The sequence below is a fragment of the Pseudomonas sp. Y3 TE3536 genome (assembly GCF_053629175.1).
The window spans coordinates 4,409,865-4,467,535 of the sequence record NZ_JBRJHU010000001.1 but is presented as its reverse complement, the minus strand read 5'-3'; the positions used below and the strand labels follow the sequence as shown (position 1 = coordinate 4,467,535).

At 61.2% G+C, this 57,671-nt stretch carries 42 protein-coding genes (2 of these 42 cut by a window edge); 20 read left to right on the top strand and 22 right to left on the bottom strand.

The genetic code is table 11. From position 1 onward, the window contains the following. Positions 1-3,233, top strand: partial view of a GH36-type glycosyl hydrolase domain-containing protein gene (locus tag AB7M33_RS20270; protein WP_454243435.1) — the final stretch only. Its footprint begins 5,392 nt before the window's first position; only the last 3,233 of its 8,625 coding nucleotides appear in the window; its start codon lies beyond the left edge, outside the window; the stop codon is at positions 3,231-3,233. A 473-nt stretch (positions 3,234-3,706) separates the two neighbouring features. On the opposite strand, the gene AB7M33_RS20265 is transcribed toward AB7M33_RS20270, so the two are convergent. Further along, a complete protein-coding gene (locus AB7M33_RS20265) occupies positions 3,707-8,329 on the bottom strand; it encodes an RHS repeat-associated core domain-containing protein (RefSeq protein ID WP_454243434.1) in 4,623 nt (1,540 codons plus the stop codon). Beyond that, positions 8,326-13,425, bottom strand: coding sequence for a hypothetical protein (locus AB7M33_RS20260; protein WP_454243433.1), 5,100 nt, complete (start codon positions 13,423-13,425; stop codon positions 8,326-8,328). Before AB7M33_RS20260 ends, AB7M33_RS20265 begins: the two co-directional genes overlap by 4 nt. 283 nt (positions 13,426-13,708) lie before the next feature. On the opposite strand from AB7M33_RS20260, the gene AB7M33_RS20255 reads away from it, so the two are divergent. The 4 genes from AB7M33_RS20255 to AB7M33_RS20240 all read left to right on the top strand — a co-directional run bounded on the left by AB7M33_RS20255 (position 13,709) and on the right by AB7M33_RS20240 (position 18,845). Continuing rightward, a complete protein-coding gene (locus tag AB7M33_RS20255) occupies positions 13,709-14,440 on the top strand; it encodes a Crp/Fnr family transcriptional regulator (RefSeq protein ID WP_454243432.1) in 732 nt (243 codons plus the stop codon). 400 nt (positions 14,441-14,840) lie between these two features. Beyond that, entirely contained in the window at positions 14,841-15,362 is a 522-nt protein-coding gene (locus AB7M33_RS20250; protein WP_099454554.1) for a sigma-70 family RNA polymerase sigma factor, read from the top strand. Next, complete coding sequence (locus AB7M33_RS20245) at positions 15,359-16,333, top strand: FecR domain-containing protein (protein ID WP_454243431.1); 975 nt, start codon at positions 15,359-15,361, stop codon at positions 16,331-16,333. The genes AB7M33_RS20250 and AB7M33_RS20245 overlap by 4 nt, the downstream gene beginning before the upstream one ends. A 172-nt stretch (positions 16,334-16,505) precedes the next feature. Next, positions 16,506-18,845, top strand: coding sequence for a TonB-dependent siderophore receptor (locus tag AB7M33_RS20240; protein ID WP_454244239.1), 2,340 nt, complete (start codon positions 16,506-16,508; stop codon positions 18,843-18,845). Positions 18,846-19,058: 213 nt separating this feature from the next. Here AB7M33_RS20240 and AB7M33_RS20235 read toward each other — a convergent pair whose 3' ends face one another. Beyond that, complete coding sequence (locus AB7M33_RS20235) at positions 19,059-19,505, bottom strand: GNAT family N-acetyltransferase (RefSeq protein WP_099454556.1); 447 nt, start codon at positions 19,503-19,505, stop codon at positions 19,059-19,061. A 265-nt stretch (positions 19,506-19,770) separates the two neighbouring features. Here AB7M33_RS20235 and AB7M33_RS20230 point away from each other — a divergent pair, with 265 nt between their 5' ends. Next, positions 19,771-20,058: a hypothetical protein gene (locus tag AB7M33_RS20230; protein ID WP_454243430.1), complete on the top strand. Its 288-nt coding sequence runs from the start codon at positions 19,771-19,773 to the stop codon at positions 20,056-20,058. 174 nt (positions 20,059-20,232) lie between these two features. Here the strand turns inward: AB7M33_RS20230 and AB7M33_RS20225 are convergent, their stop codons facing one another. Next, complete coding sequence (locus tag AB7M33_RS20225) at positions 20,233-21,081, bottom strand: helix-turn-helix domain-containing protein (protein WP_454243429.1); 849 nt, start codon at positions 21,079-21,081, stop codon at positions 20,233-20,235. Between the two features lie 156 nt (positions 21,082-21,237). On the opposite strand from AB7M33_RS20225, the gene AB7M33_RS20220 reads away from it, so the two are divergent. Next, on the top strand, positions 21,238-21,789 hold the full coding sequence (locus tag AB7M33_RS20220; protein ID WP_454243428.1) for a GNAT family N-acetyltransferase: 552 nt from the start codon (positions 21,238-21,240) through the stop codon (positions 21,787-21,789). 39 nt (positions 21,790-21,828) lie between these two features. Here AB7M33_RS20220 and AB7M33_RS20215 read toward each other — a convergent pair whose 3' ends face one another. The 4 genes from AB7M33_RS20215 to AB7M33_RS20200 all read right to left on the bottom strand — a co-directional run bounded on the left by AB7M33_RS20215 (position 21,829) and on the right by AB7M33_RS20200 (position 26,537). Beyond that, positions 21,829-22,389, bottom strand: a complete 561-nt coding sequence (locus AB7M33_RS20215) for a nucleotidyltransferase family protein (protein WP_265969726.1) — start codon at positions 22,387-22,389, stop codon at positions 21,829-21,831. Between the two features lie 283 nt (positions 22,390-22,672). Beyond that, positions 22,673-24,166, bottom strand: coding sequence for an aldehyde dehydrogenase (locus AB7M33_RS20210; RefSeq protein WP_454243427.1), 1,494 nt, complete (start codon positions 24,164-24,166; stop codon positions 22,673-22,675). A gap of 139 nt (positions 24,167-24,305) precedes the next feature. Beyond that, entirely contained in the window at positions 24,306-25,688 is a 1,383-nt protein-coding gene (locus AB7M33_RS20205; protein WP_265969724.1) for an aspartate aminotransferase family protein, read from the bottom strand. A gap of 45 nt (positions 25,689-25,733) precedes the next feature. Next, positions 25,734-26,537 carry a helix-turn-helix domain-containing protein gene (locus tag AB7M33_RS20200; protein ID WP_099430929.1) on the bottom strand — a complete coding sequence of 268 codons (804 nt, stop codon included), beginning with the start codon at positions 26,535-26,537 and terminating at the stop codon, positions 25,734-25,736. Between the two features lie 335 nt (positions 26,538-26,872). Here AB7M33_RS20200 and AB7M33_RS20195 point away from each other — a divergent pair, with 335 nt between their 5' ends. Beyond that, entirely contained in the window at positions 26,873-28,246 is a 1,374-nt protein-coding gene (locus AB7M33_RS20195; RefSeq protein WP_252824802.1) for an APC family permease, read from the top strand. 3 nt (positions 28,247-28,249) lie between these two features. Here AB7M33_RS20195 and AB7M33_RS20190 read toward each other — a convergent pair whose 3' ends face one another. Beyond that, complete coding sequence (locus AB7M33_RS20190) at positions 28,250-28,741, bottom strand: GNAT family N-acetyltransferase (RefSeq protein WP_027596229.1); 492 nt, start codon at positions 28,739-28,741, stop codon at positions 28,250-28,252. 137 nt (positions 28,742-28,878) lie between these two features. Between AB7M33_RS20190 and AB7M33_RS20185 the strand changes: the two genes are divergently transcribed. Beyond that, a complete protein-coding gene (locus AB7M33_RS20185; protein ID WP_454243426.1) occupies positions 28,879-29,475 on the top strand; it encodes a biliverdin-producing heme oxygenase in 597 nt (198 codons plus the stop codon). 211 nt (positions 29,476-29,686) lie between these two features. Beyond that, positions 29,687-30,082 carry a hypothetical protein gene (locus tag AB7M33_RS20180; protein ID WP_454243425.1) on the top strand — a complete coding sequence of 132 codons (396 nt, stop codon included), beginning with the start codon at positions 29,687-29,689 and terminating at the stop codon, positions 30,080-30,082. Between the two features lie 156 nt (positions 30,083-30,238). Here AB7M33_RS20180 and AB7M33_RS20175 read toward each other — a convergent pair whose 3' ends face one another. Both AB7M33_RS20175 and AB7M33_RS20170 read right to left on the bottom strand, forming a co-directional pair. Then, positions 30,239-30,397: a DUF2986 domain-containing protein gene (locus tag AB7M33_RS20175; protein ID WP_081717545.1), complete on the bottom strand. Its 159-nt coding sequence runs from the start codon at positions 30,395-30,397 to the stop codon at positions 30,239-30,241. Between the two features lie 61 nt (positions 30,398-30,458). Beyond that, a complete protein-coding gene (locus AB7M33_RS20170; RefSeq protein WP_454243424.1) occupies positions 30,459-31,274 on the bottom strand; it encodes an AraC family transcriptional regulator in 816 nt (271 codons plus the stop codon). Positions 31,275-31,388: 114 nt separating this feature from the next. On the opposite strand from AB7M33_RS20170, the gene AB7M33_RS20165 reads away from it, so the two are divergent. From AB7M33_RS20165 to AB7M33_RS20150, 4 genes are all read left to right on the top strand, one after another. Continuing rightward, the gene (locus tag AB7M33_RS20165; protein ID WP_454243423.1) at positions 31,389-32,297 is read left to right on the top strand and encodes a DMT family transporter; all 909 of its coding nucleotides are present in this window, start codon (positions 31,389-31,391) and stop codon (positions 32,295-32,297) included. Positions 32,298-32,430: 133 nt separating this feature from the next. Further along, positions 32,431-34,185 carry a phosphoethanolamine transferase CptA gene (locus tag AB7M33_RS20160; protein ID WP_454243422.1) on the top strand — a complete coding sequence of 585 codons (1,755 nt, stop codon included), beginning with the start codon at positions 32,431-32,433 and terminating at the stop codon, positions 34,183-34,185. A 122-nt stretch (positions 34,186-34,307) separates the two neighbouring features. After that, on the top strand, positions 34,308-34,970 hold the full coding sequence (locus AB7M33_RS20155) for a TetR/AcrR family transcriptional regulator (RefSeq protein WP_454243421.1): 663 nt from the start codon (positions 34,308-34,310) through the stop codon (positions 34,968-34,970). A 53-nt stretch (positions 34,971-35,023) separates the two neighbouring features. After that, positions 35,024-36,583, top strand: coding sequence for an MDR family MFS transporter (locus tag AB7M33_RS20150; RefSeq protein WP_454243420.1), 1,560 nt, complete (start codon positions 35,024-35,026; stop codon positions 36,581-36,583). On the opposite strand, the gene AB7M33_RS20145 is transcribed toward AB7M33_RS20150, so the two are convergent. Beyond that, positions 36,535-37,743, bottom strand: a complete 1,209-nt coding sequence (locus AB7M33_RS20145) for an MFS transporter (protein ID WP_454243419.1) — start codon at positions 37,741-37,743, stop codon at positions 36,535-36,537. The two genes, AB7M33_RS20150 and AB7M33_RS20145, sit on opposite strands and share 49 nt — an antisense overlap. Positions 37,744-37,847: 104 nt before the next feature. Between AB7M33_RS20145 and AB7M33_RS20140 the strand changes: the two genes are divergently transcribed. Together AB7M33_RS20140 and AB7M33_RS20135 are read left to right on the top strand one after the other, a co-directional pair. Then, complete coding sequence (locus tag AB7M33_RS20140; RefSeq protein WP_454243418.1) at positions 37,848-38,435, top strand: TetR/AcrR family transcriptional regulator; 588 nt, start codon at positions 37,848-37,850, stop codon at positions 38,433-38,435. 58 nt (positions 38,436-38,493) lie between these two features. Next, on the top strand, positions 38,494-38,967 hold the full coding sequence (locus AB7M33_RS20135; protein WP_265969712.1) for a YMGG-like glycine zipper-containing protein: 474 nt from the start codon (positions 38,494-38,496) through the stop codon (positions 38,965-38,967). Between the two features lie 36 nt (positions 38,968-39,003). On the opposite strand, the gene AB7M33_RS20130 is transcribed toward AB7M33_RS20135, so the two are convergent. Then, positions 39,004-39,909: a LysR family transcriptional regulator gene (locus AB7M33_RS20130; protein ID WP_027596219.1), complete on the bottom strand. Its 906-nt coding sequence runs from the start codon at positions 39,907-39,909 to the stop codon at positions 39,004-39,006. Positions 39,910-40,408: 499 nt separating this feature from the next. On the opposite strand from AB7M33_RS20130, the gene AB7M33_RS20125 reads away from it, so the two are divergent. Together AB7M33_RS20125 and AB7M33_RS20120 are read left to right on the top strand one after the other, a co-directional pair. Next, positions 40,409-40,795, top strand: a complete 387-nt coding sequence (locus AB7M33_RS20125; protein WP_027596218.1) for a VOC family protein — start codon at positions 40,409-40,411, stop codon at positions 40,793-40,795. Between the two features lie 85 nt (positions 40,796-40,880). Then, entirely contained in the window at positions 40,881-41,450 is a 570-nt protein-coding gene (locus AB7M33_RS20120; protein WP_099428941.1) for a hypothetical protein, read from the top strand. Between the two features lie 385 nt (positions 41,451-41,835). On the opposite strand, the gene AB7M33_RS20115 is transcribed toward AB7M33_RS20120, so the two are convergent. The 4 genes from AB7M33_RS20115 to AB7M33_RS20100 form a co-directional block, all read right to left on the bottom strand. Continuing rightward, entirely contained in the window at positions 41,836-43,515 is a 1,680-nt protein-coding gene (locus AB7M33_RS20115; protein WP_027596216.1) for an MFS transporter, read from the bottom strand. Between the two features lie 354 nt (positions 43,516-43,869). Continuing rightward, positions 43,870-44,649 carry an alpha/beta fold hydrolase gene (locus AB7M33_RS20110; protein WP_454243417.1) on the bottom strand — a complete coding sequence of 260 codons (780 nt, stop codon included), beginning with the start codon at positions 44,647-44,649 and terminating at the stop codon, positions 43,870-43,872. Then, positions 44,646-45,065 (bottom strand): VOC family protein, encoded by a 420-nt coding sequence (locus AB7M33_RS20105; protein WP_454243416.1) that lies wholly within the window; start codon positions 45,063-45,065, stop codon positions 44,646-44,648. Before AB7M33_RS20105 ends, AB7M33_RS20110 begins: the two co-directional genes overlap by 4 nt. 68 nt (positions 45,066-45,133) lie before the next feature. Then, entirely contained in the window at positions 45,134-46,060 is a 927-nt protein-coding gene (locus tag AB7M33_RS20100) for an alpha/beta fold hydrolase (protein ID WP_027596214.1), read from the bottom strand. A gap of 185 nt (positions 46,061-46,245) precedes the next feature. On the opposite strand from AB7M33_RS20100, the gene AB7M33_RS20095 reads away from it, so the two are divergent. Next, positions 46,246-51,126, top strand: a complete 4,881-nt coding sequence (locus AB7M33_RS20095; RefSeq protein ID WP_454243415.1) for an NEL-type E3 ubiquitin ligase domain-containing protein — start codon at positions 46,246-46,248, stop codon at positions 51,124-51,126. Between the two features lie 7 nt (positions 51,127-51,133). On the opposite strand, the gene AB7M33_RS20090 is transcribed toward AB7M33_RS20095, so the two are convergent. Beyond that, entirely contained in the window at positions 51,134-53,605 is a 2,472-nt protein-coding gene (locus AB7M33_RS20090) for a UvrD-helicase domain-containing protein (RefSeq protein WP_454243414.1), read from the bottom strand. Positions 53,606-53,826: 221 nt separating this feature from the next. Here AB7M33_RS20090 and AB7M33_RS20085 point away from each other — a divergent pair, with 221 nt between their 5' ends. Next, a complete protein-coding gene (locus tag AB7M33_RS20085; RefSeq protein WP_027596211.1) occupies positions 53,827-54,525 on the top strand; it encodes a pirin family protein in 699 nt (232 codons plus the stop codon). Between the two features lie 224 nt (positions 54,526-54,749). Here AB7M33_RS20085 and AB7M33_RS20080 read toward each other — a convergent pair whose 3' ends face one another. The 4 genes from AB7M33_RS20080 to AB7M33_RS20065 form a co-directional block, all read right to left on the bottom strand. Further along, positions 54,750-55,649, bottom strand: a complete 900-nt coding sequence (locus AB7M33_RS20080; protein WP_454243413.1) for a SphA family protein — start codon at positions 55,647-55,649, stop codon at positions 54,750-54,752. 43 nt (positions 55,650-55,692) lie between these two features. Beyond that, a complete protein-coding gene (locus AB7M33_RS20075; protein ID WP_265969705.1) occupies positions 55,693-56,754 on the bottom strand; it encodes an NADH:ubiquinone reductase (Na(+)-transporting) subunit F in 1,062 nt (353 codons plus the stop codon). 11 nt (positions 56,755-56,765) lie between these two features. After that, positions 56,766-57,125 carry a phenol hydroxylase subunit P4 gene (locus AB7M33_RS20070; protein WP_099428934.1) on the bottom strand — a complete coding sequence of 120 codons (360 nt, stop codon included), beginning with the start codon at positions 57,123-57,125 and terminating at the stop codon, positions 56,766-56,768. Positions 57,126-57,198: 73 nt separating this feature from the next. After that, a protein-coding gene (locus AB7M33_RS20065) for an aromatic/alkene/methane monooxygenase hydroxylase/oxygenase subunit alpha (RefSeq protein ID WP_454243412.1) crosses the window boundary here: on the bottom strand, positions 57,199-57,671 show its end. Its footprint extends 1,042 nt past the window's final position; the window shows 473 of its 1,515 coding nt (coding positions 1,043-1,515); its start codon lies beyond the right edge, outside the window — the gene reads right to left on this strand; its stop codon occupies positions 57,199-57,201.

The following is a 57,671-nucleotide window of genomic DNA, read 5'->3' as shown; positions in this document are numbered from 1 at the left end:
TGGCCCCGGCGGCACTGGACCGCCACACCGAGGCCTTGTCCGACAGTGCCGGGGCAGTGCTGGACCCGATCGTGGCGATTCGCTGCCGCATCAGCCTGGCGCCTGGCCAGAAGGCCACGGTCGACCTGGTCACCGGCGTGACCGACAGCCGCGACGCCTGCCTGCAGCAGATTGCCAGGTACCGCGACCGGCACTTGGCCGACCGGGTGTTCGACCTGGCCTGGCCACACAGCCAGGTGCAGTTGCGACAGCTGAATGGGTCGCTCAACGATGCCCGGCTGTTCGAGCAGATGGCCGCGTCGGTGCTCTACCCCAACGCGGCGCTGCGGGCCAGCGGCGCCCTGCTGGCCAGCAACCGGCGCAGCCAGTCGGGCCTGTGGGGCCAGGGGCTGTCGGGGGACCTGCCGATCGTGCTGGTGCAGATTGCTGACCCGGCCAACCTGCACCTGGTCAAGCAAATGGTGCTCGCCCATGCCTATTGGCGACAGAAGGGTTTGGCGCTGGACCTGGTGATCTGGAACGAAGACCAGGCCGGCTACCGCCAGCAATTGCAGGAGCAGATCATGGGCATCGTCACCTCCGGCAGCGAGGCTGCGCTGCTCGATCGCCCCGGCGGGATCTTCGTGCGCCCGGCGCAGCAACTGTCGGCAGAGGACCGCACCCTTACCCTGTCGGTGGCGCGGCTGGTGCTCAGCGACAGCCACGGCACGCTGGCCGAGCAATTGCATCACCGCCACGCGCCGCCTGCCCCCGCCGTGTTCGAGGCGACCCTGGCCTACCCCCCGAGCAAACTCGATAGCCGCTCGCTGGCAGACGCACCGGCACGGGTGCTGGGCAACCGCTACGGCGGTTACAGCGCCGATGGCCGTGAGTACGTCATCGCCCATGCTGATGGCCTGCCACCCCCGGCGCCGTGGGTCAATGTCCTGGCCAACCCGCAGTTTGGCAGCGTGTTGTCGGAGGCCGGCAGTGCCTATACCTGGTACGAGAACGCCCACGAATACCGCCTGACCCCTTGGCACAATGACCCGGTTTGCGACCCCAGCGGCGAAACCCTTTACCTGCGTGACGAAGACAGCGGGCAGTGTTGGTCGCCCACCCCGATGCCTTGCCCAGGCCCTGGCCGTTATCGCACCCGGCATGGCTTTGGCTACAGCGTTTTCGAATACGCCGACGACGGCCTGGACAGCGAGCTGTGGGTGTATGTCGCGCTGGATGCGCCGATCAAGTTCAGTCGGCTCAAGCTGCATAACCGCTCGACGCAGGCGCGACGGTTGTCGGTGACCTGCTTTGTCGAGTGGGTGCTGGGCGACCTGCGCAGCAAGTCGGCCATGCACGTGGTGACTGAAATCGACCCAGCCAGCGGCGCCGTGTTTGCCCGTAACCGCTATGCCGAGGCGTTTGCCCGGCATGTGGGCTTTGTCGATTGCGACCTGCCCTTGTATGGCATTACCTGTGACCGCAGCGAGTTCCTCGGGCGCAATGGCGATTGCCAAGCCCCGGCAGGCCTGCGCCAGGCGCGGCTGTCAGGGCGCACGGGCGCCGGGCTGGACCCGTGCACGGCCGTGCAGGTCAGCGTCCTGCTGCAAGCGGGCGAAAGCCGCGACGTGGTGTTCCGCCTGGGTGCCGGGCCAAACGCCGAGGCCGCCAGCCACTGCGTGCAGCAATACCGAGGGCTGCGCGCGGCCCTGGACGCTCTGGCAAAGGTCCAGGCCTACTGGCGCGACACCTTGGGCAGCGTGCAGATCGAAACCCCCGAGCCGTCCCTGGATGTGCTGGCCAACGGTTGGTTGCTGTACCAGGTGATTGCCTGCCGTTTCTGGGCGCGCAGCGGCTTTTACCAGTCTGGCGGCGCCATCGGTTTTCGCGACCAACTGCAAGACAGCATGGCCATGCTCCACGCCACCCCAGCCCTGGCCCGCCAGCACCTGCTGGCGTGCGCCGCGCACCAGTACGCCGAAGGCGATGTGCAGCACTGGTGGCACCCACCGCTGCAGCGCGGGGTGCGTACCCGCTGCTCCGACGACTTGCTGTGGCTGCCGCTGGCAACCTGCCGTTATGTGGCACTGACAGGCGACCACGCGGTGCTGGACGAGCCGGTCGGGTACCTGCAAGGGCGTGCGCTGAATGCCGGCGAAGAGTCCTATTACGACCTGCCCACCCAGGCGAACCTGTTCGAGAGCCTGTACCAGCATTGCCAACGCGCCCTCGGCCATGCCCTGCAATATGGTGCCCACGGCCTGCCGTTGATGGGCAGCGGGGACTGGAACGACGGCATGAACCGCGTCGGTGAACAAGGCCTGGGCGAAAGCGTGTGGCTGGGGTTCTTCGGCCACGAGGTGTTGCGGGCGTTCGCCAGCGTCGCCCTGGGCCACGGCGACAGCGCCTTCGCCCTGCAGTGCAGCCGCCAGGCCGCCACCCTTGCCGAGCACCTGGAGCAGCATGCCTGGGACGGTGGCTGGTACCGCCGCGCCTGGTTCGACGACGGCCAGGTGCTCGGTTCGGCCAGCAACCAGGAGTGCCGCATCGACTCGCTGGCGCAGAGCTGGGCAGTGCTGTCCGGGGTTGCCCCGCATGGACGGGCACGGGCCGCCATGGCCGCGCTGGACAAACACCTGGTGCGCCGCGACATCGGCATCGTCAAGCTGCTCGACCCCCCCTTCGACCACGGCGACCTCGACCCCGGCTACATCAAAGGCTACCTGCCCGGCGTGCGCGAAAATGGCGGGCAGTACACCCACGCGGCCATCTGGGCGAGCATGGCCTATGCCAGCCTGGGCGATGCCGCCAAGGCCTGGGAACTGCTGCGCTTGATCAACCCGGTGCGCCAGGGCAGCAATGGGTTGATCGACACGTACAAGGTCGAGCCCTATGTGATGGCCGCCGATGTCTACGCCGTCGCCCCCCACGCAGGGCGCGGGGGCTGGAGCTGGTACACCGGCTCCGCTGGCTGGATGTACCGGCTGATCGTAGAGAGCCTGCTGGGCCTGCAACGCTGCGGGGACACCCTGCGGATTCAGCCGCTGCTGCCAGCGGACTGGCCCGGGTACACCCTGCACTACCGATTCGGCAGTACCCCGTACCGCATTGAAGTACGCAACGGCGCTAATGCCGAACTGACCCTGACCCTCGACGGCCAGCGGCTGGCCCAAGCAGTGCTGCCGCTGAAGGATGATGGCGTACTGCACCAGGTGATCGCCGAGTACCAGCCGTCCCCTTTGCCTATCAACTGAAGGCAGCCAGGAGGCAGCATGTCGTGATCGCTTTTTATCCCGACGACAAGACGTACTGCGTTCAATCGTAACCAACCCATCGCCCCTCCCCACCGGAGGATATGTCCAGCTCGGCCAAGCTATCAATAGTTATACGAGAGTCAGGACTGAGTGCATGTTTGGTTGGCGCTATAGGGTCATCTGGCCCCTGAGACGCTTCGAAAACCTAGCTAAAAAACTAAGCCACCATGGGTTCCCCGGCTTGCCCGATACGGCGTTTCCGATATCACGCGTCATACAGAGCCTATGTTCTGCATGAAAACCTTTGAAACCTCGCCAAAGCCACTAGAGGCCTAATTTTTCGCGAAACGCAATCGAACGGCTACTGGGTTGGCTGAAGGAGAACCGCCGCCTGGGTCCACGCTACTGGAATCTGGCGGCGGTATTTTAGCATGACCCGACATCAAGCTTAAGGAATTGCTTCGGCACCATTCTCAACTAAAAAGCTTAAACGATTTTAGCGGGTCGTAGCCTTCCTTCAGCGAGTCTGAAAACTCCTTAAGTTCCACATAAGGATCCCGATAGAGCTTGGCGTACATGCCCGCATTCTTGTCCCATCTTTTCAATACTTTTTCAAGAGAGTGATCACCTGGAATTTCTGTAACAAAATAGCTTCCCTTCACCCCCTTGAATGTTTTAGGCCTGAAATATTTAAATGACTCCACAGCAGCCACATGGTTTTCATCTAACAATGGAACTCCTAAATGAGACCGCGCAAACTGCACTTTCTGGGGGCGCCAGCTTTGGAGAAGCTCTGCAACGCCTTCGGGAGTGGCAATTAATTCCGAAATTTTGGGATCGTCCCAGAACAGAATATATTCCGAACTCCCGAATCTCTCACCCACCTTTCCAACCAGCTGCATTTTCCCTTCATAACCTTTTACTTCTGTTTTTAGGTGATATGCGAGGTCCCTAGCAAATGATGAGAATTCGTCATAATTTGATGCGGAATGGCACACATGCAGTTTTATTTTTTCATAACTTCTGACATTCACTCCATGCTTCTCGAGATATAAGACAAACTCATCTGCCCTGAGGGCACCCTCTGGCGTGTATATATGGCCGGTCGCCCTTCCCAACTCGTCCTCACCACCGTGCGCATCAACCACGAGACGGCGAACCCCTTTATGTGTGTCCTCCCACACCCTCACCTGCTCATTTAGCGTTCTAGGATTTGAGACACCGGCCATCGTCCGCTCCATCACTGCCACGTTCGATGTTGCCTTTACCGTCCGATTTTTTTTAATTACTAGAGCGATCTTATGTCGAATACTGCGCAACATCTTCCAACCCGCTCTGAGGCCATTAATAACGGTAGTGCCTACCATCCCCGCGAAACTGACAGCCATCGATGCCCAACCTAGTTTTTCTGCCAGCTCGGGATTACTACGCTGAACTGCAACCTTGGCGATTTCAAGCCCAGCAAAGGCAATTGTGGACGCATACATAACCCATTTCGCCACTCCAAGCATCTGCGCGCCAATGGCCGGTGCACTTGCCAATGCCATGACGACGTGGCCAATCGGCTCGAGTGTAGCGGATAGGCTCGGATTGCTCTGCCGTAAGGCCATACCTGTTGCCGTGATTCCTGCACCAACAGCAAGTCCAATCATGAGTACCCCCACCACTACTGGAGCGAGTAAGCCCGCCGACGCGATAATCGCGGCAGCTGAAAGCGCTACCATCACTCCCAACATTACCCACTCACCGACGCTAGCAGCCTGCGGCGGTGGTGGTTTGGTGGCTTCGATCAGGTCATCAAGATAGGCCAGGTTATTGGCCGCATCGCGACGGCTGATCATGATATGACCGCTGGGGTCGTGCCAATTGACCGGGTCGCCTGCAGCGCAGTACGCGCGATCATTCAACCCACCGGCACCGAAGGGGCTCCAGTCGTCGGGTTGATAAAACGCTTTGTGCCGCGGGTCATAGACCCGATAGCCGTTGCCCAGGTGATAACCACCCGTTACCGGATCCGCTCGCTGGCCGTTGTAACCGAGGCCGGTTTTCAGGGCATTCATGCTTTCAAGATGGGTCTCGCCCCAGGGTGTGAAGCTCACCGAACTTCGCTGCCAGTCGCCTTGGGCGTTCTGCTTGTACTCATCACCGCCGCCATTCTGAGGATCGGTCAAGGTGAACAGCAACTGATCATCTAGGGCAACAGCAATGCCCGCCATGTCATCGAGAGTCACCCGTTTGATAACCGTACCCTGTGAGTCCAGCCAGGTTTCCGCGCAAACACGCCCCTCTGCGTAACTCAGAATACGGCGCTGTTGGGTGGCGGCAACATACTGAGCGATCAGTTGATCGGCCTCATCGTACTCATAATAAGTCAGCGGCAGCGTCTGACCTTTCGCGGTTACCGAGCGAAGCTTACCGGTCTCGCTATAGGCCAGCGTTTGTTCATGTTCATTGGTTGTGAGGTTGCCATTGCGGTCGTAAGCCAATACGACCAACTTCTGTTCTCGCTTAGTCGTCCCTTCGAGCTTATGGCATTTGTAATGGGTACGGCGAGTCGGGTGCTGGGCATCTGTGTACTCATAACTCTGCTGGACAGTACTTCCATCCGCAAGCAAGGTCGTGCAACTACTCATATTGCCCAACACATCGTACGTGTAGGACTGCTGACTGATGGCTTCACCGGCAGCATCCTTGACGTCATTACCGTCGGTGGCGACGACCGTCCATTTCTGCAGTTCGTCGGTTACCCCAGTGACTGTAGTGTTGTAGGTGAATTTCTCGGTACGGGCTGGATCCATGGCGCCGTCCCGATAGAGTGTTTTTCTCAAGAGCTGGTTCGCAACAGACCAAGTCTGGTGATAACGGACCTTTATTTGCCCGCCCACACGGTAAATGCGCTCGCACTCGCGGCCCAGCGCATCGTAGCTGAATGCAACACTCATCCGCTGCCCAGTGCGCATGTCTTGAACCGTCACCAAGGCACATTGGCCGAAGGCTGTGTACTGGTATCGATACTCCAGCGAACCGCGGCGCACGCGGCTACGCTGCCCCTGAAGATTGCTCCAGGCTTCGCTGGATACCCCGCTGGCGTGCCGTACACGCGTCAGTTGCCCACGCAGCGAATAAAGCGCTTGCTGTCGCTGCTGAATCCTATGCACCGTACGCTCGAAACGCCAGGTGCCTAGCAATAGCGGCGACAAGAATTCACTGGTGACTTGACTTTGCTGGGTACCTTGCGCTTTGCGCTCGCCAGATATTCCACGGGTCAGGGCTGAATACTTGAAAGTGATCAGCGCAGTACCTGCCCCTGCCTCACCGGCCTTTTGGACGTACCAGCAAACCGAATTACCATTTTCTTCCTTCGGGTACACAACTGAACCATCAGGCTGATGGAACTTATCCGCCTTCAACGTGCTTTGATTACTGGTATCAGCGCCGCGAATAAAAGCCAGCACCACGTCACCCTGGTTGCCATTGCCCTGCAATGTCCGGCGGCCAAGCACTTTCTCGCTTCCACCGGCGGCCGTTACACTAATCTTGACCGGCACTGAACTTAGCCCTTCATAGCTCCATTTCACCTCCGAAGCGTCGGGCCGCTTGAGACTGGTCTGACGTGCCAGTTCGTCCCACGCCAACGTCCACTCACGCTCTTCCAGGCCACCCTCAGGTGAGCTTTGTTTAACACTGGTAGCCAGGCCTCTGGCATCTAAATTTTCGACGGTTTTGACGCCAGCACTCTCGGTGCCCAACCAGCTCTCGCGAGCCAATGTCACAGCACCGTCCTTGTGGTTAGTCTGTACCTGCTGCTGGGTGAACAAAGGTCCTCCAGCATAACGTCCCAGTACTGACTGAACCTTGCGCGAAACAGCGCCTGTCGCACTGTTGTTTTCAACCTTCGCACTGCCATGGCCCTGCCAGTACCAGTCTTTCAACTCCTGCGGTGGTGAAAGTTGCGGATTGCCTACCCGCAACCCACCGGGCTGATAGTCATAGGCTTCCTGCCCCTCGACTTCCCCATCACTTCCCCAATTGACTTCCTCTAGCAGGCAATAATTCGCGGAGGTGTGATCATTGCCCGGCTCGCGTTGCAGTTCCCTGCGAACGACGCGCTGCAGGCCGTCGTACACCAATCTGCTGTGACGTCCCATGGCATCAGGCAGCCTGACCTGAGTACCATCGGCGGTCTGCTGATAGTCTACGGTCTGCGTATGCGTCACCTCGAGCGTTGACACATCCCCACTGTCAAACGCCTCCTGGTCGAACGCATAGGTCTTGCTGCGCAGGCCCCGCCCACGGCTGTCATAGGCATGGCAAATGAAGCTGATCGGCTTGCCCTGCTCATCCTGCTGGCTCTCGCGCAGCACACGGCCTGTGCGTACAGAGACGATCTGCTGTTGCAACACCGCCTCACCGCCGCCTGTAGCGAGCTTGGCGGTCTGGCGCAGTTTATTGGTACCGGATTGCTTGCCCTTGTACAACGCCTCGGTCATGGCTTGCGTGTTGCGTGCAGTGTCATCTTTGTACCAAGATGTGATCGTACGCGTCGTGCTGCGGATGGCGTCTTTGACCTCGTTGTATGCGACCTGTGCCAGGGAAACACTCAAGCCTTTGCGCTTTGCTTGTTTGGCAAGCTTCAACGTTTCGTTTTGGTTCCACTCGCCAACCGGCTCGATGCCCTCAAGGGTGAGCACCGTATTAGGCAGCAAGATGCCATTATCATCCCGATTACCCGTTGCGTAGCCAAACAAGGTTAGGACCGGGTCCGATTTGTTTTCAACCGAAAACTTCAAGTATTCGTACTGCGCACACAGCGGTAAAAGCGCACCCTGCTCCGTGGGCAGGCGGGGGCACGTCAGCTTCACCGCCTCTGCAAGAGTGCTACCGTCGGCCAGCGTAAGTCCGACAACGACGGTACTGACGTCCGGGACCTGGTGAGTAAGAGGCAATGTGGTAGCTGACGGGTCTTGGTAGTACCACAGTTGTGTACTCATACCGTCGTCGGTGGTGAAATGGGTCGGCTCGAAGCGGCCTTTGGCATACTCGACGCGATTGGTTTCAGTCTGGCTCTTCGCAAGCGCTTGGTGGGCATCACTCATGATTGCTGCTCCTGAACTGGCAAGGTGTCGAGTGCCTCGACCGTGACGATGGTGGACACCTGCAGTGCCCGAGCCAGCGGTTTGAGTTCCAATTGATAGTCGGTCGTATCCTGCTGGTAACTGTACTGAGTAGTCCGACGCTGTTGGCCCGGTACCTCCTCGATAATTCGATCAAGCAACGATCCACCGTCGTCACAAACTGTCCAATCCCAGCGGGTAAACGGCGCCTCATCGGCATCAACGCCACCGTTCAAGATCGGGGTTTTCATTGCTGAGATCACATAGTCGTAGCCCGACCATTTCCATGCATGGGTGATGTTGGGCTGGTTTGCCCCTGGGATAATCGTGTGCAGGCTGACGCGGGGTAGTATCCTCTCACTGCTAGCTCCGTACTTGACCACCTCAACCGAACCGTCTTCCTCTGCCACGGTGGTGAGCACCCGGTCCAGTGCAAGATCCCTTGAATAGCCAAATTTCACGCATTGATCGACAGTGCTACCGTCCGCATCACGGTATCGTGTCAAGGTCTTGAGCAAGCAATCTTCAATATCCAGTACGACCGTGCATTGCTCATCGGTGTCTGGCCAGAGGGTAAAGGTTGTTTTGGTGGTGCCCTCAAGGACAGGCTTTTCACCGTGACTGGCATTGAGTAATACAGTGTCTCCATCCTTGATATTTTTCAGCCGTACGTGCCCTTCCACCCCTTGCCACTCGAATGTAAGCGTTTCACCTTGCGCCGAGGTAATGCTTGACGTGGTCAAAAGCAATGCTGGGCGGGTGAGGTTTTCCAATGTTTGAACGAACTGAGCGCGCAGGCGCGCCATGGCGGCAACCTGTTGTGTTTGAGCGTGCTCCACTTCAAGTTGCTGTTTGAACTCACCCTCTGGGCGTCCACAGTTTTCCCACAAGGCGTACTTATACTTTTTAATCAGCCCTTTAAACTCTGTTACCGCTGCTGTCCATGCTGTTCTCGCTGCTGCTGCCCCAGGCGCACCCACAATCAAATCCGCGCCGAATAAATCGAACGCCGCCCCAAATAGAACGGCGATAACTGGGTTTTTCTTCTGATCCGGCTCAGGCTCCGATTGTTTTAGAAACAGCCTGACCTTCTCGCCAAAAAATTTAACGTAAGCGCTGCCGCTCTCTTTACTATCATGATCGCAAGGCTGACTGATCACCTCCTTACGGCCATCTGGGAATTCGAGGGTTAAGCTGGAAAGCCGGTCCTCGCTGCCTTGCGCATCAGTAATGGTAAAGCCGACATACTGTACTTTGTTTTTCTTATCCGCAATGAGGGTTCTGATTTCACTCAGGCTCAGGTGAGCAGTACGCCCAGTGCTCAGGGTCAACTGCCGCTCCCGGTTGTCAAAGGACGAGAAACGAAAGGCCCAACCGTCTCCCAGTGCACTCTCATTGGCGCGGCGGGCGGAGTAATGCAGCGACAAGTCAATGACAGGGCCCCTTCCCGCCATCCCCTGTAATGTGCAAAGGGGGTAGTGCGCGTGGAACAATCCAGTTCGCTCGTCAACGCCATTGGTGCACGCGCCGCTAGTATCGTAGAGTTTAGAGCCGTTGGTTGAGGCGTAATCAGCACAGAGCGTATCGGGCGGAGAGCACTTCTTAGCCACGGGTAGGATGACTGAATTGAGCCCCACGCACTGCCAGATTTTCTCTGCGGTTACATAACCATTCCAGATTTCTGGATGAGTGTGCGTGGAATCATCGGGGCGATGTATATCGAACAACAGTTGATCAGCATGTGCCTCAGTAAACTGAAACTTATAGCCCGACGCAATGGCGGGGGGGGCAAGCATTGAAGCCAATTGCAGGCGTTCATGGCCATGAACAGTGACCGCCACAGAGCGCCCGGACACGTTAGCCACCGTAAACTTTTCTGGCTTGACAAAACTAACGGAGCACGAAGCGCTAGCATTTTCAGGTAAATTTATGTTGCCTGGGAACGCCCACAAATCAAATAACTCGATTAACAGTTCCTCGTCAGCACTCTTCACACCATCTCTAACATACTTAAACATCTTGTCACGCCCTGACGCAAGCTGCCTCTCTACGTAATCATAGCCACTGGCCGAGAGGTATTTCCACGCTGCCTTCGACTTAAATAGTGCCCACAGCACCTCATCCGGCATAATATATTCCAACCGAATGTCCTGAGCCCATCTCCCTTTTATAAAGTAATCTTTGTAGTCCTCAGAATCTGGACCCCTGCAAACCTCGTAATCGCACAGCAACTCACTAGACTCATCTCGTCCAGGCCGATGGGTCCCGCTCCCCTGAGGCGGTTCACGGAAGAACGGCACGCGGTTCATCCTATAATGAAAGTCCGCACGACCATATTTATTCAAATTAAGCAGCACTGTCTTTCTAAAATACCTCTCCACCATGTTGCTTACTTCACTTTGCTCTCGCTGCGCTGCCGTAAGATTTGCCTCTGCGCTTTTGTCCTTAGACGATACGCGACTTTCAAACTTATCACTTAATTTGACCCGGCGATCTCCCAACCACCCCGATTCATCCCAAGCCCAACAATCATTCAACCGAAGCGTCGCCAAGAATTCATCATAAATTTCTCTAGGCAGCTCATTTTTCTCGCCAAAAATAAGACCACGCGCACAGAGCAGAAACACCCCCAAAACCTGATTACGCACTTCAGCAGTTGACATCGTCACCTTAACATCAGGAAGCTCAACTTCTTTGCTAATTACTCGGCCGCGAAGTTTCAACAAGACATCTGCACTGCCCTCCAGCCAAAGCGCACGAGATGACGCTGGAATTTCTTGCGCTTTTTCCAACACAGCATGCGTCGAATCGCCAACACTAGAGGCAATACCCAGGGCCTTCAGTTTGGCTTCAAGGGTTGCCTGAAGAGTTTCCACCCAACCCGACACATAGTCAGCGCTGTCACCTTTCGCCAAGGTCACCGTCCAGTTGTAACATAAGTTCCCGCTGCGACGATCACGCAGTTCAACGTACAGTTCAGTATCAGCATTGGCCTGCGCTTCTAGCATTTTGTACAGCGATATTGCTTTATTTTGATCCTTTACCTCCGAAGCTGCCGGCACCCACAGAGGGGCCCCTCCCAGCGGCTCGCTCATCCAGATCCGCAGCGGTACTCCAGCTTGCCACCACTGATCGGTAGTGGCGTTTTCAGTACGGTCCTTGTTGAAATCTTCCGCCTTTCCCAGGTGTATGTAGTCAGCGAGTAGGGACTGCTTCAGCGCTTGACTCAACGCGGAGGGCCACACGGCCTCAGCTATTTCAGCCACCTTTGGCGTGAACGTGAACGGCGAACCCGGCATCGGCACTCCGGACACATCATCGTGTACGTTCAAACAAATGGTTTCGCCTGCCGTCAGCGACCCTTCCACTGCAAAACCATCCAGTGCAAACCACATAATTGGTTCAACCGTGACACTTAGGTTCGACCCTTGAGGCACCCACAAGGCATTAGCTTCAATGGCTGCCTTGATGGTAACTTCGTCGTTTTTCAGCACCCCGGCACGAAGCAGTTTTGAGTGTTGATTGATTATATTGCACACGTGTTTCTGCTGGTCCCCTTGCTCATCATGTAGGGGGTTACAGGCGACTCTATGTGATTCATGCAGGTATTGACTGGTTCGGTCGCGGACTTGAATGCAAATTCCTTCAGCCCAAGCAGGGAAGGCGTCAGGCACATAGCCTGCAATGACCTGATTGGCGACAAAAGGCGCATTGGTATACATCCGCGCGAGCGCCTCAAACACCCAGAGCCGATCAAATTCAGCACGTCCGAGTTCATCGGCTGCACAGAACTGATTACTATCAATACCCTTTTCAGCAATGATGAAACCATCTTTGCTCAGGTGACCTGCTTGTAAAAGTGTAGAGCCTTCCACCAAGGTGGTATCTGCATTGATGGCATCGATCAGTGCCTTTGGCCATACCGTTTTTTTATAGTTATCTTCCGTAGCGGTAAGCTCGACCGACTTCAAGACACTCCCATCCAAGTGCGCTACCGCCCGAATCCATATTGTCTCCCCTACTACCAAATCCCTGTCAGCGAGCAGGTAACCGGGACTGGTCCATTGGCACGAGCCACTCCCGAGCGTCATGGTTTCGAAACCAGTCATATCAGGGAGGCTGTCGGCAGCCCGCTTGATATTAAATGCCTTCGGCAAGCCATCAATCTGACTGACGTCAGAAATCTCTTCGGGCGCCATTAGCACTATTGTTTCTAGTAATGCGTCACTTCCAATTGCTGCAGACCTTACGATTAGCCACTGACGCACTGACTGGTTACTCGGATCTTGGAAGTCATCACCCTCGCCATACCCATAATCCATTCCGTGACTATCATCAGACTCGAGGTGACCTTCATCAGATTCGAAGTAAGAATCTCCGTAACTTGACTGGCTTGGTGGCCCCGAGCGACGATAAGGCCTGATTTGAACATCCCCATTATACGACTGCATCAACGAGAAAACTTTGAAATTCGCAGGAGCCTCATCCAGAAACAAATACCGCTCTTCGCCTGAGGGAATCGTAATATCTTCTAACCCTGCATAATACTTTGCAGCAAAACTAGTCTTATCCAGGAGATTGAAATCCGTCGCATTTGAAACGCGCTTTTCCCTCAACAGCAATTGCAACACAGACTCTTTACTTGCACCTTCATCTACGAACACCCAAATCTCTTCGGTTGTTGCAATACTCTCTCTTTTAACCAAAGCATCCACGACCCCGGGCTCCCCCCAGATCGCCTCTTTTGTACTTGAAGAAATGGCAATCTTCCGCGCATCGTCAAAGGCACTAGCAAGCACACTGTCCGCCCCGGATAAAATGCAGGGCACACTCAGTTTTTCACGCCACCGCCTCAATGCTGCGTCGACCTCTTCAATTCGCTCTTTTCCAGCAAATAAAATCATGAAACCGAATTGATCCGCTTTTGGCTTCAGACCCTCGGGCCCTGCATAAGGCCCCTTTGTAATAGCCTCCACGCCTCCCTCATGTATCCCCAATATGTAGAGCGTATAGCCGTCAGACCTTATGCAGTCGCCTCTTTTGAACCCAAGAAACTCCAACACTTTTTTACTGTACATAGAGACCCCTCAGGTACGACAACAACGCTATGTTGCCGAGACCAATATGGCGACTGTAGGAAACCGTATTGACTTACGATTATTACTGGATAGGACTACTGAAGCCTCCCACACATAAAGCACGCTAGCCACTGACAAAAATGACAGTTGACTACTTGGAGGTTGGAGGAATTTGAAGCGCCAGCCGTCCCTTTTGCCCCTCAACTGATGGGCTAAAGCAGGCGTCACAGGCTCGCGGGGGCTAATATTGTTCTTCCAGCCGCTACTCCCGACGGTCCCTCCCATGCAACCCACCTCCAACCCCCGGCAAAATTACCTGTTGGCCGCGCTGACCGCGGACACGTTCGCCCGGTTGGAGCCGCACCTGGAACGGGTCAGCCTGCCACTTGGCAAGGCGCTCTACGAGTCCGGCGACACCCTGCGGCACGTCTACTTCCCCACCGATTCGATCGTCTCGTTGTTGTACGTGATGGAGAACGGCGCCTCGGCGGAAATCTCGGTGGTGGGCAATGAAGGGCTGGTTGGCATCGCCGTGTTCATGGGTGGCGAAAGCACCCCCAGCCGCGCGATCGTGCAAAGCGCCGGGCATGCCTATCGCCTGCCATGTCAGCGTTTGAAGGACGAGTTCAACCGCCATGGCGAGCTGATGATGTTGATGCTGCGCTACACCCAGGCATTGATCACCCAGATGGCGCAAACGGCGGTGTGCAATCGGCACCATTCCATCGACCAGCAACTGTGCCGCTGGCTGCTGCTGTCGCTGGACCGCCTGCCGGGCGACCGGCTGTGCATGACCCAGGAACTGATCGCCAACATGCTGGGCGTGCGCCGCGAAGGGGTGACCGACGCCGCTGGCAAACTGCAGCGGCTGGGCGTGATCGAATACAACCGGGGGCATATCAGGGTGCTCGACAGGGCACACCTGGAGCAGCTCAGTTGCGAGTGTTACGCGGTGGTCAGGAAAGAGACCGAACGCCTGCTTCCCTACCTGCCGCCTGTACGTCCTGCCGTTTAGCCAGCGTTATGGCCTGATTTTCTGCTTCGGCTGATAGCTGTACCGCTCTGCCGCAGAGGCTCTGGACGGGTCGGGATGGCCGGAACCTCTTTGGCTTTCCGTCGGCGTCTGCGCCTCGGTATCGTCTTCATCTTTCCCGGTTGGCCAGTCTTCGCCGTGCCCTGGTTCGACAGCGGGGGCATCAGCCTCTGTGAAGCGCTTGCCAGTGGTCATACACACCTCTCAATGCTCAGATGATCTGAGCTACAGCCAGTGTGCGCCTTCCCAATAGGCAGCAGTTTTATATCGGACCAGAGACCGCCAAGGCATTTGCAGCGCGCGCGTATTGCAGGGCTGCCCAAGCCGTATATATGATAAGCATTATCGTTTGCAACAATGACCCCTGCGGCGGCCGCACTCCATGCTCCCTTCCCCTGATCCCCTTCTGTGCGATGTGGCCTTGCTCTATCGCCAGCAACACAGCTGGCTGACGCGCTGGCTAAGGCTGCGGCTGAACTGCTCGCAAAGCGCAGCGGACCTGGCGCAAGACACCTTCCTGCGCCTGCTGAACAAACAACACGTGCCACAGTTGCATGCACCCCGCACCTTCCTGGCGAAGGTGGCGCAAAGCGTCTTGTGCAACCATTTTCGCCGGCAAAAACTCGAACGCGCCTACCTCGAGGCGCTGGCGACCCTGCCCGAACAGGTCGCGCCCAGCCTGGAAACCCAGGCGATCCTGCTGGAAACCCTGATCGCCCTCGACGCCGCCCTCGACGGCCTGGAGCGCCCGGTGCGCGAGGCGTTCCTGCTGTCGCAGGTGGATGGCCTGGGGCACGCGGACATTGCCGAGCGGCTGGCCGTGTCGATTACCACGGTGAAGCGCTACATCGTCAAGGCAGGCGCCCTGTGCATCATGCTCGATCACAGCCTGGACCTGCCATGAACGGCCAGGGCTCAGCGTCGATCCCCGGCGAGGTGGCCGAGCAGGCCATGCAGTGGCACCTCGAACTGCAAGAGCCGGCCGTCAGCGCTGCCACCCTGGCCGCCTGCATGAGCTGGCGCCAAGCGCACCCGCTGCACGAGCACGCCTGGCAACGGACCCAGGTGTTCGCCCAACGCATGCAGGACATGCGCAGCCCAGGTCAACGCCCCTTGGCCCACGCGGCGCTACGCCAGCAGCTGTCGCGGCGCACGGCGCTCAAGCAACTGTCGCTGCTGATGGCCGCAGGTGCCGGCGCCTGGTACCTGAAAGACGCCGCGCCGGTACAAGACTGGCGCGCGGACTACCACAGCCGCATCGGCGAGCAACGGCGCTTGACGCTGGCCGATGGCACCCAGGTACAGCTGAACACCGACAGCGCCCTTGATGTGGCGTTCGACCATCAGGCACGCCGCTTGCGGTTGCTGCGCGGCGAGGTGCTGATCAGCCGCTCGCCCCGCGCCGATAGCCGGCCGCTGTGGGTGGACACCGTGCATGGCCGCCTCGCATCGACACTGGCGCAGTTCAATGTGAGGCTGCACGCTGAGCTCACCCAGGTCAGCGTGTATCAGGGCAGCTTGTCGGTGCAACCCGCCTTGCAGCCCCATCCGCCCCTTCTGCTCAGTGCCGGGGAGCAGGCCAGCTTCAGCCGCCAGGGCGTGCTCGACCGTCAGTCCGTGCCCCCCGTCGCTCCGGCCTGGAGCCAAGGCATGCTGGTTGCCCAAGGCCAACGCTTGGCGGCCTTTCTCGACGACGTCAGCCGCTATCGCCGTGGGCACCTGGCCTGCGACCCCGCCTTGGCGGACCTTCGTGTGTCAGGCACATTCCCGCTGGATAACACCGAAAAAATCATCACCGCAGTGGCGGACACCTTGCAGCTCGACGTGCAGCATTTCACCCGCTACTGGGTGACGTTGAAGCCGCGCATGGCCTGACGAAAAAAAAGTTGCACAGAGGTGGTCCGATTTCGCGTCTCACGAGACTTAACCCTCAGCACTTCAAATCAATGGGGGAACACTCGTGAATCGCACCGCACGCAAACGCCAGGGCTGGCAGTTATCGGTTACGCAAAAACTCGCCGGCGCAGTGGTCCAGGGCATCGCTTGCATGAGTGCAAGCGCCCCGCTGCTGCTTACGCCCAGCTGGGCTACGGCCGCCGAGCAGGCGCAGGCCGATTTCGATATCGCTGCCGGCCCACTGGCGCCCGCATTGGCCCGCTTTGGCCAGACCGCGCACATTCTGCTGTCTTACCCCACGGCATTGACCGAGGGCCGCAGCACCAGCGGCTTGCAGGGCCGTTTCGATATCGACCAAGGCCTGGCGATGCTGCTCGCTGGCACTGGGCTTGAAGCCAGCCGCGGCGTCAACGGCAACTATTCGCTGCAAGCCACCGCCACGGGGGCCCTGGAGTTGAGCGCGGTGTCCATCTCTGGCAAGGCGCCGGGTTCGACCACCGAAGGCAGCGGGCTCTACACCACCTATTCGTCGAGCAGTTCCACGCGCCTCAACCTTACCCCCCGCGAGACCCCGCAATCGCTGACCGTGATGACCCGCCAGCGCCTGGATGACCAGCGTCTGACCAACCTCACCGACGCGCTGGAAGCCGCGCCAGGCATCACCGTGGTTCGCGATGGCCTGGGCTCGGAGAGCGATTCGTACTGGTCGCGCGGGTTTGCCATCCAGAACTACGAGGTCGACGGTGTGCCGACCAGTACCCGCCTGGACAACTACTCGCAGAGCATGGCGATGTACGACCGCATCGAAATCGTGCGCGGCGCCACCGGCCTGATCAGCGGCATGGGCAACCCCTCGGCGACGATCAACCTGATCCGCAAGCGCCCCACCGCCGACGCCCAGGCCAGCATCACCGGCGAAGCGGGTAACTGGGACCGCTATGGCACCGGTTTTGATGTGTCCGGGCCGCTGACCGAAACCGGCAACGTGCGGGGGCGCTTCGTCGCCGACTACAAAACCGAAAAAGCCTGGATTGACCGCTACAACCAGCAATCGCAGCTGATGTATGGCATCACCGAATTCGACCTCAGCGAAGACACCCTGCTGACCGTGGGCTTCAGCTACCTGCGCAGCGACATCGACTCGCCGCTGCGCTCGGGCCTGCCTACGCGTTTCTCGACAGGTGAACGTACCAACCTCAAGCGCTCGCTCAATGCCGCGCCAAGCTGGTCGTACAACGATCACGAGCAAACCAGCTTCTTCACCTCCATCGAGCAGCAACTGGGCAACGGCTGGAGCGGCAAGGTCGAGCTCACCCATGCCGAGAACAAATTCGACGAGCTGTTCAACTTTGCCATGGGTGAGCTGAGCCCGGAGGGCAGCGGCCTGACCCAGTTGCCCGTGCGTTTTTCCGGCACCCCACGCCAAGACAACCTCGACCTGTACGTTACCGGCCCGTTCAGCCTGTTCGGGCGTGACCATGAGTTGATTACCGGCATGACCCTGTCCCAATACCGGGAAAACACCCCCAGCTGGGGCGGCTGGCGCTATGACTACGCCGGCTCGCCAGCGGGTGTGATCGACAACCTGTTCACCTGGGACGGCAAGTCTGCCAAGCCGGACTTCGTCGAAAGCGGCAAGTCATCGATTGACGAAGACCAATACGCGGCGTACCTGACCTCGCGCTTCAGCGTGACCGACGACCTCAGCCTGATTCTTGGCAGCCGCCTGATCAACTGGAAGCGCGACACCTCGGACAGGCCGTATGGCGGCGACGAAACCGAAGTGAACCGTGAGGAAAACGGCGTATTCATCCCTTATGCCGGCGTGGTCTACGACCTCGACGACACCTGGTCGCTGTACGCCAGCTACACCAAGATCTTCAACCCGCAGGGCTCGTGGGTCACCGACGAGAGCAACAAGCCGCTGGACCCGATGGAAGGTGTCGGCTACGAGATCGGCATCAAGGGCACCCACCTCGATGGCAAGCTCAACTCGAGCCTCGCGGTGTTCAAGCTGGAGCAGGACAACCTGGCCATCTGGCAACACGACAACGTCTACAGCGCCGAACAGGACACCACCTCCAAGGGCATCGAACTGGAGCTGAACGGCGAGCTGGCCGAAGGCTGGCAAGCATCGGCCGGTTATGCCTATTCGGTGACCACTGACGCCGACGACCAGCGCATCAACACCAACCTGCCGCGCAACAGCTTCAAGACCTTCACCAGCTACCGGCTGCATGGGCCACTGGACAAGATCACGGTCGGCGGTGGGGTGAACTGGCAGAGCAAAGTCGGCGCCGACCTGCACACCTTCAGCCAGGGCAGCTACGCGGTCACCAACCTGATGGCCCGCTATGACATCAACCAGCACGTGAGTGCATCGGTGAACCTGAACAACGTGTTCGACCGCGAGTACTACAGCCAATCCGGCCTTTACGGCGTATATGGCGCCCCGCGCAATGTGATGACGAGTTTCAAGTACAGCTTCTGATTCGAGCCACAGACGCGTCAAATCCCCGCTCAACCCCAAGCCCTGTAGGAGCAGCCTTGTGCTGCGAAGAGGCCCGCGACAACAACGAAGATTGATGGTGTTGTCACGGGCCTCTTCGCAGCACAAGGCTGCTCCTACAGGGGGGGGCGTCCCCGGCAAGTGCGCCTATGTGTGCAAGGAGAATTGGGCGTTGGGTAACGGCATCGCTAGAAATCAGGGCAGCTGCTTCTCCATCGGCTGATAGACCAGCCCGGCAAACTCGCCCACATCGCCTGCCAGAACGAACCCATAGCGTTCGTAGGCGGCCACCGAAGACAACGACGCCCTGACCGTCACCACCGCCTCCCTCGCCTGCGCCAGTGCCGCGTTCATCAGGCGCGTACCGATGCCCCGACGTTGCCAGCCCGGTGCGACGAACAGCATGGCCACGTGGCGGCCTTCCTTGAATTCGATCAACCCGGTGAGGGCGCCGTCCGCGACGCACACCAGCATCAGGTTATCGCCCTCCATACGCTCGGCAAACGCCTGTGCCGCCGCCACCTTGGCGAAGGTGTCCACACCCTGCGCCGACAGCGAAGGCGCAACGGCCTGCATGAATGCGTCCAGGCACAGGGTGCTGGCAGAGGGCAGGTCGTCGTGGGTCAGTTGGCGTATGTGCATGGTCGTCATCCGTGGCGAATCAAAGCAGGATAGTGCCCTCCCGGAGGCAACCCTAGCAACGCGGGCAATCAAGGGCCGCCTTAATCGATGAGGAGGTGCAGGTTCATACCCTGGAGCCTGGTGCTGCTGTTCGGCATAACATTTGGGTCAATCCCATGAAGGACCTTTTGCGAGAGTACTTGTCAACTGACACTTATGCCAGTTGCCCTGGTTCTACAGAAGAATACTATCAACCCGTAGTAAATTTTCTTTTAGGAGACTAAACATGTCAGTCAGCATTTCTAAAATCACGGACAGTAATGGCGATGAGCTGAAAGCAGGCGACTCCAACGCAGGAGCGACCCCACCTTTCACCGTTCATGGTACGGCAACCGCGAATCACACGATTATTCTTTGGTTGAACAAAGAAATGGTCAGCATGAAGCCCACATCAACTAACGATGGAAAATGGACCTACGCATTCACGCCTACGTCTAAAGAAATCGATTTGGTCGCTGCGGAAGTAGGTTATTCTAGCGCTGCTAACGGCACGTTCAATGGTAAGTACTCGTAATTCCAGGTTGGATAAATTTTGATCCAGAAAGTCCGCTTTGGGACGCTATCAACCAATCGTTGATTCGCCCCATCGCGTTTAGCCCACCTTGGTAAATCACAGCTTCCTCAGCCGCATGTTTATTCTTCCTAGACGCGGCGCCTTGAAAGCTTGCGCAAAGCCATTTACCTCACCTTACCCATTCGGCGCCTGCGCCTGCCTGCGGTAGCCGGACAACGAAACCCCCGTCTGGCGTTTGAAGTACCGGCACAAATATGACGCGTCGGCGAAGTTGAGCGCGTCCGCGATTTGCCCAATCGCCAGGGTACTGTATGAAAGCAGTGCCTTGATTTCCAAGGTCACCTGACGGTCAATCAGGCCTTTGGGGGTGTCATTGAAAAAAGCCTTGCTGAGCTGCGACAGATAAAACGGCGTGATCGTCAGCGCATCGGCATAAAACTTCACCTCTCGGTGGCGCATGCAGTGTTTGCCTATCAACTCCCAGAAACGCCAACTGAGTGTTTCCTGGCGGCTGAATTGCCGGCCCGCCTGGTACTGCGCCGGAAGCTGCTCGGCGATCTTCAGAAACAGGTTTTGCAGGTGATTTCTGAGCATGATGTGCTGGTACGTGGGGCAGCGCTGCGCAATGTCCCGCATGTGCGCCAACCAACCCGCCAGCAGCGGCCTGTCAGCATTGGCCGGCACGCAGTGAGGGTGGTCATGCAAGAAAACGAACAAGGGGTTTGGCAGTTGGTAAGCCACCTCCGCAGCAAAGCCTTTGGGCATCAGGCAAAAAAATACCCTGAAACTGCGTGAGCGACGTTTGAGCAACGCGATCGTGTCCTCGGCCAACACCATCACATCACCACGCCTGACCGCCTGGTCCTTGAAGTTGAACGCGAAGGCGGCACTGCCGGACAAGCACACCAGCAGCGTAATGTAGGCATGGCCGAAAGACAGCGGCACGCCTACCCCTTCAGCGAGTGTGGTGTCACCCAACCGGGGCGGATCGCCCGGTGTGACCAGTTTCGGAATGTGCTGCATGGTGGCTCAACGCTGCCTGCTTAAACTGCGCAAAGCTTATCACCGCTCGCTGATGGAGTTTCGAAAAGTACCGAAACTGCCGAGGTACTGACGTGTACCCATCAAGCGCCGCGCACTACCCTGTGACGCCCGAGTAACCCAGGATGAGTACAGGACATGCGACTTGAAACACAACGGCTGCGGCTGCGCCCTTGGCAAGATACAGATGCCGCTGACTTATACGAATACGCCAAGGACGAACGCGTTGGCCCTGTCGCGGGGTGGCCACCGCACACCAGCGTTGCGCACAGTGCCGAGATCATCCGCACCGTGTTCAATCACCCCGAGTTGTATGCCGTCGAACTGAAGGAGAACGGCCGTGCAGTGGGATGTGTGGGCATTCTGATAGGCGGCAACAGCCACTTCGAGATCAGCGAGCAGGAAGGCGAAATCGCCTACTGGATCGGCGTGCCGTACTGGGGCAAAGGCCTGATTCCCGAAGCCGTGCGTGAAGTGATGCGGCACGGGTTTGAAACACTGAAACTCAAGGCGCTCTGGTGTGGCTATTTCGCTGACAACACCCAGTCTTTTGTTGCCCAATCGAAGTGCGGGTTCCGCCATCACCACACCGAAGAAAACAAATACAACCCGTTCCTCCAAGATTATCGAACCGAACACATCAGCTGCATCACTTACGCGCAGTGGCTCACGCCGGCTGACCACCCGTGACGGGCGCACTGACAGCCAGGTGTGATGTGCGGTGATCGCTTAGCCAACCGCTTTCAACCACGGCCAGCGCTCCCGGTAGCTGGCCGCTTTTTGCTCGAACAAGCCAGGTTGCAGGTTCAATGGGTTGGGCCTTAGCAGGTCGTGCTGAAGATCATCCAGCCCATGGGTGCTGTAGAGCACGCCGGTGTGGACATCTATGCCCAGGCAGGTCGAGCTGATCAGGTAGCGGTCGATGCCATCGGTTACCCGTTGCAATGCCGGGTAGGTAGCGCCGAACTTCGAGGCGTACCACAGGTGAACACGGGCCTGGTTGCGCACCTCGACATTGACGCCAAGGTGCGCGCAGGCCTGCTGAACCCGTGCGATCACCCGGTCTTCAGCCTCCCACGACAGGTCTTCATCGAAGTAGGCAATGTCGTAATCCTTGATGCCCCACGCTGCCGGTTGCCCTGAGCGATGGTTCCAGAAAGCCTGGAACAGGCACCCCGCTGTCAGCATGCAGTGCGGTATATCCAGCGTGGGCAACAGCGACAGCAAAGCCCGGTTGATGGGATTTTCCTGGGCAATGGCCAGTACCTGCGCGTGGCTCAGTGGCTGCATCGTTACCTCCCTGGTGATTACGGGGCTGACGATAAGCCTACCTGAGCGTCAAGACATTCGCACTGCGCTCGGCGTCGCGAGGTGATCATCATCGAAGGGGAGTTGAGCTGACTGCCCTGCCTGCCCTGCCCTTCAGCCATGCGCGGTCGTGGTAGGAGCAGCCTTGTGCTGCGAAGAGGCCGGTGATAACACAGTAAATCTTCAGTGCTATCACCGGCCTCTTCGCAGCGCAAGGCTGCTCCTACACCGGGCGTGCGTGGCTGGGGTACGCAGCATTCGGCTTTCAAGCGCGCAGCTGATACCAGGTGGTCTTGAGCTGTGAGTACTTGTCGAACGAATGCAGCGACAGGTCGCGACCAAACCCCGACTGTTTGCCACCCCCAAACGGCACCGTGACATCCAGCGCATCCACCGTGTTGACCGAAACGGTGCCCGCCTTCAACGCCCGCGCGACGCGATGCACCTGGTTGAAGTCGTCGCTCCACACCGACGCCGCCAGGCCGTAGACACTGTCGTTGGCCAGGCGCACGGCCTGCTCTTCGGTGTCGAACGCGCTGACCGCCAGCACTGGGCCGAACACTTCCTCCCGGGCCAGGCTCATGCTGCCATCGACGCCGGCAAAAATGCTCGGTTCGATGTAGTTGTCCGAGCCGTCAATGGTGAGGCGCCGGCCACCGCACACTAGCTGGGCGCCCTGCGCGTGCGCACGGTCGATGGCGGCCTTGATGCGACCGGTCTGCTCGGCATCGACGATGGCACCCGCGCGGCTTGCCGGGTCGAGTGGGTTGCCGGGCATCCATTGGCGGGCTTTGGCTTGCAAGCGCTCGATGAACGCATCGTGGATCGAGCGCTGCACATACAGGCGCGAGTTCGCCGAACACACTTCACCTTGGTTGAAGAAAATGCCGAACGCTGCTTTTTCCGCGGCCAAGTCCAGGTCCTGGCAGGTGTCGAACACCAGGTTCGGGCTCTTGCCGCCACACTCCAGCCAGACCTGCTTGAGGTTCGACTGCGCCGAGTACTGCATGAAGTACTTACCCACCTGAGTGGAGCCGGTGAACACCAGGCAGTCGACGTCGGGGTGCAGCCCCAGCGCCCGGCCCGCGTCTTCGCCCAGGCCCGGCACGACATTCAGCACGCCCTCCGGCAAACCGGCTTCCAGCGCCAGTTGCCCCAGGCGCAGCGCCGAGAACGGCGATTGCTCGGCGGGTTTTAGTACCACGCTGTTGCCGGCAGCCAGCGCCGGCGCTAGCTTCCAAGCCGCCATGTCGAGCGGGAAGTTCCACGGCACCACGGCGGCGACCACGCCCAGCGCTTCGCGGGTGATGGTGGCGAGCGCGTTGGGCGCGGTGGGCGCTACCTGGTCGTACAGTTTGTCCAGTGCCTCGCCGTACCAGGCAAAGACATGCGCCGAGCCGGGGACGTCGATGGTGTAGGCATCCATGACCGGCTTGCCCATGTTCAGCGAGTCCAGCAGCGCGAGCTCTTCACGGTTGGCCATGATCAGCTCGGCCAGGCGCAGCAGCACCTTCTTGCGCTCGACCGGGGCCATGCGCGGCCACGGGCCTTGCTCGAAGGCACGGCGTGCGGTGGCCACCGCCAGGTCGACTTCAGCCTGACCACAGGCGGCGACCTGCGCCAGTACCTGCTGGGTGGCCGGGTTGATGGCGGCGAACGTGGCGCCGCTGTTAGCGCTCACCTGCTGGCCGCCGATCAGGGCCTTGTCGGGCAAACGCAGGCTTGCAGCGCGCGTTTGCCAGTATTCGAGACGCTCCATTTTCACTCCCTATGACTGTCTTGGATTCTGGGGCTGCGCTGCAGCCCATTCGCGGCGCAAGGCCGCTCCTACAGACGATCGCCTGCACGTGTAGGAGCGGCCTTGCGTCGCGAATGGGGCGCAAAGCGCCCCCACTGGCTCAGAGCCTGCCCACCAACCGGGCAGTGCGGTCTACAGCGATACGTGTCTTGTCGACCAGTTCGTCCAGCTCGGCGCGGTTGGCCACCAGTGCCGGCGCCATGATCATCCGGCCCAAGGTCGAGCGAATGATCACGCCTTCTTCGAAGCCGAAGGTGCGGCACTGCCAGGCCAGATCGTTCTCGTTGGCAAAGCGCTTGCGGGTCGGCTTGTGTTCAGCGAACTGCAGCGCCGCCACCAGGCCCGCACCCTGCACCTGGCCAATCAAGGGGTGATCGGCAAACACTTCACGCAGGATGCGCTGCAGGTACGGCCCGGTGTCATCCTTCACCTGGCGCACGATGCCTTCATCGCGCAGCGCCTTGAGGTTGGCGATGGCCACGGCCGCCGCCACCGGGTGGCCCGAATAGGTCAGGCCGTGGGCAAACACCCCGCCGCGTTCCACCAGGGCTTCGGCGATGCGCTTGCTCAACACCAGGCCGCCCATGGGCACATAGCCGCTGGTCAGGCCCTTGGCGATCGACAGGGTGTCCGGCTCGAAGCCGAAATACTCATGGGCAAACCATTCGCCGGTGCGGCCAAAACCGCCGATCACCTCGTCGGCGCACAGCAGCACGTCGTATTGGCGGCAGATCCGCTGGATCTCGGGCCAGTAGCTTTCCGGTGGGAAGATCATGCCCCCGGCCCCCTGGAAGGGTTCGGCGACAAAACCGGCGACGTTTTCCGCACCCAGTTCGAGGATCTTTTCCTCCAGCTGCAACGCGCAGCGGCGGCCGAACTCGGCCGGGGTCAGCTCGCCACCTTCGGCGTACCAGTACGGCTCGTCGATGTGCGCCACGTCCGGGATCAGCCCGCCCATCTCGTGCATGAACTTCATGCCGCCCAGCGCCGTGGCCGCCAGGGTCGAGCCGTGGTAGCCATTCCAGCGGCCAATCATGATCTTCTTGGTCGGCTGGCCAACCACCTGCCAGTAACGGCGCACGGTGCGGATCAGCACCTCGTTGGCCTCGGACCCGGAGTTGGTGTAGATCGCGTGGCTGTAGTGGCCAGGCAACAGGCTGAACAGCAACTCGGACAGCTCGATCACCGCCGGGTGGGTGGTGTGGAAGAACATGTTGTAGTAGGCCAACTGGTCCATTTGCGCGGCGGCGGCGGCGGTCAGGTCCTTGCGACCGTACCCCAGCTGAGTGCACCACAGCCCCGACATGCCATCCAGGTAACGCTTGCCCTCGCTGTCCCACAGGTGCAGCCGTTCACCTCCAACCATGACCCGCGGGCCTTCGGCATTGAGCGCCTTCTGGTCGAGAAAGGCGTGGATGTGGTGCGCGGCGTCGGCGGCCTGGTAGTCACGGGTCTGGCGTTGGGGAACGAAAGGCGCATTCATGGGTGGTTTTCCTTGTTGTCGGTGGGTGTTGCAGGGCTGCGGCGCTTAGCGCAGCTTGCCCATGTAGCTTTCCAGCGGGTCCTTGCCCAGCACGCCCTGGGCATTGGCCAGCGCGTCGATGAACAAGGAAAACAGTTCGGACTGCGTGCCGATGTCGAGCTTGGCGTAGACGTTTTTGCGGTGGGACTTGATGGTGTCTTCCGACACCCCCAGGCGCTCGGCCAAGGACTTGGTCGAGTGGCCACGCAGGATGAGTTGGGCGATGCGGCACTCGCGCTCGGTCAGCAACGAGCTGCCAAAGTTGTTGAGCGCGGCATGGATACGCTGCTCCAGCACGTTCTCGAAACGCCCCCCGCGGCTCCCCAGCCCGGCGAAGTGCTTGTTGAGCACCGCCAGCACCCAAGGCGTGACACGGCCGAACAGCTCGCGGCTTGGCACGTCCAGTTTGTCTGTAAAGGCCAGCGACACCGCCAGGCTCTGGCCGGGCGCGACCTGCAGGATGTAATTGAGCTCATCCTCCAGGTGCGAATGGCGGTAGAACGACTGGTAGTACTCACTCACTTCGAAGTGGTCAGGGGCCACGTCGAACAGGCCGTAGCAGCCAGACTCGACGCGCTCCACGCAGGCACCGTAGAACGGGTCGAGCAGGTAGAACCCGGAAAGGTAGCGGCTGACATTGCCTTCTGGCAGCCAGGGCGCCTTGTCATCCTGCTCGAACAGCGCGCTCGGCATGCCGTCATGGGGGTAGAGGTAGACCGTGGTGGCCTGGATCGGCCGGATGAACCCGAGCGCACCGAACAAGGTGGCGGCAAAACCTGGTTGGCCGATCGTGTCGGTCACCTTGGCCATGTGCTCGAACCACTGCTCTGAAGCCAATTGGTCACTGTTCACTGGAATTCTGCCGGTAGCGGGAAACGGTATCGCCGTCGGGGCGGCGCGTTGTTTGCAAATACTCCCACGGTCAGGCAGAGACCGAAATCACCCTTTGGGGTGAGCGTTTTAAGGCGACGACCGGCTCACCCCAAAGGGTGATTTCGAGTGTGCCCGGGGTGTGGGAGCATCGTCCGGCCCCACCCCTGAGGGCCGCGCACCGCACGCTGGCCCAGCCTCCTTTCATGACCCCACAACGGTATCGAGCCCACTCGCCTACCGCGGCGTCCTGCATCCGATTTCAGGAGTTAGCAATGCATACAACAACAACTACAGCCCAACCCGCCCATGCCGCGTCGCCTTCCAGCCCTTCGGGCCGCTTCAGAAAATCCATGGGGCTGAGTGCCCTGGTGCTGTTCGGCCTTGCCTACATGGTGCCACTGGCGGTATTCACCACCTATGGCCTGGTTACCCAGATGACCAAGGGGCACCTGCCCACCGCCTACCTGCTGACCCTCGCCGCCATGCTGCTGACTGCCTACAGCTACGGCCGCATGGTGCAAGCGCACCCCTACTCCGGCTCCGTGTACACCTACACCCGCAAAGCCTTCGGCACCCACATCGGCTTCATGACCGGCTGGACGCTGCTGCTCGACTACATCTTCTTGCCGTTGCTCAGCTACCTGCTGATCGGCATCTACATGTCGGAGTACTTCCCGGCCATCCACGCCTGGGTGTGGGTCGCAGGCTCCATCGCCCTGGTGACCTTCCTCAACCTGATCGGTATCGAATCGATTACCCGGGTGAACTGGATTCTGGTGGTCGTCCAGCTGGTGTTCATCATCGTCTTCGTCGGCTTGTCGATCAGCAACCTGGCCGGCCAGTCGGCACCTGTGTCATTGCTTGCGCCCTTCCACCATGAGGGCTTCAGCGTGCCGCTGATCATGACCGGCGCCGCCGTGCTGTGCCTGTCGTTTCTTGGCTTCGATGCGGTCTCGACCATGGCCGAGGAAACCAGCAACCCAACGTTTCGCATCCCACTGGCGATCATGGCCGTGTCGCTGATCGGCGGACTGCTGTTTCTGGTGGTGTCGTACTGCGCACAGATGGTCTTCCCGGAGTGGGGCAGTTTCGCCGACCCCGATTCGGCCTCGGTGGACGTGATGCGCCGGGTGGGCGGTGAACTGTTGGTGACGGCGTTTACCGCCACCTATGTCGCCGGCTGCTTCGCTTCGGCCATGGTCTCCCAGGCAAGCGTGTCGCGGGTGCTGTTCGCCATGGGGCGCGATGGGGCGTTGCCGGCGGTGTTTGGTCAACTGGTGACGAAAAAGCGTGTACCAGCGGCGGCGATCATGCTGGTCAGCCTGCTGTCGCTGATCGCCCTGTTCATCACCCTCGACACCGTCGCCAACATGATCAGCTTCGGCGCGTTGTTCGCGTTTTCCGCCGTGAACCTGGCCGTGGTCAAGCACTACCTGGTCGACCAGAAGCTGCGGGGCACGCGCAACTGCCTGCTGTACGGTGTGGTTCCTGGGCTGGGGTTTCTCAGTACGCTGTGGCTGTGGAGCAGCTTGTCGAGCCTGTCGTTCACCATCGGGCTGTGCTGGATGGGCGTGGGGTTCGCCTGCCTGCTTGGGCTGACCCGGGCGTTTCGGGTGAAACTGCCCGAGCTGCAGATGGCCGAATAAGGCTCAGAGCGTCATGAGCATTTCGTGCCAGGCCATGCCACCGTGCTCGGAGGGCGATGGCTGCACGTAGGTGTAGCCCAGCTTTTGGTACAGCGCGACATGCTGCTCTTTGCACATCAGGTGGATGGTCTGCTTGCCCTGGGCCTTCATGCGCTGGATGAACTCGCTCATCAGCCGTTTTGCATAGCCTTTGCCCTGGTGTGCGGTGTCGACCACCACCGACATGATCACCACGTTCGGCGCTGCCGGGTCATGGCCGACCAGCTCCTTGAAGGCCTCGTCAGACATGACCACGTCATGCGCACAGCCACTGTTGATGAAGCCGACGGTTTCGCCCTCGGCTTCAAGTAGCAGAAAACCTTCCGGGTACTGGGCAATGCGGGTGCGGATTTTTTCCAGGGTTGCCGCTTCATCCCCTTCGTAGGCGCCGATTTCGATCGCGTAGCAGCGTTCGGCGTCGGCGGGCACGGGGTTGCGGAACTGAGGGGCGCTCATGCGCGGACTCCTTGGGGTAATGACGACAGGCTGCATGATAAATCACTGCTGATTATTTTCAGCATGACAGGATCGTTTCCTGGGCTGAGCGATCTGATTACCATGCCACCCTCGCCACCTCGACACGGAAACGCCCAATGACTGCTACCGCCACGTGCCTCACCGAACCCGGCCGCTGCGCACGCCTGAAAGCGTCCAGCAGCCGCGACCACGACAGTGTCGACGCACTGGTCATGGCCGCACGCCCCTTCGAGGACCGTGAGCGCTATGCCCGCTTCCTGCAGGTGCAACACCGTTTCCATGGCAGCCTGACGGCGTTGTACCGCGACGAGCAGCTGAATCGACGGCTGCCGGGGTTGGTGCATTTATCGCGGTTCGAAGCGGTGGAGGCGGATCTGCAAGCCTTGGGGTTGCCGCTGCCTGCTGCGCCGCAACGGGTTATTGCCAGCCCTGCCGAGGCGTTGGGTTGGCTGTATTGCAGCGAAGGGTCGAACCTGGGGGCGGCGTTCCTGTTCAAACAGACCCAGCGCCTGGGCCTGGATGGCAACCTGGGCGCTCGGCACCTGGCGCCCCACCCCGATGGCCGCGGCCTGCACTGGCGTGAGTTTGTCGCCAAGCTTGATGGGTTGGCACTGGAGGCTGATGAGGAAGCGGAGGTGGTTGCCGGGGTGATTGCCGCGTTTGACAGTTATCGGGGGCATGTGCGGGCTGTGTTTGTGGCGGGTGGTGGTTGATAGTGCGATAGGGCTGACAAGGGTCGCGCACCATGCCCCAGGAATAATTGGCCCGAAACAGATGTAGGAGCAGCCTTGTGCTGCGAAGCGCCGCGCGGGCGGCGCTCGATCTCATAGGCGCCAAATCAATCAACCCCTACCCCTTCTAGAACTTTTCCCTATTTAAAGGTCTATCTGCACAGCTAAATAGAACCAGAGGTTGGCTTCGCTCATGAAAATGCATGTCGCACGGTTGATGCTTCTCAGCCTGTTCACGTTCGCGGCGGTGGGCTCGGCATCAGCATCACAGATAAAGACCTCGAACGCGGTCTCCCCCGCGGCAACCGTTCAGGCACCGCAGCATCCGGCAGAAAACCCTTGGCCGACCGTGGCCAGCCTGGCGGGTGAACACACGGCGCCGTTGCTCGCCCATGATGACCGCGACTGGCACGATGATCGTTGGCACGATCGCAGAGGCGACTGGCGCCGCGAACAATGGCGCCGCGAGCAAGCCCGCCGCGAAGCGGAGCGCCGACGCGATTGGGAACGCCGTCGTGATTGGGAGCGCCGCCATGAACGGGCGATGCATCACCGCTATCAGGACGATCACCGCTACTATCGCCGTTGATGCGCGGCCCCGGTAGGAGCAGCCTTGTGCTGCGAAGAGGCCAGTGACAGCAGCGAGGATTTATTGGGTGGCTATACCGGCCTCTTCGCAGCACAAGGCTGCTCCTACAGGGAAATGCATAACGGCCGAGGTCTAGCGAGGCGCCATTCTGTTTTATCAGCTCGGCGATTCGACAACCGTGGTTTCGGCAGCCTCTGCCAGCTTCAACCGGTCAGCTTTGCTGATGTACTTGGGCTTGCTTTTCGGCGCCAGCTTGGCACTGGCTTTCTTGGCATGCGCCTGCATCAACTGTTTGATCTTCTTACGACGGTTCATGGTTCCACTGGGCCTGTAGGTCTGGTTACGCTGTAGGCATCATACCTGTACGCCTGAGAAATCAAACCCGCGAATATCCGCTACGAAAACTGCCCGGCGTCAGCCCCACCACCTTTTTGAATGCCCGGTTCAAATGGCTCTGGTCGAAGAACCCGCACGCGATGGCGGCATCGGCGATACTCAGGCCTGCACGCAACAGGCGCTGGGCGTGGGCGACCCGCACCTGGATCTGGTAGCTGTGGGGCGAGATGCCCACGCTCTTCTTGAATACCCGGATTAAGTACAACGGCTCAAGGCCTACCAGGCTGGCCAGGTGCTCCAGCGAGACGTGCTGGTCGTATTCGTCTTCGAGCTTGTGCCGCACCTGCTGCACGGCCTGCTTTTCGATGGCCTCGGTGGCTGCACCGCACAGGCCGCTGGGCGCGAACAGCAAGGGCAGCAACTCCAGTAACAGGCTTTCTCGCTCCAGGCTACAGTGCGACGCCTCGAGCGCTTGATGGTGATGCAAAAACGTGCGGGCCACTGCCGGGCGCTCGGCGAACGCAGCCCGGAACAGGTGGATGAAGTCGCTGGCCTGCTTAGGCATCAAGGTGCCATTGAGCCAGTGCGGGTCCACATACAGCATGCGGTACATCCAGCCCTGCTCATGGGCGGGCACGCCATCGTGAATTTCCCCAGGGCTGATGGTAACTACACTCCCCGGCCCGCCCAGGTCATGGCGACCGCGGTAGTACATGCGCTCCATGCCGGCGCTGATAACGCCCACGGCATAGCGGTCATGCGAGTGGCGGCCGAACGCCTGGTGGCTGTATCGCGCCGTCAGCAGTTCACACCCTCCTTCAGGTATGCGCCTGAACGCAGCGAAGTCCTTGTTCACCCTGTCCCCCACTCCCAAGCTCAACCACCGCGTGTGCAGTTTTTTACAATACGTTCCGACGGTAGCTGGCTACGTTATCACGCCTTAAACAGGCACTGATCAACGGGAACCCTCATGTCGACCAACAACAACCGCGCAATCCTCGAACTGACGTTCGGCGGGTTGATGCTCAGCCTTTCCGCCTTGACTGTCGCATTCGCCCAGATAGGCGCCGGCGGCGCGGGCTTCTACCGGATGCTGTTTGCCTCCATCCTGTTCTTCCTGCTGCTCAAGGCGCGCCGCACGCCGGTCATGCTCAAGGGCTTCAAGGCGCAGCTGTACACCGGGCTTGCCGGCGTGTTTCTGGCCATTGACCTGGCACTTTGGCACCAGAGCATCTACATCGTCGGCCCTGGCATCGGTTCGATCCTGACCAATTGCCAGGTGTTTTTCATGACCTTCCTGGGCTTTTACCTGCTCAAGGAAAAGCCCTCGGCCAACTTCCTCGTCTCGATCACCCTGGCCTTTGTCGGGCTGTACCTGTTGCTGATGCCCGAAATGAGCAATGCGCTGGGCATGAAGGGTGTCATCTATGGGGTACTGTCGGGGCTGGCCTATGCCGTCTGTGTGTACTTCCTCAAGGTCAACACCCAGTTGCCCGACGGCGGTGGCGACAAGATCGCGCAGATGCTCAACCTGAGCCTGTGGGCTGCGCTGGTCTTGCTTGGCTACGCCCTGGCCAACGGTGAGAGCCTGGCGATCAACGATGGGCAGACCTGGCTGATGCTGGTGATCTATGGCGTGCTGGTGCAGTTCGTCGGTTGGTTGCTGGTCAACCGTTCGATTGGCGCGATCAGCCTGGGCCTGGCGGGCTTGATCCTGCTGCTGGAGCCGGTGATCACCTACTTCATCGACATCGCCTTCCTCGGCAAGGCCAACTCGACGCTCCAGGTGTGCGGTGCGTTACTGACCATTGTGGCGGTGTACATCGGCTCGATCCGCCCCCCGAAAAAAGCCAACGCGACCCTGCCCGAGGCCACCTGAAACGCCCCGGGCGGGCGTGCATCCCGTCTCATTGCGCTGCGCCTTGACGTTATTTTCACAACCTTCAGATTAGCGTCACGCCCTTTCCGGCCACGCGCACATTGGGTGGCTGCCAAGGTTCTACGAGGCATACGTGTCAGCTATTAAAAAAATCCCCACGCGCAAAGGCGTGGACTGGGCCGGCCTAGGCTGGCTCCTGCTGTTCTTCTGGTATTTCTCCGGCGTTACCCAGGCGCTGCTGCTGTTCAGTGGCACCACCGGCTTTGCCGGCTTTCGCGATGCGCTGTTTCTCAGCAGCCTGTGGCTGGCCCCTGTACTGCTGCTGCCGCGCTTTACCCGCGCCACCGCGGCAGTCATCGGCCTGGTGCTGTGGGCCGCCTCGCTGGTCGGCCTGAGCTACTTCGGCATCTATCGCCAGGAGTTCTCGCAAAGCGTCATCTTCGTGATGTTCGAATCCAATACCGCCGAGGCTGGCGAGTATTTCAGCCAGTACTTCAGCCTCTGGCTGGGCCTGGCGCTGCTGCTGTATACCGTGGTGGCCGTGCTGCTGTACAAGCGCGTGCGCCCGGTCACGCTGCCCTTGCGCAGCCGCATTCCGGTGGTTGTCCTGCTGCTGGTGGCCAACCTGGTGTACCCCTTCTACAAACAGATGGTCACCCAGGAACGCAACTTTGCCGACGCTGCCGAAAAAGTTCAGCAACGCATGGAACCTGCCGTGCCGTGGCAGTTGCTGGTCGGCTACAAGCAATACCGCCAACAGTTGAACAACATGCAGGAACTGCTGGCGCAGAACGCTGCGCTGCCGCCCTTGCAGAACCTGCGCAACAGCAGCGGTGACGCGCCGCGCACGTTGGTCCTGGTGCTGGGCGAATCGACCACCCGCGAGCACATGCACCTGTACGGCTACCCGCGCGATACCACGCCCAACCTCGATGCGCTGGCCGCCAGCGACAAGGGCCTGACGGTGTTCAGCAACGTGGTGTCGCCACGCCCCTACACCATCGAAGTGATGCAGCAGATCCTGACCTTTGGTGACGAACAGCACCCGGACCGCTTCCTCACCGACCCGTCGCTGATCAACTTGATGAAACAGGCAGGCTACAAGACCTTCTGGATCACCAACCAGCAGACCATGACCAAGCGCAACACCATGCTGACCACCTTCTCCCAGCAAACGGACGTGCCGGTCTACCTGAACAACCAGCGCAACCAAAACGCCAGCCAGTACGACGAAGTGGTGCTGGACCCGTTCGAGAAAGCCCTGCAAGACCCAGCGCCAAACAAGTTCATCATCATCCATCTGCTGGGCACGCACATGGATTACCGCTACCGCTACCCGAATGCCTTCCAGCATTTCAGCGATCGCCAGGGCGTGCCGGCCAAGCTTTCGCCCAGCGAGGTGGAAACCTACAACTTCTATGACAACGCAGTGCGCTACAACGACCACGTGGTGTCGAGCCTGATCAAGCGCTACTCGGCCACCACCCCCAACGGCTTTTTGCTGTACCTCTCCGACCACGGTGAGGATGTTTACAGCTCGGGCGATCACGACCGCCTGGGGCGCAACGAAGGCGCCCCAACCCGGCCGATGTACACCATCCCGTTCCTGCTGTGGACCTCGCCGAGCTGGCAAGCGGCCCACCCGCGCGACCTGCAGGCCACGGCCAACCGTGCCTACAGCAGTTCGCACCTGATTCACACGCTGTCCGATCTGGCCGGGCTCAGCTATGACCTGTACGAGCCTGCCAAAAGCATCGTCAACCCGCAGTTCGAGGTTGTGCCGCGCTGGATCGGTGACCCCTACCGCAACAACGGCCTGCGCGAGTTCGACCACCTGCCACAGGACAAGGCCGAGCATGTGCAGGAGACGGCCAGCAACGTGCAATAACCCCTCACAACCACCGGGAGCGGCCTTGCGCCGCGCCCGGTCGGCGCTTAAATTAAATTTAAATTGATTTTAGACTAAGCCTGTTACAAGCTCTGCCTACTCCCCACAGCGCAGAGCCCGCCATGCCCGCAGCCCCCCGAGAACCCCGCAAGGACGGTGCCGTCACCCGTACTCGGATCCTGGAATCCGCCGGTGAACTGTTCGCCGCGCTCGGTTATGCCGAAACCAGCAACAAGGCTGTGGCCGCCAAGGCAGAGGTCGACCTGGCGTCGATCAACTACCACTTTGGCAGCCGCAATGGCCTGTACCTGGCCGTGCTCGACGAGGCGCGCCAGCGCTTTCTGGATATCAGCGACTTGCAGCGGATCACCCAGGGCACACAGCCGGCGGCAGAAAAACTGCGGGTATTGGTAGAGCTGGTGGTTCGCAAGGCCTCCCAGGCCCAGGACAATTGGCACCTGCGTGTGCTGGCCGCCGAAATCCTCGCCCCCAGCCCCCACGGCCAGGCTCACCTGCAGGCCGCAGCGCCGCTGAAGCTGGCGCTGTTGAAGGGGCTGTTCAGCGAAATCACCGCCATCCCCGTGGAAGCCCCTGCCCTCACCCGCTGCATCCTCTGCGTCACCGCGCCCTGGGCCATGCTGCTGATCGGCCCGCGCGGCGGCTCCGGGGCGCTGCACGAGATGCTTCAAATGCCCGGCGATGCAGTGGCTGCCCAGCTGTACAGCTTCGCCCTGGCAGGCCTGCAGGAAGTTGGCCGCCAGTATGCCCAGGCGGGCGTCAACTGATCACGCACGGATCGCGGCCCCCACGAACGCCTCACTCAGTTCAGGTCAGCCCCATGCACTCGACTGCCGATAACACCTCCCCTACCGCGCAGGCCGCAGCGGATACGCATACGTCTATTCCGCTGCTGCTGGCCGCACTGATGCTGGTGATGTTCCTCGCGGCCCTCGACCAGACCATCGTCTCGACCGCGCTGCCGACCATCGTCAGCGACCTTGGCGGGCTGCGTTGGCTGTCTTGGGTCGTCACTGCCTACCTGCTGGCCTCCACGGTGGTAGTGCCGTTGTACGGCAAGTTCGGTGACCTGTATGGCCGCAAGCGGGTATTGCAGATTGCCATCGTGCTGTTTCTGCTGGGTTCGGTGCTGTGCGGCGCGGCGCAAGACATGGCCCAGCTGATCGCCTTCCGGGCCCTTCAAGGCCTGGGCGGCGGCGGCCTGATGGTGGTGGCGATGGCCGCGATCGGCGATGTCATCGCGCCGGCCGAACGCGGCCGTTACCAAGGCTTGTTCGGCGGTGTGTTCGGCCTGGCGACGGTGGTAGGCCCGCTGATCGGCGGTTTTCTGGTGGAGCACCTGTCCTGGCACTGGATCTTCTACATCAACCTGCCGCTGGGCCTGCTCGCGCTGCTGGTGATCGGCGGCGTGTTCCGCCCACACGTGGCCCCGGTCAAACACGTGGTCGACTATATCGGTGCGTTCTTTCTGACCGTGGCCCTGGCGGCCGTGGTGCTCATCACCAGCCTGGGCGGCAGCCTGCTGCCGTGGGCCTCGCTGGATGTGCTGTGCCTGGCGTTGTTCGCCCTGATTGGCCTGGTCGGCTTCGTTTTCGAACAACGCCGCGCCGCCGAACCGATCATGCCGCTGCACCTGTTTCGCCATCGCACCTTCGTGCTCGCCGGCCTGATCGGCTTTATCGTGGGGGTGTCGTTGTTCGGCGCGGTGACCTTCCTGCCGCTGTACATGCAGGTGGTGAAAAACGCCACGCCGACCAGTGCCGGCTTGCAGATGCTGCCGCTGATGGGCGGCCTGCTGGTGGTGTCGGCGATTACCGGGCGGCTGATCAGTCGCTGGGGCCGCTACCGGATCTTCCCAATCGTCGGCACCCTGCTGCAGGTGATTGCCCTGGGCCTGCTCAGCCGGCTGGACCTGCACACCCCCATGGCGTTGATGAACGTCTACATGGGCCTGCTGGGTGCCGGGCTGGGCATGGTCATGCAGGTGCTGATCCTGGCCGTGCAGAACAGTGTCGAGCCTCGCCATATGGGCGTGGCGACGTCTGGCGCCACGCTGTTCCGCTCGATTGGCGGCTCCATCGGCGTGTCGCTGTTCGGCGCATTGTTTTCCCATGCGTTGCTGGGGCAACTGAGCGGCGACTTCGCCAGCCAGGCTGGGGCAGCGGCCAGCCTGTCACCCACCGCGGTGCATGCATTGCCGGCCGCCTTGCAACAGACTTACCTGGAAGCGTTTTCTGCCGCCATGCACGAGGTGTTCCTGATGGCCTGCCTGATTACCAGTGTGGCATTCGCCTTGTCGTGGCTGCTGCGCGAGGTGCCACTGCGCCGGGCTCAAGCGCCTGACAAGGCTGCCCCCGTCGCTGTGCCCAGTCGTCGATAGCTGTAAAGCGCCACCAACGCGACCGCCACTCCCGCGACCACCGCGACTTGATAACCCGCCTTGGCGCCCACCAGGTCGACCACCTGCCCGGACGCCACCGCCCCCAGCGCGACACCGACATTCAACCCCGCCAGCAGCCAGGTCATGCCCTCGGTGAGCTGCTGTGCGGGCACACGGCGCTCCACCAGCGACATCGCCACGATCAGCGTCGGCGCAAAGAACAGGCCCGCCAGCAAGACGGCGGCAGCTAGCCCGAAGACGCTGTCAGCCAGCAGCAACGGCAAGGTCGTCACTGCTGTCGCCAGGCCGCCCAGCAACAGCAGCCGGTGCAAAGGCGTTGGCAATTTCAAGGCCCCGAATACCAGGCCTGCAGCGCAGGAGCCGACGGCATAGCACGCCAATACCAGGCTGGCCGCTGCCGGCATGCCGGCCTGTTCGGCAAAGGCCACGCTGACGATGTCGACGCTGCCGACGATTACGCCCATGGCCACCATCAGCAACGCCAGCAGCCGAACATCCCAGTGCTGCAACACCGAGCCCTGGCCTTTCGATGCACCCGCGTCTGCATCCACGGGCGGTTCGCTGCCGGTTTGAGCGACCAAGGCGAACACCCCGATCGCCAACAGCAGCGCCGCGACCAATGGCCCGGCCTGGGGCAGCACGCCCACGCAGAGCCCCACCGACACCGGCGGGCCAGCAATAAAGGTGACCTCGTCGAGCACCGTCTCCAGGGAATACGCCACCTGCAACTGCGGCGTGCCCCGGTACAGCGCCGTCCAGCGCGCACGCACCATCGCCGACATGCTGGGCATGAAGCCCGCCAACGCGGCCCCGACGAACAGCCCCCAATCGGGCGCTTGCCACCAGGTACAGGCCAGCAGCACCAACAGGCCCACCACACACAAGCCTGCAGCGGCGGGCAGCACACGGCGCTGCCCGTGCCGGTCGACCAAGCGGGACACCTGCGGCGACATCAGCGCATAGGTCAACACGAACGTCGCTGCCACGGCCCCCGCCAAGGCATAGCTACCGCGTAGCTGCGAGAGCAGGGTGATGATGCCGATGCCCGTCATTGGCAAAGGCAAACGTGCCACCAGGCCTGCCAAGGCGAAGCCGGCCGTGCCTTTTGCCTGGAACAGCTGGCGGTAAGGGTTGAGCATGATCGACTCTCCGTATCGAAAAAAAGCGGCTTACATACAAACCGTATGATTAAAACCCTATTATCATACGCACTGAATGTAAAGCCGCATTTCCAGGAGCCCCAATGGTCAGACGTACCCGCGCCGACATGGAACAGACCCGCGCCACCCTGCTGGAGACCGCTCGCCAGGTTTTCAGCGAACGTGGTTATGGTGAGACATCGATGGACGACCTGACGGCCCAGGCCAACCTCACCCGTGGTGCCCTTTATCATCATTTCGGCGACAAGAAGGGCCTTTTGGCCGCCGTTATCGCGCAAATCGACGCAGAAATGGACGCGCGGCTGCACGCGATTTCCGACACGGCCAGCGACCCCTGGGAGGGCTTTCGCAACCGCTGCCGCGCCTACCTGGAAATGGCCCGCGAGCCGGAGATTCAGCGCATCGTGTTGCGTGATGGGCGTGCGGTATTGGGTGCCCCTACCCCGCAAGCGCAGCTAAACTGCGTCGCGTCGCTGCGCAGCATGCTGGAGCAGTTGATGGCGCAGGGCGTGGTCACCCAGGCCAATCCACAGGCGTTGGCGTCGCTGATCTGCGGGGGCCTGGCAGAAACGGCATTCTGGATTGCCGAAGAAGAGGGCCAAGGCCAAAGGCTGGAGCAGGCCCTGGACGCCATGGAACTGATGCTCAAAGGGCTGCGCAACCCCTGCTGAAAAACCGCGCAGGCGGACTATCCTGTGAGAGGGGGTTCACGCCCACAGGAGGTGTGCCATGCGTTCACTCACATGGAGTTACCTGCTGGTGCTACTGTGCACAGCACCTGCCGCCCAGGCGCAGTCAGTGGTACCGCTGAAAGGCCAGAGCAGCCAGCAGATGCAATTGGACATCAATGATTGCAATACCGTCGCCACCAATGCCGCAAACAGCGCCTCGACATCCAGCGATGCCCACGTTGGTGGCCGGGTACGCGGCGCGGCAGCTGGCGCAGCAGCAGGTGCCGTTGGTGCGCAGGTCCGCGGCAATCAGCATGAAGAGCTGTACGACCGGGCCAGCGACGATGCCAAGCAGCAATACCGGCAAAACCGCGCCGGTGAAACCGCCGCCGCCGGTGCGGCAGTGGGTGGCATGCGCCAGCGCCAGGATCGCCGCCAGGACCGGCGTACCCAGGGCGAAGCGCAGAGCTCGGCCCATGCCAGCGCGTACGGCGGTTGCCTGCAAGGCCGTGGGTACCAAGTCAACCCTTGAGCCTCTGCGACTTCAAGGTCAGGCCGGCGGCAGACACTAGAACTTGGCCAGTTCTTCCCGGCAAAACTCGACGAACAGTTGTGCCGGCTTGGTCAACTGAACCCGCTTCAAGCGGGCTGCCGCCAGCCCCGACAGCGCCACAGGTTCGGCGATATCGACCATCGCCAGGCGCTGCCCATCGTAGGTGCATTCCGAATGTGGGCGGGTGACCAACAGCGAAAAGCCGAACCCCTGCCCCACCATCCCGCGCACCATCTCGATCGACGGCGAGCTGAAGACGATGTTCGGGGTCAGGCCCATTTCGTTGAACAGGCTGACGAAGTAGGTCCGGCTGGGGGCCACGTCCAGCAGAATCATCGGCTCGGGGCAGAGATCGCGCAGCGAGACCTGGCTCTGCCCGGCAAAGCGGTGCTTTTCGGGCAACAGCACATAGGGTTTTTGCGGCGGCATCAGCGGCTCGGCCTCGATGGTGCCGTCCAGGTCGTGGTCGTAGAGAAACGCCAGGTCGAAGGTGCCGGCGGTCAGGCCCTGAATCAGGTCCTGCTGCTCGCCATCGCGCAGGCGGATGTCAACGCCAGGGTAGCGTTCGCGAAAGCCGGCGATCAGGCGCGGCAGGTACAGCGGCGCCACCGTCTCGAAACAGCCGATATCGATTTGCCCGGCAACGGTGTCGTTATCGGCTAGGGCGTTCTGCTCGAACTCGTGGGCCATCTGCAGCAGCGATTTGGTCTTGGCGTAGAAACGCTTGCCGCTGGGTGTCAGCGACACACCTTGGGCGTGGTGGCGGATGAACAGTTGTACGCCGAAGCTTTCTTCCAGGCTTTTGATGGCCGTGGAGATCGAAGGCTGGGCGATGTAGAGCTGGCGCGAGGCCTCAGCGACGCTGCCGGCCTCCACGGTGGTGACGAAATACTTGAGTTGTCGCAAGGTATAGGAAGCCACAGGCACCTCTCCGGCGCCGCCTGGGCGCGCTGGTATTTTGCCTGTCACTTTAACGTGGCGCCTGGCTGCCGGGGGATTGGGTGATGAAGGATTTACCTATGACTTGAGTATGTTTTTTAGTGGGGGGCGCCATGCGCCCCCGTTACGCGGCTCACTCAAAGGGAATGTTCGCTAACACGCACTCGTCACCGACGCGCTTGTAGCCTGGCGCACAAGGCATGCCGACTACAGGGGCTGCACCTCGGGTACGCCACGATACGGTTTTCTGAGTTACCACTTCCTCCACGTGCTCGAGGTGATCAAGGGATGGCGATTCGTTCTTCGGTTCATCTTGCATGGTCATTTCTCCGGTTTATGTGAATTGCCTATTCAAGCTACAACCTGCTCGCGCCCATACCCACCGGGAAATGCCCCAGCCCCTGCACACTGAAATGAACCCCGGCGCTGCCCAAAAGGTCTTTACTGAAAGTGGACAAGTCCCAAAAAACGGTGTGCGCCTATGAAGATCGTTGTCACCAGTATTCTTGTCGACGACCAGGCCAAGGCCTTGGCTTTCTATCACTACGTGCTCGGCTTCATGCCCAAACATGACATCCCCCTGGGCCGGCACCGCTGGCTTACCCTGACCTCACCCCACGAGCCAAACGGCGTCGAGCTGCTGCTGGAGCCTGATGCCCACCCTGCCGCCAAGGTGTACAAGGCTGCGCTCAAGCAGGACGGCATCCCTGTAACCTCGTTCGGCGTGCGCGACATCCAGGCTGAATACACCCGTCTGTGCGCGGCCGGCGTGCAGTTCACCCAACCGCCAACGGCCGCAGGCCCGGTCACCGTGGCTGTGTTCGACGACACCTGTGGCAACTTGATCCAGATCGCCCAGAAACACTAACGGCCACCCCCGCCTGGCGGGCACCCGTGGCCCGCCGTCCGCTATAGTTGCCTTTGCTTACTTGCGCAGCCAACAAGGAAAACAAATGCGCCACGAATTCAGTGAGGTCCTCAACGACCTGATCGATTACTTCCTGGTCGGCGACATTCAGTTGCTTGAGCGGTTTAAGCAAGACAACGACTTGGCGGACGACTTGGCCCACGCATTCACCCATGACGACAGCGGTGACAAGGCGGTGCGCGAAGGTGTGGTGCTGCCCATTGCCGGCATCGATAACCTGCCCTATCGGATCATCTTCACCCTCGATGGCCACACCCCGGCCCTGCGTGAGCCGGGCAGCCGCCTGAAGCATCAGCGTGCCGGCTACGTACTGCGCGTTGAGCACCGCGCGTTGATGCTGTACACCTGGCGCATCCTGCAGCACTTCACCAACAAGGCCCTCGGCGATCTGCTGGCACGCTACCAGGCACCTGGGCGGCCGATCATCGAGCTGGACAATGGCTGGTATGACGTGGAGGTGCTCGGTGGTGCAGTAGTGCGGGACGGGTTGTACGAGCCGGCGTTCGAGTTCGTATTGAACAAGCGCTGGAGCCGCGGGGAAGCCACCGGGGTGGATACCGGGTACGCCTTTACCCTGCGAGGGTATTTTGACTGAGGCAGGTCATGCACGCTTCGGTAGGAGCAGCCTTGTGCTGCGAAGAGGCCGGGGATAACAACGGAGATCTTCGCTGCTGTCACCGGCCTCTTCGCAGCACAAGGCTGCTCCTACACGGGTTCAATGGCTTGAATAAGGTGTGGCTGATATCGCGGTCCTTGGTCTCTGGCATGAAGAAGATCCCCAGGACTGCGGGGAAGCCACCGGGTGGATACCGGATATGCCTTTACCCTGTGAGGTTATTTTGACTGTGACAAGTCATGCACGCTTCGGTAGGAGCAGCCTTGTGCTGCGAAGAGGCCGGGGATAGCAGCGAAGATCTTCGTTGTTATCACCGGCCTCTTCGCAGCACAAGGCTGCTCCTACACGGGTTTCATGGCCTGACTCAGGTGTGGCTGATATCGCGGTCCTTGGTCTCTGGCATGAAGAAGATCCCCAGCACCGCCGTCATCAGCGCAATCACGATCGGGTACCACAAGCCGTAGTAGATATCCCCGGTTGCCGCCACCATGGCAAACGCCACGGTCGGCAGGAAGCCACCGAACCAACCGTTGCCGATGTGGTACGGCAGTGACATCGAGGTATAGCGGATGCGCGCCGGGAAAAGCTCGACCAGCCAGGCCGCAATTGGCCCATAGACCATGGTCACGTAGATCACCAGGATGGTCAGCAGCAACAGCACCATCGGGTAGTGAATCTTCGCCGGGTCGGCCTTCTCGGGGTAACCCGCCTCCTTCAGCGCCCCGACGAGGGTGGCGGTAAAGGCATCGCTCTGCGTCTTGAGGTCGGCGGCGGCCAGGCTGCGGCCATCAAAGCTTGGGATCACCCGCTCGCCAATACGGATCTGCGCCACGCTGCCGGGCTCGGCCTTCTCGTTCGAATACGGGATCGCCCGCTTGGCCAGCAGGCTCTTGGCGATGTCGCAGGAGCTGGTGAATTTGGCCTTGCCCACCGGGTCGAACTGGAACGCGCACTGGCCAGGGTCAGCTACCACCACGACCGGGTTCTGCTCCTGGGCGACGAACACATCCGGGTTGCCGTACTCGGTCAGCGCCTTGAAGATCGGGAAGTAGGTCAGCGCAGCGATGATGCAACCGGCCATGATGATCTTCTTGCGGCCGATGCGGTCCGACAGGCTGCCAAAGATGATGAAGAACGGCGTGCCGATCAGCAGCGAACCTGCGATGAGCAAGTTGGCAGTCTGCGGGTCGATCTTGAGCGTCTGCAACAGGAAGAACAGCGCATAGAACTGCCCGGTGTACCACACCACCGCCTGGCCGGCGGTGCCGCCAAGCAGCGACATGATCACCACCTTGAGGTTTTCCCAACGGGCGAACGACTCGGTCAACGGCGCCTTGGAAGCCTTGCCCTCGGCCTTCATCTTCAAGAACACCGGCGACTCGTTGAGCTGCATGCGGATGTACACCGAAATGGCCAACAGCAGGATCGACAGCAAGAACGGAATGCGCCAGCCCCATGCCTCGAACGCCTCGGTGCCCATGGCCGTGCGGCAGGCCATTATCACCAGCAGCGACAGGAACAGCCCCAGCGTCGCGGTGGTCTGGATCCAGGCAGTAAAGAAGCCACGCCGGCCCTTGGGTGCATGTTCGGCCACGTAGGTCGCCGCGCCGCCGTATTCACCGCCCAGTGCCAGGCCCTGCAACAGGCGCAGGCTGATCAGGATGACCGGCGCCGCCACGCCAATCGACGCATAGCTGGGCAACAACCCGACCAGCGCCGTGGACAGGCCCATGATGACGATGGTGATCAGGAAGGTGTGCTTGCGCCCGATCAAGTCACCGAGGCGGCCGAACACAATGGCCCCGAACGGCCGCACGGCAAAGCCTGCGGCAAACGCCAAGAGGGCGAAGATGAACGAGGTGGTTTCATTGACGCCGGCAAAGAAGTGCTTGGCGATGATCGCGGCCAGTGAGCCGTACAGGTAAAAGTCGTACCATTCGAACACCGTGCCCAGGGATGAGGCGAAGATGACCTTGCGCTCCTCCCGGGTGATACCGCGTTGGGGCGCGCTACTGCCCGTGGATGCGCTGTCGAGAACCGCCATGGGTTGCCTCCGTCTTGTCGTTATCGCAGGCCGGAGTACCTCACACCCATTTCACCGTCGCACCCAGGCCCTAGGGCTTGCATTGGTTGCGCGAAGCACGACGAAGCAGGCCGCCTCGAATCGCAGCAAGGTATCTGAAGCATAATCGGCTTTGCGGGGATATCCACTCGCCTTGATAGCGAGCGGCCACAGGGTGGACTGCCCCCGAAACTCGAACAAGACAGTTACCCCCACAGGTGAAGTAAATTCTCAAGACATACGCTCCCCCTGTGGAAGCTTGCTTGTCGGGGCGCTGAACCGCTGCGATGGGCCGCGCAGCGACCCCATTGGGGCCTGCAACCTCTGACCTGGAATTTACCGTAGAAAGCGCCCGACTTCTGCCAACACCCCATCAGCCTGTTCCCGGTGCGGCACATGCCCACAGCCCGGTATCAGCCGCAACACGCCGGGGCCCGAAGTAAGCGCGACAAGGCGCTCGGGGTGAGCCTGGGAGCCGAACTCATCGTTATCACCGTGCAGGCTCAGCAAGGGGCAATGTACCTGCGGCAACAGCGCATCCAGGCTCCACTCGGCGAAGTCTTCACTCAACCAGTTATCCACCCACGCACGCAATACCCATTCGGCCTTGTCACCATGATAACGGCGCAGCCGCTGCAACTGCCCGGGCTCTGCAAACTGCAGATCCGCCGCACGAATACCCTCCAGCGTCCCTGCTTCGACAAAGGCCTGGGCGGACTCCGTGATCAGCCCCTGGCAATGGTCCGCGAACGCTGCCGCACACCCCACCGCCATGCCCCCGCCCACGCTGTGGCCGAAGACAATGAAGGCATCGATATGCAAGTGTTCGCGCACCGCCGCGAAGCCCTGGCGCGCTTCGGCCTCGACAAAGCCCAGGCGCAACCGGGTGGGATGCGCGTCGGAGCGACCGAAACCGAGGCGGTCATAGGCGATTACCGGGTGCCCGGTGCTGCGCGCCAGTTGCGCAGGGAAGTCTCGCCACAAGGCCACACACCCCAGCGAATCGTGCAACAGAATGATGGGGGCACCCTGCGGCTGTAGCGGCGACCACTCTTGAGCGAACAGCGTGCCTTGGGCCGTGGCGATCCAGTGCTCGTGCGTCTGCAAACCCGTCATGACGCCTCCGGCACCGGCCCTTTGAGCTCGACCTGGTTGCCATCGGGGTCGAAGCAGTACAACGACGGCCCTTCGCCCTCAGCGCCGTAGCGTTTCTCGGCAGGCTCCACCGTTACACCCGCAGCGCGCAGGTAAGCGGTCAATGCCGCCTCATCGAAGGGCTCGATACGCAGGCACAAATGATGCAGGTTACGCCCCTCTGCGCCCGGCGCGGCGCCACCCGGCTGCCCCAGCACACCGTCCAGCGTGACCAGGTCGATCATGGCAGTGCCCGTCGCCAGGTGGACCATGCCCAGGTCTTTACGCACCTTGCTGACCGTGCAGCCCAGCACGCCCACATAGAAGGCGAGGCTGCGCGGCAGGTCGCTGACCCGCAGGACGAGGTGGTCGATGTGCTTGATGGCGAACGGTCGCATGCCGGGGACTCCTTGTGGCGTGTGCGCGAGGGTCAGACGCCACCATAGCCCACTATTCGGCGTGCTCGCTACTCATTGACCAGGCGCTGTAACTGGCCACCTTCATGACGTGCCAACAGCCGCAACAACTGATCGACCAAAGCCCGGTCCGGTGCCTCAAGGTGGAAGTGATGCCCGCCTGGGTGCCATGAAACCCGCGCATGGCCAGGCAAGGCCGTTTCACGCTGGGCGTACGCGTTGCCGCTAAAGGCCCCTTGTCGGCCGAACATCAGGTACAGCGGGCATTGGATCTGGCTGAGCAGGTCACAGGCTTCTCGCTCGGTCAACGGCATGGGTTCGGGCAGCACCAAGCGTGGATCGTGGCGCCAACAATAGCCGTCGCCAACCTGCAGCAGGTCACGACGGGCCAACAACCGCGCAGCGTCCTCCGACAGCTCGCCGTCCAAGCGCTGGCGGCGCTGCTGCAAGGCCGCTTCAATCGTGTCGAAGCGGCTCGCGTCGGGCTCGCCGAACCCCTGAAGCTGGCTGCGCTGGACCATCCGTTTAAGCCGGTAGGAGCGCGCCAGATGCTGCACGCGGTCATCCTCCGCGACCGTGAACGGCGCGCCCATGCCATCGAGGAAGGTCATGCTGGAAATGCCGCTGGACAGAGCGGCGAGCAACGAGGCGATGCCGCTGCCCATGCCGTGGGCCAGCACATGGAAGTGCGCCAGGCCCAGGCTGTCGACCACCGCCAGCATATCCTCGGCATGCTCCCAGAGGTAATAGCCGCTGTCGTGGCGCCGATGGCTGGAGCGGCCATGGCCGACCAAGTCTGGCGCCACCACGAAACAGCCGTCGAGCAACGGCCCGAGCCGATCGAACGAGGCGGCGTTATCCAGCCACCCATGCAAGGCCAGCACCGGGATACCGTCTTCCGGCCCCCAGGTGCGTACCGCTATTTCAATACCGTCGAGGTCAAGCAAATGATCCTTGGGACCGCACAGCGAACGCATAGAAGCTCCCCTTGGCTGCAAACCGGCCGCCATGGCCTACCCCACCCTCTCGCAGATGCACCTGCACTGTTGGCCCCCCACCGACCCGTACATGCGCGAGACCGACTGCTGCTGGCAATTATCTACCGCCACTCGGCACCCGGATGAGTATCGACTACCGCCTCCCTACTCAAGAGGTCGGTACCATGACAAGCACCCCACCCTTACATCACGCGCAGATCACGCGCACGCTGCCGCTATGGAGCAAAACCCTGCACCCCGGCCATGCCGAACGCGTCGTACAGCGGGTACGCAAGGATTACCTGGCGGCCGATGGCACGCCTTACAGCTGGTACGCCAGCGCCGAACCGGAGCAACGCCTGCAACTGCGCCTGCTTGTCGAGACCCGCGACACTTGCCTCGCCCAGCTCCGTCAGGCACTGCCCGGCTTCAAAGGCATCATCGAATTCTGCCGACCGCTGCTGACCGAACGCCTAGGCCTGAACGTGGCCGTGGACCAGGCCCAGTACGTGTTCCAACCTTTCGAGCCGATCAGCAACCCGTGGGTCGGCGTGCCCGACCCACAATACCCGTTGGTGCCAGAGCAGCCGGTAGACGTGCTCGCAACCCGCCCCGTCGGCGCGCCGCAACCGCGCAGTTTGCTGGAAGCCGCCCTGCACAACTTCGAGGGCCTCACGGAAGTCGGTGCCTATAGCCGGTTGACCCGCGCCGCAGGCGATGATTCACCCTTGCAGGGCTTGAACATGGCCAGTTTCGTTGAGCAGTGCCGGGCGCTGGACCTGGGCCAGCAGTACCAGGGTCACCTGCAGGCCACCCATGAAGGCGCGAACCGGCTGGAGGTCGAGCGCCTGTCGATTCAGGCGAGCCGCGAGTGCTTGCGGGTGCAGGCGCAGGTTGCCTGGCTCAAGGGCTTGCTGAGCGAACGCGGGCGCACCGCGCTGATGCAACTGTGCAGCAATGTCACCGCCCCGGCCTATGGTGAACACAATCTGCAGTGCTGGCGTTTCAGCCTGTTCGGTATCCCTCTGCACGAAATCCTGCTTATCGGGCCTGATGCCCCAAACCAGAGCAATCCTTGCATCCTCTACATCCCGGACGACAGCGAGCACCCGGTGCGCGAGTTCGCATCGATCATGGCGGTCGGGCAGCACCTGCGGCACCGGCTGCAGCGCAGCGAATTCCGCCGTGCCTTGCTGCAGTTCGCCTACAAAGACCGGCAAGTGGAACTGTCGGCCAAACTGGAGCACGCGCTGTTCGAGGTGGATGCGAGCGGCAACCGCACGCTGCGTAGCAATCCGCTTTTGCACGTTACCCCTTCGCCTTTGGGCAATGCGCCCTGGCCGACGTTGTACAGAGCACACCTGGCACGCATGAAGGCCGACGCCAAAACCATCGCTGTGCCCACCGCCGAGGTTGACGCCAAAGCGCGCAACGCGCGCCTGCAACACTGGCTCGAAATGGGCATGAACGTACTCAACGTCGCCGCGTTCTTCGTCCCGGGGTTGAACACGGCCATGCTCGGGGTATTTGCCTATGACCTGATGAGTTCGGTGTTCACCGGTTTCGAAGCCTGGGAGGAAGGCGACACCGCGCAGGCGCTGCAGCAGGTGCAGTCGTTGGCCATCAATGCCGCAGTGATCGCCGGGTTCGCCGCTGGCGCCAAGGTTATCCAGGCATCCGGTTTCGTCGATGCGCTGAAGGCGGTGTGGCAGGAAGACCGCGAACTGCTGTGGCACCCAAACATGGCGCCGTATGCCAGCAATGTAATGCTTGCTGAAGGTGCAAAGCCCGATGCGCTCGGGCTTCATCAACACCAGGGCAAGGCCTACATGGCGCTGGAAGGCACCCTGTATGAAGTGTTCCAGGACCCTGAACAACACTGGCGCGTGCGTCACCCCGACTCCCCTCAGGCTTATGCGCCGCACGTGCGGCCAATCGGCGACGGCCGCTGGCAGCTGGCCCATGAACATGCTCACGAGTGGGACGACATACAGCTGCTACGCCGTCTCGGCCATCGCAGCCAGGGACTGGACGATGCGCAATTGCTCACAGCCCTGCGCAGCACCGGCACCGACACGGCCAGCCTGCGCCGTGCCCATGCGGCTGGCTTACGCCCCCCGGCATTGCTGGTCGACACACTGCTGCGCCTGCAACTGGACAACGAAGTGGGCACCCTCATAGAACACGTACGCCACGGCCTGCCGCTCGCGGCCCACAAAAACTATGCCCTGCCCGAACTGCTGAACCTGCCGAAGTGGCCGCAGGATCACGTTCTCAAGGTCTTCGAAGGCCCAGAACCTTGGGGCAAGTCGGTACGCTATGGGCCGCCCGTCGCACCGGGGCAGATAGAGATCGAGATCACCCGCGCCGACCTGGACAGTGGCGCACTGAGCCAGACCGTGCTGGCGCAGATGGATGAGCCCACGGTGCAATCGATGCTAGGTGATACCCCACACGCACAACGTGCCTCGGTACTGAACGACACGCTCGCTGAGCATCTGACCAACCGCCGCAAGGCGATATTCAACAGTTTGCAGCAAGGCCATCGTGAACCGCAGAGCCCCGCAGCGCAGGCCCTTGCCCGCCAGTTCCCGGGGCTGCCGGACAGCGCCCTCGACGAAATCCTCGACCATGCCAACAGCACTGAACGTCAGCGCCTGGGCGCAGGTCGAGTGCCCCTGCGCATCGGCGAAGAAGCCCGCTTGCTGCAAGCTCGCACCAGAATAGACCGAGCCCTCATCGGGCTGTATCGGCACAGCCTGGCCAACGCGGACAGCCAACTGCTGCTGCAAGCATTGCAGGCCGAACACCCCCAGGCCATAGCGGTCGAACTGTTCGAGATCGCGCTTGCCGATCGGCAGCACTGTGCTGCCTTGGTGGGCCAACAGCCGATCAAGCCAGGGTTCCGCTCACCCCTTCGGCTGGCCAATGGCAGGCTCGGTTATCCGCTCAGTGGCCGTGGTGAGACGGGGGCGGCGGCACGCCGTTTGCGGGCGCTCTACCCAGAGCTCGACAACGCACAAATCAGCGCATTGAAAACCGAGCTGACAGAAGCCGGCGACCTGGGCACAGCGATCAACCGCTTGGAAGCTGAGCAACGCAGCTTGGACCGTGATCTAGGCCGCTGGATCGAGACCGCGCAAGACCTGGAAGAGCGCCGAAGCCGCCAGCAATGTGCCGAGCGCCTGATGAGCGCCTGCCGCCGTGAGGGCGGTGAACAACGCAACCTGTTATGGCTCGAGCGTATTCGCTTGCGCGAGTTGCCAACCCTCACTGCCGCCATGCCGCATATCCATGAATTGCGGCTCGACGGCTTGCGCCTGGAGCGCCTGGAAGGCGCTTTCCTGGCCAACTTCCCTCACCTGCAAGCATTGGACGTGACCAACAATCCGCACATGAATGCCGAAGCCTTGTTCGATGCGCTGCGGTCCGCCCCCCGGCTGCGCGATCTGAACCTGACCGGCAATGCCTTACGGGCCCTCACGCCTGCGGCTCGGCAAGCCATTGGCGCGATGCCGGGCCTGCGCATACTCAATTTGCGCAGTAATTTTCTGGAACTGGATGACGCCAGTATGCAAGTTCTGACCCGCTTGCGCCTGGACGCACTGGGCCTTGGGGACAATCACATCACCCTGGATCAAAGGCTTGCCGCACGCTTCCAGGACATGGTCCATCCACAGGTCTTGCACCTGGATTTCAACCCGCTACACGTGGCCCCCGACCTGCGCTTCATGGCCCGCCTCAGCCACCTCAACCTGCACCGCTGCGACTTGCAGCAATGGCCCGAAGGCCTGACCACCCTGATGAACCAGCCACAGTACCGGCTGCGCTACCTTGACCTGTCTTACAATCGCATCCGCAACGTGCCCGACCTGTCTGGGGTTCTACGTACACCGTTTGCCCGTGATGTCTCAGCGCGTTTGCCTGAACGCCGCTGGCTGTTCAACTACAACAACCTGGAGGCCGAAACACGTACACGCCTGGGTGACAGCGGCGTCAACGTTTTTGAACACGCGGGGGCGATGCCCGAGTGGCAAGCGCTGTGGCGCAACCCGGCGAGCGACGCCCAGGAGCAACTGTGGCGCGATCTGTTCGAGCAGGGGGAGAACAACGACCTGCAAGGGGTCTTGGAACGCCTGAGCCAATCCGCTGAAGCACAGCGCGATGCGCAGAGTCTGCGCAACCGTGTCTGGGCCTTGTTGGAAAAAGCGGCTGGGGACAGTGCGTTGCGCGAACGCCTGAACACGGTGGCCCAAGACTTCCCGCCCACCTGCGGGGATGCCGGGGCCGACGCCTTCAGTGCCCTGGAGATCGAAGTGCTGGCTTACGAGGCGGCGGGCGGCGCCGGTACTCGCCCTGGCGAGTTGCTGGCGCTGTATCGCAAGCTGTACCGGCGCGATCAGGTCAACCAGTTGGCTGACCGCATCAGTGTCCGCCGGTCGCTACGCAAACAGGCGCTGCAGGACCATGTGTTCGATGAAGCACTGCCGCTTCACGATGTGCTGGATGATCCCGCAGCGTTCCCCGACGGCGAACTGCAAAACGGCCTGGTGGACGATATCGAGCTTCGCCTGGCCTTGCGCCAGTCCCTGGCCGAGCCGCTAGGCTTCCCCGAGCCCAGCCACGGCATGCGCTACCGTGACACGGCCCAAGTCAACCAGGTCATCATCGACCGGGTCGAGGCCGCCGTACTCGCCCTGGACGCCGACACCGATGCCCGGCTGCAATGGCTTATCGAACAACCGGGGTGGGTAAGCTACCTGAAGCGCGAGTATGCCGCGCAGTTCATGTTGCTCACCGACTTCTGGCGACAGGGCCACGACTACCTCTTCTACTGCCTGGATGAGACCCAGGAAGCCGTTACTCGCTTGGACAGTTCGGTGATAGGTGCGTTGAGCGACGCCCTGCCAACGTCGCCCGTGGACGAGCTGGGCAACCTTCACCGCGTGCCACTCAACGAAGGACAGTTCGACCGCGCCATGCGGGCATTGACCGCTGAACAGCAAGCAGTGGAAGCGGGCCTGCTGGCCAGCCTCACCCGACAGGCGCAAACCCTGGGCGGCTAAGCAGCCCTCACTGGCCGCGCAGGTCTTCGAAGAAGGCCTGCCGGCCATCTACCTGGCTCGAGGCACGCGGCGCCGCCGGCGCTTCGCTGTTGGCCGCTTCCACGTGCCAGTAGCAGTGCCTGACCGCACGCGTGACCGCAACGTAGGCCAAGCGCTGTACTTCTTCCTTCTGCGCGGTATCGAATGCCTGGGCATCACCGGCCTTACCCAGGCCGGCCAGGCGATAGACCTGGTTCTTGTACGGCGAGCTGGTCAGGTACTGGCAGTCACCAAGCATGAACACCGCATCGGCCTGCAAACCTTTGGCGCTGTGGTAGGTCAACTGCCGCAGCCGGCGTTGCTCGGCCGGCAGCGCTGCCTCAGCGTGCAGCACGGCCTGCAGGTGGTCGTTCATCAGGGCTTTGTCGCTGCCCTTGCGGTACAGCATCATCACCGACTCGCCGCGTTGATAATGCTCGATCAGGGTCTCGCCCAGCGCGGCCTCGTCGCGGTCGAACACCTTGACCGGCGAGCCCGGCAACTCGGCTGCCGGGCCACTGGCGCGGGCCTTCTTGCCGGTGATCGCGGGCGTGCCCTTGACCAGGAATTCCGCCGCATCGATGACCTGCTGCTGGCACCGGTAGTTCTCGACCATCATCACCCGCGTGTTGGCCGGTGACACAAAGGCCTTGGTGAACTCCATGAAGTACTTCGGCGAACTGCCGCGCCAGCCATAGATCGATTGCCAGTCGTCACCCACGCACAACAGCGACGAATGCTGGGCATTACGGCCGCTGTGCATCGACGGCCCACGTCGGCGGATCTCGGCAAGGCAGGCACGCAGCCAACTGACGATTTGCGGCGAAACGTCCTGGAACTCATCGATCATCAAATGCGCCAGGGGCCTGAGCAAGGGGTCGGGCAGCAGTTGCAGGTTTTCCGGGTTGTTCTCGCCAAACAGGGCAAACATGCGGTTGTAGCTCATCACCGGCGGCGACTGGTCCAGCAGGTGTGCCTCCAGGGCCTTCCAGTACAGCGCCAGGGCTTCGAAGAACAGGCCGTCGCTGTCGCCTGCCGGGAAGCTCATCGCCGCCACGGCGCCATTCACGTCAAGCCCCAGGTTCTCGATGAAGTTGGCGGCACCGACAAAGGCGTCGAGCAGCGGTGCTGGGGCCAGTTCGCCCTTGACCTTGTACTCAAAGCCGGGGCCAGCCACCGCATCACCGGCCAGGGAGGCCGCCAGGCGTCGCGCGGCCGCGTAGTTGTCCAGCCAGATCAGCGGTTTGTCGCAGAAGGCCTGCAGCAGGGTGCGCTTGACCGCCCATTCGGCACGCACCGCCAGCTTGGCGCCGGGGCGCTGGTACTGGGCGCTTTCCGCGGGGTCGAAACCCAACACCACCCAAGGCCCCTGCCCTTCAAGGCGGCCATGCACATGGAAACGGCTGCCACGGATTTCGACCGTGTCGCGGCACGGCTCGATGCCTTTGATCGGCCAGGCGCCTGCGGCGAACCACAGGTCTTCGATGACATCGCACAGTTCTTCGTCGCGCTGGGCGGCCAACTGGGTCACCTGCGCACGCTTTTGCACCTCCGGGTGGTTAGGGTCCAGCGGCTTGAGCTGCAACGCTTCGCTGCGCAGCAGGCCAATGAGTTCGGCAAAGCGGGGGTTATCGCCCAGCAAGGTGCTGTAGCAGAGGTTCAGTTGTTGGCGCTGCGCCTCGTTCAGGCGCAGGTCGAACGGGTTGCTCTCGGCTTCGGCCTCGCGGCCCGCCGGCATCTCGTTGCCCAGTGTCTCGAACGCGCGCACCTGGCCAAAACCTGGCAGGCTGCGCACCAGCGGCAAGATGCGCGAATGGAAGGTGCGCACCAGCTCGCGGGCCAGCGCGGGCTGCAGGTCGATCTGCCACAGGGCGAACACCTGCAGCAGGCGTTTGATGAAGTCTTTGCGCGATTCGCGGGTGAAGGTGACCACGGTCATCGCGTCCAGCTCGTAGCCCAGGTAATGGCGCAGCAACAGAATGCGCAACACCAGCGAGGTGGACTTGCCCGCCCCTGCCCCCGCCACCACACAGGTGGACGGCGTGTCGCTGAAAATCAGCTTCCACTGGGCCGCACTGGGTTGCGCCTTGGCAGGCAAGCGCTGGGCCACATCGGCCTTGAAGCGCTTCTTCAATTCGGCGGTCAACGGCAGGCGCCAATCGTCGAAGAGGTTGTCGTCCTGGCCGGGTACGGCGGCGGTGTCAGGGCGGGTATCGCGGATGACCAGCACCTGGCGCCCCGCCTCGTACCCTTCCACACGCCCGCGCTCGAAGCCTTCGCGCACCCCGTCGGCATGGCCACTGCGCTGGCCTGTGGCGTGGCCGAGGAACCAGGAGTCGCGATGCTGGGCTTGCAAGCGGGTCAGGCCCCGCCCCAAAAGGCGGGCGGCCAGGCGGCGAAACCACGGTAACTGGGCAGGTGGGGTCAGGTCGGCAGGCGCCTGGGGATGCTCGTGGGCCACGGTCACTCCGATGGAATACAAAATCAGCGTGCCATGTTCGCCGCATCCACCAAAAATCACCAGCGAATGCTTGCAGATCAGTGGATTAGGCGATGAAACGGATAAAAAGCCGCAGCCTTAATGATCTACCAATTCGATCATTATTAGCCGATATTTACGCTTATTTTCGATCTTTCTTTGTCGCATCATGGCGTCATTCCACTGATTCAAGGAGCACGACCATGCTGCAACTGCGACCGTTCGAAAGCCTCGGCCACGCCAACCACGGCTGGCTCGATGCCCACCACCATTTCTCGTTTGCCGAGTACTACGACCCTGCTCGCATGCACTGGGGCAACCTGCGGGTCTGGAACGATGACCTGATCGCCGCCGGCAGCGGTTTCCCGCCGCACCCGCACCGTGACATGGAAATCATCACCTACGTCCGTGAAGGCGCGATCACCCACCAGGACAGCCTGGGCAACAAAGGCCGTACCGAAGCGGGTGACGTGCAGGTGATGAGTGCAGGCTCCGGCATCGTGCACAGCGAATACAACCTGGAAGACGTCGACACGCGGATCTTCCAGATCTGGGTAGTGCCTGAGCGAGTGGGCGATGCGCCGACCTGGGGTACCCGCCCTTTCCCCACCGGTGAGCGTGGCGAAGGCTTCGTGACCCTGGCCAGCGGGCGTGAAGGTGACGAAGACAGTTTGCAGATTCGCACCGATGCCCGGCTGGTGGCCGCGACCCTGCGGGCTGGGGAAAGCGCCGAGTACCGCTTCGATGCCGGGCGCCGTGGCTACCTGGTGCCGGCCAAGGGATTGGTAGAGGTCAACGGCCTGCAGGCGAAAGCGCGCGATGGGGTGGCGATCGAGCAAGAGGACGTGTTGCGGGTGACGGCCATCGAGGACAGCGAGATCGTGCTGGTGGATGTTGCCTGAATCGATTGCCTGCTCCCAAAGAGCAAAACTTAACGCATTGAGCTAGCAGCGACTCTGTTGGAGCAACTGTCTTGCTCATTGATTTAGCGGCGACTCTGTGGGAGCGGGCTTGCCCCGCGAACACCGGCGAAGCCGGTGCCATGCACCGCGTAGCTTCATTCGCGGGACAAGCCCGCTCCCACAATGTGAACTGCCCCCAAGAGGCTGGGCAGTTTCCCTGAAAGTCAAAACGGCAACGTCAGCTTCACCCAATACGCGTCCCCTTGGGCGCGGTTACGCACTTCGGTCTCCTTCGACCATTTCGCCGTCACAAACCACCCTCCCTCGCCGCTGTATTTGATCGACGGCCCGATGGCAAAGCTGCGCCCTTTGTTATCTTCAATACGTTCGCCGTCCTGGCGGTCGTCAGTCGTCTGGCGGTAGTAATAACCACCTACCCCCAACACCCACCCGTTGCCCAGCCCCCACCCCACCGCATAGTCGACATGAAACTCCTGCCCAGACCGGTAATCGGTATCCGGGTTGCTGCGGTTGAAGTCGTACATCACCTTGGCATCCAGGTTGAGCCCTACGGGGTCTACGTAGCTCATCGCGTACACCGGCTCGAACACCCAGTAGTTGCGCCCAGGGTTGGCCAGGTCGTGTTTGTCGTAACGGCCCGTGGGCGCAATCATGTCGAAGGCCAGGATGCTGTGGAACTTGTCGCTGTGGTGAAAACCCAGCGCCGGGCCAAAAATCACATCCCCCAGGCCACGGTTGTGCTGCGACTGGCCATCGACCGAAACATTCAGGTCCACCAGCGGCACTATCGCGTGCAGCGCAAGGCTGCCGCCCAATACCGTGTAATCACTCACCCAGATCAGGCGTGGCACGATCGCATTGGCGCGCACGCGAAAGTCTACCGGCAGCTTGCTGCCGTCGTTACCACGCAGGTTGTCGGCCTCATAGTGATTGACGAACAACTGGCCATAGACACCCGGCGGCGGCATGGCGCCGGACATGTAGTTCTCGGCACCGAGCGGGTACGACGTGCCGCCCCCTTCGGTGGCCTGTGAAAGGTTGGCTGCACCGAACAGCGTGGCGCAGGCGGCAAGGCGTAGCAGGTTGGCAAGCTTCGGGTTCATCGGGTCAACCTTTGTTGTTGTTATCGGTCGTGCAATAAGCCGGTCAGATGCGCTTGAACAGCGCCGAACGCTGGCCTTCACCTGCGGCATCAGCAGCGCTGTAGAAGCGCTCCATGAAGATGTCGCGCTCGAACAGGCGGCCCTGCATCAGGCAACTGATGGCGGCGTCGATCATCGGTGGCGGGCCGCACAGGTAGGCCTTGTGGCCGTTGAAGCGGCCGTCGAAATGCTGCTTGGCAGCGTCGTGCACATAGCCGCGTACCCCCTGCCACTGCTCATCCTCGGCTGCCTGGCTAAGGGCTGGCACATAGCTGAAGTTGGCATGGCGGGCCGCCAGCGCTTCGAACAGCTCGCGGTTGTACAGTTCGGCGCGGGTACGTGCGCCCTGGAACAAGGTGATGTGCCGCGTGTCGCCCCGCGCCAGCAAGTCGAGGATCATCGACTGCGGGCTCGACAGCCCTGAGCCACCGGCGATGAAGATCAGGTCACCCGGTTGAGCGCTGCGCACGAAAAACTGCCCGTAAGGGCCGGACAGGCCCAGCGCGTCACCCACCTTGAGCTGCCGGTGAATGTGCCCGGTCGCCACGCCGCCTTCCACCAGGCGCACGTGCAGCTCCACCTCATCGGGCCGGTCAGGCGGGTTGGCCAGGGAGAACGCGCGGGTGCCTTCGATGCCAGGCAGCTGCAGGTTGACGTATTGCCCGGCCTGAAACGCCATCGGCCGGTCGAGCTTGAGGTGCACGCCGCGAATGGTCGGCGACAGCTCAACCAGTTGGGTGACCACGGCGCGGTAGTCCTGTACCGGCAAGCCGGCAAAGTCAGGGTCGACGTCGATGTCGGCCTCGATCACCAGGTCGCTTTGTGGAATGGCACAGCAGGCCAGCACCTTGCCCTCGTCGCGTTCCATGTCCATCAGGGCAAAGGAGGACGCCGCCCCCAGGTCGACCTCACCTTCCAGCACCTGGCACTTGCAGGTCGCGCAGGTGCCGTGGCCGCAGGCAAACGGCAACCAAACGCCCTGGCGCAAGGCAGCCTCGAGAATGGTTTGGCCTTCCTCCACCTCGATCTGTTCACCGGTGGGTTCGATGGTGACTTGATAGCTCATGGCAGCGCTCCTCAGTTATGGCTGCCGCCCAGGCCTTCAAGGCCGGGGGTATGCAGGTGCAGCAGGCTCTTGTGGACGACACCGTTGGCAGCCAGCCCACGGGACAGGTCAGGCGTGAATGGCTGTTCGTCCAGGCGCCAGCGCACGGCGGTGAAATCCACCTGCGCAGCATCGGGGTGCAGGGCAATGGCCGGCTTGACCACGTGCTCGATGAAGGCCGCGAACGGCTGCGCCGGGTCCACGGGCAGGGTGAACGGCGCGCAGAACAGCAGGTGGTTTTCCCAGCACAGATACACCAGCTGGGCGCCGTGGAAGTTGGCCTGAAGGTCCAAGGGTTGGGCGGTGTAGGCGCCGATGGCGGTCACGGGCATGGCAAGGTTCCTCTTGTTCTTGTATGGGCCCGGGCGCAGCAAGGCGCCCAGGCAGTTGCGGTGTTTTGGCGGTTCAGCCGGCCTTGCGCCCGGCACGTTGCAAGGCCTCCCAGCGCTGCTGCTCGGGCGAGCCCTGGTACTCGAAGTTGTCCTGCCCGGGGGCGATGTTGTAGTAGTCGCGCACCACCGCCTCGACATCCCCACCGCCACAGTTGCCCTGCAGGATCTGGTGCACCGGCAGCCAGGCCTGCACGTATTTGTCGGGCTCGTAGGCGAAGATGTCGCAGCAGCCATCGGAGCAGAAGTGGTAACGCTCGCCTTCGTGCACCAGGCTGCGGTGGCTCAGTTGCGTGGGCGCGTCCGGCTCGGTGAAGGCCAGCGGGATCTGGCAGATCTGGCAGAGCATTGGCAGGGTCGGGTTGTAGAAGCGCTCGCCGCGCGCCTGCAAGTCACGCCAATGCTCGTAACGCGGCCGGTAGTAGCGGTCGAACGTGTCTGGGTACTTGGCCGAGAGCCAGTCCAGCTCCTCGTCGGTGGGGATCCAAG

Coding starts and splice junctions, on each gene's coding strand:
- AB7M33_RS20075 (WP_265969705.1), bottom strand. CDS start 56,754: ATGAGCTATCAAGTCACCATCGAACCCACCGGTGAACAGATCGAGGTG.
- AB7M33_RS20230 (WP_454243430.1), top strand. CDS start 19,771: ATGTCAGTCAGCATTTCTAAAATCACGGACAGTAATGGCGATGAGCTG.
- AB7M33_RS20105 (WP_454243416.1), bottom strand. CDS start 45,065: ATGCGACCGTTCGCCATCAAGCACATCGACCACCTCGTCCTGCGGGTC.
- AB7M33_RS20155 (WP_454243421.1), top strand. CDS start 34,308: ATGCCCGCAGCCCCCCGAGAACCCCGCAAGGACGGTGCCGTCACCCGT.
- AB7M33_RS20085 (WP_027596211.1), top strand. CDS start 53,827: ATGCTGCAACTGCGACCGTTCGAAAGCCTCGGCCACGCCAACCACGGC.
- AB7M33_RS20265 (WP_454243434.1), bottom strand. CDS start 8,329: ATGAGTGATGCCCACCAAGCGCTTGCGAAGAGCCAGACTGAAACCAAT.
- AB7M33_RS20240 (WP_454244239.1), top strand. CDS start 16,506: ATGAGTGCAAGCGCCCCGCTGCTGCTTACGCCCAGCTGGGCTACGGCC.
- AB7M33_RS20215 (WP_265969726.1), bottom strand. CDS start 22,389: ATGCAGCCACTGAGCCACGCGCAGGTACTGGCCATTGCCCAGGAAAAT.
- AB7M33_RS20145 (WP_454243419.1), bottom strand. CDS start 37,743: ATGCTCAACCCTTACCGCCAGCTGTTCCAGGCAAAAGGCACGGCCGGC.
- AB7M33_RS20245 (WP_454243431.1), top strand. CDS start 15,359: ATGAACGGCCAGGGCTCAGCGTCGATCCCCGGCGAGGTGGCCGAGCAG.
- AB7M33_RS20150 (WP_454243420.1), top strand. CDS start 35,024: ATGCACTCGACTGCCGATAACACCTCCCCTACCGCGCAGGCCGCAGCG.
- AB7M33_RS20135 (WP_265969712.1), top strand. CDS start 38,494: ATGCGTTCACTCACATGGAGTTACCTGCTGGTGCTACTGTGCACAGCA.
- AB7M33_RS20260 (WP_454243433.1), bottom strand. CDS start 13,425: ATGTACAGTAAAAAAGTGTTGGAGTTTCTTGGGTTCAAAAGAGGCGAC.
- AB7M33_RS20100 (WP_027596214.1), bottom strand. CDS start 46,060: ATGCGTTCGCTGTGCGGTCCCAAGGATCATTTGCTTGACCTCGACGGT.
- AB7M33_RS20115 (WP_027596216.1), bottom strand. CDS start 43,515: ATGGCGGTTCTCGACAGCGCATCCACGGGCAGTAGCGCGCCCCAACGC.
- AB7M33_RS20225 (WP_454243429.1), bottom strand. CDS start 21,081: ATGCAGCACATTCCGAAACTGGTCACACCGGGCGATCCGCCCCGGTTG.
- AB7M33_RS20110 (WP_454243417.1), bottom strand. CDS start 44,649: ATGACGGGTTTGCAGACGCACGAGCACTGGATCGCCACGGCCCAAGGC.
- AB7M33_RS20175 (WP_081717545.1), bottom strand. CDS start 30,397: ATGAACCGTCGTAAGAAGATCAAACAGTTGATGCAGGCGCATGCCAAG.
- AB7M33_RS20200 (WP_099430929.1), bottom strand. CDS start 26,537: ATGGCCAAGGTGACCGACACGATCGGCCAACCAGGTTTTGCCGCCACC.
- AB7M33_RS20120 (WP_099428941.1), top strand. CDS start 40,881: ATGCGCCACGAATTCAGTGAGGTCCTCAACGACCTGATCGATTACTTC.
- AB7M33_RS20185 (WP_454243426.1), top strand. CDS start 28,879: ATGACTGCTACCGCCACGTGCCTCACCGAACCCGGCCGCTGCGCACGC.
- AB7M33_RS20095 (WP_454243415.1), top strand. CDS start 46,246: ATGACAAGCACCCCACCCTTACATCACGCGCAGATCACGCGCACGCTG.
- AB7M33_RS20205 (WP_265969724.1), bottom strand. CDS start 25,688: ATGAATGCGCCTTTCGTTCCCCAACGCCAGACCCGTGACTACCAGGCC.
- AB7M33_RS20190 (WP_027596229.1), bottom strand. CDS start 28,741: ATGAGCGCCCCTCAGTTCCGCAACCCCGTGCCCGCCGACGCCGAACGC.
- AB7M33_RS20255 (WP_454243432.1), top strand. CDS start 13,709: ATGCAACCCACCTCCAACCCCCGGCAAAATTACCTGTTGGCCGCGCTG.
- AB7M33_RS20180 (WP_454243425.1), top strand. CDS start 29,687: ATGAAAATGCATGTCGCACGGTTGATGCTTCTCAGCCTGTTCACGTTC.
- AB7M33_RS20195 (WP_252824802.1), top strand. CDS start 26,873: ATGCATACAACAACAACTACAGCCCAACCCGCCCATGCCGCGTCGCCT.
- AB7M33_RS20250 (WP_099454554.1), top strand. CDS start 14,841: ATGCTCCCTTCCCCTGATCCCCTTCTGTGCGATGTGGCCTTGCTCTAT.
- AB7M33_RS20210 (WP_454243427.1), bottom strand. CDS start 24,166: ATGGAGCGTCTCGAATACTGGCAAACGCGCGCTGCAAGCCTGCGTTTG.
- AB7M33_RS20165 (WP_454243423.1), top strand. CDS start 31,389: ATGTCGACCAACAACAACCGCGCAATCCTCGAACTGACGTTCGGCGGG.
- AB7M33_RS20070 (WP_099428934.1), bottom strand. CDS start 57,125: ATGCCCGTGACCGCCATCGGCGCCTACACCGCCCAACCCTTGGACCTT.
- AB7M33_RS20140 (WP_454243418.1), top strand. CDS start 37,848: ATGGTCAGACGTACCCGCGCCGACATGGAACAGACCCGCGCCACCCTG.
- AB7M33_RS20080 (WP_454243413.1), bottom strand. CDS start 55,649: ATGAACCCGAAGCTTGCCAACCTGCTACGCCTTGCCGCCTGCGCCACG.
- AB7M33_RS20220 (WP_454243428.1), top strand. CDS start 21,238: ATGCGACTTGAAACACAACGGCTGCGGCTGCGCCCTTGGCAAGATACA.
- AB7M33_RS20125 (WP_027596218.1), top strand. CDS start 40,409: ATGAAGATCGTTGTCACCAGTATTCTTGTCGACGACCAGGCCAAGGCC.
- AB7M33_RS20235 (WP_099454556.1), bottom strand. CDS start 19,505: ATGCACATACGCCAACTGACCCACGACGACCTGCCCTCTGCCAGCACC.